This is a genomic window from Eisenbergiella tayi (genome assembly GCF_001881565.1).
Taxonomy (GTDB): domain Bacteria; phylum Bacillota; class Clostridia; order Lachnospirales; family Lachnospiraceae; genus Eisenbergiella; species Eisenbergiella tayi.
In genome coordinates, this window is record NZ_MPDJ01000005.1 from 56,598 (window position 1) to 114,268 (window position 57,671).

General features: G+C 49.0%; 45 protein-coding genes and 1 other annotated feature (2 of these 46 cut by a window edge). Of the genes, 2 read left to right on the forward strand and 43 right to left on the reverse strand.

The window, feature by feature from the left end; all coding sequences use genetic code 11:
* The 34 genes from BLA28_RS18470 to BLA28_RS18635 form a co-directional block, all read right to left on the reverse strand.
* Positions 1 to 66 carry the beginning of an EAL domain-containing protein gene (locus BLA28_RS18470; protein WP_069157562.1) on the reverse strand. 1,821 nt of this gene lie to the left of the window's left edge, so the window shows 66 of its 1,887 coding nt (coding positions 1–66); the start codon lies at positions 64 to 66; its stop codon lies off the left edge, out of view.
* On the reverse strand, positions 50 to 1,498 hold the full coding sequence (locus tag BLA28_RS18475; RefSeq protein ID WP_081332659.1) for a glycosyltransferase family 2 protein: 1,449 nt from the start codon (positions 1,496 to 1,498) through the stop codon (positions 50 to 52). Before BLA28_RS18475 ends, BLA28_RS18470 begins: the two co-directional genes overlap by 17 nt.
* Complete coding sequence (locus tag BLA28_RS18480) at positions 1,491 to 2,636, reverse strand: hypothetical protein (protein WP_071699276.1); 1,146 nt, start codon at positions 2,634 to 2,636, stop codon at positions 1,491 to 1,493. Before BLA28_RS18480 ends, BLA28_RS18475 begins: the two co-directional genes overlap by 8 nt.
* A gap of 35 nt (positions 2,637 to 2,671) precedes the next feature.
* Positions 2,672 to 4,825, reverse strand: a complete 2,154-nt coding sequence (locus BLA28_RS18485) for a hypothetical protein (protein ID WP_071699277.1) — start codon at positions 4,823 to 4,825, stop codon at positions 2,672 to 2,674.
* A gap of 16 nt (positions 4,826 to 4,841) precedes the next feature.
* Positions 4,842 to 6,290, reverse strand: coding sequence for a CotH kinase family protein (locus BLA28_RS18490; protein WP_071699278.1), 1,449 nt, complete (start codon positions 6,288 to 6,290; stop codon positions 4,842 to 4,844).
* 4 nt (positions 6,291 to 6,294) lie between these two features.
* Positions 6,295 to 6,972, reverse strand: a complete 678-nt coding sequence (locus tag BLA28_RS18495) for a DUF4956 domain-containing protein (RefSeq protein ID WP_069408361.1) — start codon at positions 6,970 to 6,972, stop codon at positions 6,295 to 6,297.
* Positions 6,973 to 7,035: 63 nt separating this feature from the next.
* The gene (locus BLA28_RS18500; RefSeq protein WP_071699279.1) at positions 7,036 to 7,731 is read right to left on the reverse strand and encodes a polyphosphate polymerase domain-containing protein; all 696 of its coding nucleotides are present in this window, start codon (positions 7,729 to 7,731) and stop codon (positions 7,036 to 7,038) included.
* Positions 7,732 to 7,744: 13 nt separating this feature from the next.
* Entirely contained in the window at positions 7,745 to 8,641 is an 897-nt protein-coding gene (locus tag BLA28_RS18505) for a hypothetical protein (protein WP_071699280.1), read from the reverse strand.
* Positions 8,642 to 8,940: 299 nt separating this feature from the next.
* A complete protein-coding gene (gene rpoC, locus BLA28_RS18510; RefSeq protein ID WP_009256169.1) occupies positions 8,941 to 12,666 on the reverse strand; it encodes a DNA-directed RNA polymerase subunit beta' in 3,726 nt (1,241 codons plus the stop codon).
* Between the two features lie 117 nt (positions 12,667 to 12,783).
* Positions 12,784 to 16,644, reverse strand: a complete 3,861-nt coding sequence (rpoB, locus tag BLA28_RS18515) for a DNA-directed RNA polymerase subunit beta (protein WP_071699281.1) — start codon at positions 16,642 to 16,644, stop codon at positions 12,784 to 12,786.
* Between the two features lie 420 nt (positions 16,645 to 17,064).
* Complete coding sequence (gene rplL, locus BLA28_RS18520) at positions 17,065 to 17,442, reverse strand: 50S ribosomal protein L7/L12 (protein ID WP_009256171.1); 378 nt, start codon at positions 17,440 to 17,442, stop codon at positions 17,065 to 17,067.
* A gap of 49 nt (positions 17,443 to 17,491) precedes the next feature.
* Entirely contained in the window at positions 17,492 to 18,058 is a 567-nt protein-coding gene (gene rplJ / locus BLA28_RS18525; RefSeq protein ID WP_009256172.1) for a 50S ribosomal protein L10, read from the reverse strand.
* 88 nt (positions 18,059 to 18,146) lie between these two features.
* Positions 18,147 to 18,296, reverse strand: a sequence feature (ribosomal protein L10 leader region).
* 366 nt (positions 18,297 to 18,662) lie between these two features.
* Positions 18,663 to 20,564: a YcxB family protein gene (locus tag BLA28_RS18530; protein WP_069157563.1), complete on the reverse strand. Its 1,902-nt coding sequence runs from the start codon at positions 20,562 to 20,564 to the stop codon at positions 18,663 to 18,665.
* A gap of 112 nt (positions 20,565 to 20,676) precedes the next feature.
* Entirely contained in the window at positions 20,677 to 21,813 is a 1,137-nt protein-coding gene (locus BLA28_RS18535; RefSeq protein WP_009256174.1) for a DUF6709 family protein, read from the reverse strand.
* Positions 21,814 to 21,851: 38 nt separating this feature from the next.
* Positions 21,852 to 23,102, reverse strand: a complete 1,251-nt coding sequence (locus tag BLA28_RS18540) for a CapA family protein (RefSeq protein ID WP_242880611.1) — start codon at positions 23,100 to 23,102, stop codon at positions 21,852 to 21,854.
* Between the two features lie 423 nt (positions 23,103 to 23,525).
* Positions 23,526 to 24,215, reverse strand: a complete 690-nt coding sequence (gene rplA, locus BLA28_RS18545) for a 50S ribosomal protein L1 (protein ID WP_009256176.1) — start codon at positions 24,213 to 24,215, stop codon at positions 23,526 to 23,528.
* A gap of 93 nt (positions 24,216 to 24,308) precedes the next feature.
* Complete coding sequence (rplK, locus tag BLA28_RS18550) at positions 24,309 to 24,734, reverse strand: 50S ribosomal protein L11 (RefSeq protein ID WP_009256177.1); 426 nt, start codon at positions 24,732 to 24,734, stop codon at positions 24,309 to 24,311.
* 143 nt (positions 24,735 to 24,877) lie between these two features.
* On the reverse strand, positions 24,878 to 25,396 hold the full coding sequence (gene nusG, locus BLA28_RS18555) for a transcription termination/antitermination protein NusG (protein WP_009256178.1): 519 nt from the start codon (positions 25,394 to 25,396) through the stop codon (positions 24,878 to 24,880).
* Between the two features lie 15 nt (positions 25,397 to 25,411).
* On the reverse strand, positions 25,412 to 25,618 hold the full coding sequence (gene secE / locus BLA28_RS18560; RefSeq protein ID WP_009256179.1) for a preprotein translocase subunit SecE: 207 nt from the start codon (positions 25,616 to 25,618) through the stop codon (positions 25,412 to 25,414).
* A gap of 29 nt (positions 25,619 to 25,647) precedes the next feature.
* Positions 25,648 to 25,797 carry a 50S ribosomal protein L33 gene (rpmG, locus tag BLA28_RS18565; RefSeq protein ID WP_009256180.1) on the reverse strand — a complete coding sequence of 50 codons (150 nt, stop codon included), beginning with the start codon at positions 25,795 to 25,797 and terminating at the stop codon, positions 25,648 to 25,650.
* 209 nt (positions 25,798 to 26,006) lie between these two features.
* Entirely contained in the window at positions 26,007 to 26,594 is a 588-nt protein-coding gene (locus BLA28_RS18570; protein WP_069157564.1) for a 4'-phosphopantetheinyl transferase family protein, read from the reverse strand.
* Positions 26,595 to 26,596: 2 nt separating this feature from the next.
* Positions 26,597 to 26,824, reverse strand: coding sequence for a phosphopantetheine-binding protein (locus tag BLA28_RS18575; RefSeq protein ID WP_009256182.1), 228 nt, complete (start codon positions 26,822 to 26,824; stop codon positions 26,597 to 26,599).
* Positions 26,825 to 26,842: 18 nt separating this feature from the next.
* Positions 26,843 to 28,501 carry an AMP-binding protein gene (locus BLA28_RS18580; protein WP_069157565.1) on the reverse strand — a complete coding sequence of 553 codons (1,659 nt, stop codon included), beginning with the start codon at positions 28,499 to 28,501 and terminating at the stop codon, positions 26,843 to 26,845.
* A gap of 3 nt (positions 28,502 to 28,504) precedes the next feature.
* Positions 28,505 to 29,998, reverse strand: a complete 1,494-nt coding sequence (locus BLA28_RS18585; protein WP_044971090.1) for a response regulator — start codon at positions 29,996 to 29,998, stop codon at positions 28,505 to 28,507.
* A 6-nt stretch (positions 29,999 to 30,004) separates the two neighbouring features.
* Positions 30,005 to 31,876 carry a sensor histidine kinase gene (locus BLA28_RS18590; protein WP_044971089.1) on the reverse strand — a complete coding sequence of 624 codons (1,872 nt, stop codon included), beginning with the start codon at positions 31,874 to 31,876 and terminating at the stop codon, positions 30,005 to 30,007.
* Between the two features lie 22 nt (positions 31,877 to 31,898).
* Entirely contained in the window at positions 31,899 to 39,281 is a 7,383-nt protein-coding gene (locus tag BLA28_RS18595; protein ID WP_069157566.1) for a non-ribosomal peptide synthetase, read from the reverse strand.
* A gap of 206 nt (positions 39,282 to 39,487) precedes the next feature.
* Positions 39,488 to 41,119 carry an acyl-CoA carboxylase subunit beta gene (locus BLA28_RS18600; RefSeq protein ID WP_069157567.1) on the reverse strand — a complete coding sequence of 544 codons (1,632 nt, stop codon included), beginning with the start codon at positions 41,117 to 41,119 and terminating at the stop codon, positions 39,488 to 39,490.
* A gap of 134 nt (positions 41,120 to 41,253) precedes the next feature.
* Entirely contained in the window at positions 41,254 to 42,135 is an 882-nt protein-coding gene (locus BLA28_RS18605) for an ROK family protein (protein ID WP_069157568.1), read from the reverse strand.
* Positions 42,132 to 42,596, reverse strand: coding sequence for a YhcH/YjgK/YiaL family protein (locus BLA28_RS18610; protein ID WP_069157569.1), 465 nt, complete (start codon positions 42,594 to 42,596; stop codon positions 42,132 to 42,134). The genes BLA28_RS18605 and BLA28_RS18610 overlap by 4 nt, the downstream gene beginning before the upstream one ends.
* A gap of 18 nt (positions 42,597 to 42,614) precedes the next feature.
* Positions 42,615 to 43,322 carry an N-acetylmannosamine-6-phosphate 2-epimerase gene (locus tag BLA28_RS18615; protein ID WP_069157570.1) on the reverse strand — a complete coding sequence of 236 codons (708 nt, stop codon included), beginning with the start codon at positions 43,320 to 43,322 and terminating at the stop codon, positions 42,615 to 42,617.
* 328 nt (positions 43,323 to 43,650) lie between these two features.
* Complete coding sequence (locus BLA28_RS18620) at positions 43,651 to 44,490, reverse strand: MurR/RpiR family transcriptional regulator (RefSeq protein ID WP_009256202.1); 840 nt, start codon at positions 44,488 to 44,490, stop codon at positions 43,651 to 43,653.
* Entirely contained in the window at positions 44,487 to 45,602 is a 1,116-nt protein-coding gene (glf, locus tag BLA28_RS18625) for a UDP-galactopyranose mutase (RefSeq protein ID WP_009256203.1), read from the reverse strand. The genes BLA28_RS18620 and glf overlap by 4 nt, the downstream gene beginning before the upstream one ends.
* 15 nt (positions 45,603 to 45,617) lie before the next feature.
* Positions 45,618 to 45,953 (reverse strand): transcriptional regulator, encoded by a 336-nt coding sequence (locus BLA28_RS18630; RefSeq protein ID WP_009256204.1) that lies wholly within the window; start codon positions 45,951 to 45,953, stop codon positions 45,618 to 45,620.
* Between the two features lie 189 nt (positions 45,954 to 46,142).
* Positions 46,143 to 46,994 (reverse strand): MurR/RpiR family transcriptional regulator, encoded by an 852-nt coding sequence (locus tag BLA28_RS18635; RefSeq protein ID WP_069157571.1) that lies wholly within the window; start codon positions 46,992 to 46,994, stop codon positions 46,143 to 46,145.
* 184 nt (positions 46,995 to 47,178) lie between these two features.
* Between BLA28_RS18635 and BLA28_RS18640 the strand changes: the two genes are divergently transcribed.
* Both BLA28_RS18640 and BLA28_RS18645 read left to right on the forward strand, forming a co-directional pair.
* A complete protein-coding gene (locus BLA28_RS18640; RefSeq protein ID WP_069157572.1) occupies positions 47,179 to 48,096 on the forward strand; it encodes a dihydrodipicolinate synthase family protein in 918 nt (305 codons plus the stop codon).
* A 29-nt stretch (positions 48,097 to 48,125) separates the two neighbouring features.
* A complete protein-coding gene (locus tag BLA28_RS18645; RefSeq protein ID WP_069157573.1) occupies positions 48,126 to 48,767 on the forward strand; it encodes an SGNH/GDSL hydrolase family protein in 642 nt (213 codons plus the stop codon).
* 117 nt (positions 48,768 to 48,884) lie between these two features.
* Here BLA28_RS18645 and BLA28_RS18650 read toward each other — a convergent pair whose 3' ends face one another.
* From BLA28_RS18650 to BLA28_RS18695, 9 genes are all read right to left on the reverse strand, one after another.
* Entirely contained in the window at positions 48,885 to 50,843 is a 1,959-nt protein-coding gene (locus BLA28_RS18650; protein WP_069157574.1) for a right-handed parallel beta-helix repeat-containing protein, read from the reverse strand.
* A gap of 281 nt (positions 50,844 to 51,124) precedes the next feature.
* Positions 51,125 to 51,607: a transcription elongation factor GreA gene (greA, locus tag BLA28_RS18660; RefSeq protein ID WP_009256209.1), complete on the reverse strand. Its 483-nt coding sequence runs from the start codon at positions 51,605 to 51,607 to the stop codon at positions 51,125 to 51,127.
* A gap of 233 nt (positions 51,608 to 51,840) precedes the next feature.
* Entirely contained in the window at positions 51,841 to 52,467 is a 627-nt protein-coding gene (locus tag BLA28_RS18665) for a hypothetical protein (RefSeq protein WP_141702932.1), read from the reverse strand.
* A 176-nt stretch (positions 52,468 to 52,643) separates the two neighbouring features.
* Positions 52,644 to 53,618, reverse strand: a complete 975-nt coding sequence (dusB, locus tag BLA28_RS18670; RefSeq protein WP_069157935.1) for a tRNA dihydrouridine synthase DusB — start codon at positions 53,616 to 53,618, stop codon at positions 52,644 to 52,646.
* Positions 53,619 to 53,694: 76 nt separating this feature from the next.
* A complete protein-coding gene (locus BLA28_RS18675) occupies positions 53,695 to 54,462 on the reverse strand; it encodes a type III pantothenate kinase (protein WP_009256212.1) in 768 nt (255 codons plus the stop codon).
* Complete coding sequence (locus BLA28_RS18680; RefSeq protein ID WP_242880597.1) at positions 54,459 to 54,893, reverse strand: DUF6145 family protein; 435 nt, start codon at positions 54,891 to 54,893, stop codon at positions 54,459 to 54,461. The genes BLA28_RS18675 and BLA28_RS18680 overlap by 4 nt, the downstream gene beginning before the upstream one ends.
* A 48-nt stretch (positions 54,894 to 54,941) precedes the next feature.
* Positions 54,942 to 56,015, reverse strand: a complete 1,074-nt coding sequence (locus BLA28_RS18685; protein ID WP_330393280.1) for a biotin--[acetyl-CoA-carboxylase] ligase — start codon at positions 56,013 to 56,015, stop codon at positions 54,942 to 54,944.
* Positions 56,016 to 56,048: 33 nt separating this feature from the next.
* Complete coding sequence (gene argF, locus BLA28_RS18690; RefSeq protein ID WP_044963297.1) at positions 56,049 to 57,041, reverse strand: ornithine carbamoyltransferase; 993 nt, start codon at positions 57,039 to 57,041, stop codon at positions 56,049 to 56,051.
* Positions 57,042 to 57,225: 184 nt separating this feature from the next.
* Positions 57,226 to 57,671: the 3' portion of an SPFH domain-containing protein gene (locus BLA28_RS18695; RefSeq protein ID WP_009256216.1), read on the reverse strand. The gene runs 478 nt beyond the window's last position; 446 of the gene's 924 nt are visible here — the last part of the coding sequence; its start codon lies beyond the right edge, outside the window; it ends in the stop codon at positions 57,226 to 57,228.

Here is a 57,671-nt window from a genome sequence, read left to right on the forward strand (position 1 = left end):
AACTGCCACTGCTGCTGCCGTGAGAATTCCGTATTTGATTTTACCCTTTTTATTTTTTCCCCTCAATTTTCTTCTCCACATTCTGCTCTGAGGACTGGTTCAGCTGTATTTTCTGCCGCTGAATCTGGCCCCATACATTTTTCTTCTTTCTATAACCGATAAAAGCCGTCATTCTTGTAAACGCCTGGATAAACCGGAAAAATACGCTTTCCGCAAGACACAGATAGATTGATTTCAGTACGTCCAGGACTGAAAGCCTGATATTCTGTGTATAGATCCTGGCAAAAAAAGCCGTAATGGTCAGTACTGCCCCATATAAGGCATAGATTAGGAAAAATAGGATCATAAAAGGCACATTAATCAGATTTACCGCATATGCCAGGATAATAGTCAGAAGTCCGAATAATTCAATAAACGGAGACAGCAGCTCGTATACAAGATAATATAAATAGGATACATACCCCACCACACCGTATTCAGGAGCCAGAAACATCCTGCGGTGCTTCTTCAGACACTGGAACAATCCGAGATACCACCGGCGGCGCTGCTTCTGAAGATCCCGTATGCTGGACGGACACTGGCTCCAGCAGATGGCATCCGGCACATAACGGATACTGTAAGGAATTTTGTTGATTCTGCAGAAGGAATGCAGCTTTACCACCAATTCCATATCCTCGCCCATCGTACTCGTATCATACCCCTTTACGGCGGATACCATATCCTTGCGGAACAGGCCGAAGGCACCCGATATGATAAGATTGCCGTTAAATCTGTCCATAAAAACCCGGGACGCCATAAAGGAACGATCATACTCAAGAATCTGCATCCCAACAATAGGATTCCAGGGCATATGGTAATCCACAAGCTCGCCCTGCTTCAAAACGGCACAGTTTGAAATGCGGACAAGGCCGCCCACCGCCACTATGGTATCATCCTGCAGCACAGGCTTCACGATTTCCTTCAGGGAATCCCTCTGCAGCACACTGTCCGCATCCATACATATGAAATAAGGATATCTGGCCGCATTGATTCCTACGTTGAGTGCGTCGGCTTTTCCTCCGTTCTCTTTACGTACAAGCGTAACCTCCACTCCATCTATCACGGTCTCATAAACATCGACTACCTTTTTGCTTGGAATCTGCTGATTAATCGGCCGGTTCACCTTTCTGAGAGGGAAAGCGTCCAGCAGGGCCTGCGTCGTATTGTCCTTTGATCCGTCATCCACCACAACAATTTCATATAGCTTATAATCCATCATCAGAAGTGACTTTACCGTATCCACTACCGTGATTTCTTCATTATATGCAGGAACCACAATCGTCACGGGCACATAATAGTCATGGGATATTTCATTATGGTATTTCTTCTTTTTCTTTTCCCTGTACAATTCCAGCGATCCGTATAATACCGACAGTATCAGGAAAGTAGAATAGCCAAGCAGATATATAACGAATATGACACCCACACAGCTGTAAAAAAGCTTGATTGCATCAAACATGCCACTGCCCCTCTTCCCTGTCCTTACGTCGGATCTCTTCTTTTTCCAGAACGTAATTCAATATTTCTCTCGCATAACGGTCTCTTCCGTTATAGATATCAAAAAGCAGCGTTTTCGATAATCCCAGGCCATAAATCAGGGCTTCGGCACAGTTAAGCCTCACATGCCAGCCGGATGCGCGCAATCCCTCCTTCAGGCAGAGTACCGTATCTTCCCCCGGATAGGAGGAAAGTGCCGATGCCGCCATGGCCGCAAATTCCCAGTCCACGTATTCCTGATAGCGCACATAATTCTGCAGTATTTCCCTGACCGGTTCATAGGGATATTTACGAAAATACCGGATTGCCTCCAGCTGTATTTCCTTATCTTCATTTGGATCTGATAAAAGCGCGGCAAACTCCTCGCGGAAGTCCCCTGAAAAGAAACGTATAAACTGCAGAATCGGCAGCACCAGCTCAGTGACAAATTCCGTACGGTGGCCAAAAAGCAGCTCCGCAAGCTCCCTTCTGTCTCTGCTGAAGCCCAAAAGGCCGTCTGCAAGCAGCTTCCTGCTGTGATAAATCTCGTTATCCTCCAGCTTCCTCCAAACGGCAAGAACCGCATCTTTATTTCCTATGGAATAGAAAGCCCTCAGGGCATTTTCTCTTGCATTTACATCCCTGACGGTAATCATATCCATAAGAAAATCCATCAGCCCGTCAAAGGTCTCACGCCCTCTGTCGATTCCCAGATCGGCCACAAGATAAGCAAAATACGCCTGTTCTATCATATCCCGTTTACGGTAGACTTCAGTGAGCCTGAGAAAAACACCACGCATACGCTTCAGATATTCATCGATAAATTCTTCCGGTTCCCGCTTCCTTACCTCCAGCATGGAATCCTCAAAAGCCGCCAGATTTTCCGCTTTTTTCAAGCCTCTGAACATTTCATCAAAATGAGCGGCGTCCGGTTCTTTTCCTTCCATCAGCAGTTCTGTCTGTTCCGTTATTTTTCCGACAAAGGACAGGCTGCTTCTCTCCAGTTTTTTACCGCTGTACTTATCCGCAAAAATGTAGAGTACATTGAAAATCAATACGGCAATACAGCTCGCCATATAGATATAAAGAATAACTTCCGGCTTAAATGAAAGCACATGCATATGCTTCCTCCTTGTATCAGTTGGTTTTTCCCGTCTTAAGTCCACTTTTCCTTTACCGCATAATAAGACTGCTTCAGCCGCTCATGATACGTGGGCTTTCTTCCCCACCCATTCAGCTTCAGTTCTTCCATCTTTATTCTTGCGCCTTTGTCGCCGGACGTCCCTGCTCCGACATAAATACTCTGAATCCGGAGGTTTTCAATCCCGTAATGCTCATAATAATCATCGTGTATCTGCTGCTGCGCAGGGTTGGAGAAATTCAGCAGCTGCCAGGGCAGACGTATTTCCGCCTCATCACCATTGATATAAAAATCCGAAACCGAATTATAATCCGCATCATAGGGATTGCCGTTCCCGAACGTCATCTTCCCTGTCTCGAACTTTTCAGACATCTTATCCTGTTCATACAGCGCGTTCACCATTCCCAGCTGCAGCGCCAGATATATTTTCCGGAATTCCGGAGAATTCTTATCCGGAATATTGAAATACGGATTTTCCTCTCCATAGTCTTCCGCAAAAATAACCCGGAAAGCCTCATAACGCTCCTGCACCAGCACCCGGCTGTTATCCCTTCCGTCCAGCACCATCAGAAAGTCTGCCTGCCTGTCAAATTTCACATCCTCCCCGTTTGCATAATAACTGCCCGATTTCGGAGTTACATCTATGGGAATATAAATTTTTTCATTCTCCGGATCAAAATCGTCTTTATGCACTCTGAAATACAGAAATTTTTCATCATACTTCATGTAAAGCCGGAGATTTCCATTATCCGTGAGCAAATCATCCTGTGTCCACTCCCCAACATCTCCGTCCGTATAGCACACACTCCTTTTTTCACCCGGATCAAAGGCCATCAGGCCGAAAAACTGCTCATTTGTCTGAAAATCACTCCAGTATGCCGTTTTTGACAAATCCACATTCGCCATGGTATTCCAGGTTCTCTTAAACCATTCGTCCTGCCAGGAGAAAATAACACAGCCTGCACAGCCGGCTCTCCGGATATCATCATAGCTGTCCACCAGCGCTTTCCCCTGCTCCTGCTCCGACATATATCCCTGGGAACGAGCGGTAAAAGCATCCAGCTGTGCCCTGCCCCTGGAGGTAGGCGTGCCGAATTCCGATATGACCACAGGCATTTTATGATGCCTGGTAAGCATTTCCAGGTAAACACCATACGTATTATAATCTCCGTTTGCCAGCCTGTAATCCTCTGCAAAAGGCACTTCACCTTTCCAGCTGTCATAGTAGGCCAGATAATCCGGATAATAGGAATATACATGATAGGATGCGAACTGACCGGACTTATAACGATCCGTTGACAGAATATGCTCCACATCCACCTTTGCACACTTCATAAAAAGCTTTAGTATCTCCGGCGGATAATCCAGAGGATCCGTAGTCGGCCAATTGGAAAAAGCAAGCAGTCTCTGTTCCTTATATTTATCACTTTCATAACGGATCATATGATCCCCCACCTCAGCCAGCATAGCCTCAAAGGGAGTGGCATCCTCCGACGTGTACATATAAAGCCCCTGATAGCTGTTCTTCCCCGTATCCACATGATCCGTATAGGCTACGGTCACATCTTCCCATTCCACGCCCAGAATATACCCCAGAACCCAGTCCGAAATATCTCTTGTATAGACACCGCTTGCGCTGGAAGCCTGATATCCCAGGCTTATTTTCTTTCTGCCATGTATTACGTCCACTAATGTCCGGCAGTCCTGCAGCAGCACTTCACGGAAGGAATCGTCATAGGCATCCACATGGGAATTCTGGACATAATCATTCACCCATACTCCATGGAGGATATAGAGCGGTGTAGGATTATTTTTATTATACTCATAGACCGCTTCATAAAAATCCGGCTGCAGTATGGTATAAACCCGGATTGTATTGGCTCCCATTTCCTGAATCAGGCCAAACCACCGAAGATATGTCTCCTTATCAATGGCGAACTCTGTTGAATAATATCCCGGAATCCCCACCCCCATATCCACGCCCCGTATCTCGAAAGGCTCCATGCCGCTGCCTGTATCCAGCAGTATCTCCTTCCCCTGCGTCGCGGCAAAGACTTCGATATCCTGTTCCTTGTGGAAATCAAAATAAATTCCCCACCTGTAATAAGCCGTATCCAATAGTAAATACAGCAAAATGCATGAAATAGCCGCAATTAAAAATTTTTTCAACTTAAATTGACCTCAATTAATGGTTAAACTTCTTATTTTTTGATTCGTGGCTGTAAAAGAGCAAATCCTCTATATGCTCATCCATCCACCGCATATGTCTGATCAGACGTGTTTCATATTGCTCCATCGCCTCTTCATAAGAACCTATTTTTCGGTAATCATCCGATAAAAGATCATTTTCCGGAAGGAAACTGTACCCCCATTTTTCAAAGTTCCTGTCAACTGCCGTTCCGAGATAATCACGGATTTCCCTGATATTGGCGGTAATTGCTTCCTCACTTAAAATGCCCCTGCGCAGTTCCCGATACCTGCTTATAATTCGCTTATTAAAATTTTCATCCTTACAAAGCATAAAATACCAGGGACGGTCCTGCATAAAGTACCCGGCCATAGGCGTCTGTTCTTCGATATAATTATCACAGCAGTTATTAAAATCCCATACGCACATTTTCAGCTTGCCGGTGACATCCTTATAAAAATAGGTGGAGTACAGGCCTGCATCCGTATTCTGCGCCACCTCATTTATAATGAAATAATCGACAAAACTGTCCACATCGATATAATTCTGATATCCGTAGCGCGCCGAATCATAATCATAGGAATACAGCGCCTTTTCAAACTTGGAAAAATCCCTGCTGATCGTCTCCGTCAGCTCCGGCGTTAATTTGGAAGCCCCTGGATACTTCACCTCCAGCCTTCCATATATCCTCCTCGCGTAGTTTGTAAAATTCTGCAGATACTGAACATCATTGACACTTTCCCTGTCGGCACAGACGATGTAGCTGGATACCCCGGCTTTCCCGTCGTATTTGGTAACCTCTATCCTTCCTTCTCCCACGCTGATCTGCTCGGTCATGACATATACGCCCTGATACTCCTGATTGAGAAAAACCTCACAGAACCTCACGTCCGGCGCCCAATCCATGATCCTGCCGGAAAGGTTATACCACATATAATTACGAATCAGCGTTTTATCCAGAAAAGGCCCGTGAAGCACCCAGGTATTGTCCTTCTCCATACCCATTACCGCAATATCCCGATCGGAACCGTCGTCCTTTGTAAATTGAAACAGATACCCTGCCTTATCAAATAATCTGGAAGAATTTCCGCGGACCCGGATATGAATCTGTGAATCAATATCCGGCTCGGCAGACAGCGTATTCAGAACTCCTTCCGCATCATATATTTTCATATCCGCCTGGATATAGGTATTTACAATACTTCTTACATGCTGTCCTTCCTCCGGCCTGCCCGGAATTATCTGTCCGCCGGTCTCAATACTGACAATCGGAAGGTGTGTGGAAAAGGTATCCGCTTCAATGGACAGACTTGTGTCTTCCACATCCGTATTATAGGTTAAATGCTGCTGGATCCTTTTCTTTTCCGGATCGATATGTCTGGAAAGCATGAGCGCCGCCAAAAGGAAAAGCAATACAAGTCCCACATAAATTTTCCTGCTGTTCATATTTTTACCCGCTGATTTCGTCATTCTGCGTCACAATATTTACATACTCGATGGATTCCAGTTCATACAGCATTTCCACAATACTTTTCTCTTTTTTATTGGAAAGAAGATATACCTTCCTGGGCATCTCAAATATCAGCTCTATCGATTCCCTGCTGGTATTCTTCACGCGCAGCATGGCTTTTGCTTCAAAATAATCAAAAACCACCGCCTCTATCCGCCGTTCCATATTTCTTGCCCCACGGATAATAAGAAGCATCCTGTTATCGTTTCTAACCCTTCCCAAAATCAGAAGGACTACAAAAACAGCCGCGCTTCCCGTCACAGCAACAACGTAGTCTCCCACACCGCAGCATATACCCACAATAATTGTCCAGAATATATACGCCGTATCCCTGGAATCCTTAATCGCCGTACGGAATCTGACAATGGAGAGCGCACCTACCATACCTAAGGAAAGTGCGATATTGTTGCCGATAACTGTCATGACGGTCGCCGTAAGTATTGTCAGCGCCACCAGTGATACATTAAATTTCTTCGAATACACGCCTCCCGCATGGGTGAAGTAGTAAGACAGATAGATAACTCCGGAAAGAATAACCGCCACCAGTATATGAAGCAGAATTTCTTCCACAGTCAGCGATCCGGATTCCTCAAACAATGTATAGATATATTCTTTCATTTTTATATTCCTTTCCCCAAACGGCAGGAACGCCGCAGCTTTATATTCCTTCTGATATAATCTTTAAAATACATAGTGAAGCCCCGCACTTCTGGACAGGCAGTATTTGCTGACAGAAGTTGCCGATTTTCCCTCCAGGCTTACCATCTGTTTAATATAACTGAGCATAAATCCATTATATTTCACTTCCATTACCACAAGATAAGGATCCAATACAGGATTCTGGTTTAATGTGGGAGAAAAAAGGCGGAAATCGCTTTCAGTCGCCTTAATTGCAAAATCGAAAGTGATTCTTGTTTTATTTTCACTGGCCACATAAGCTTTCCTCTGGTATTCCACGATTGCCTTCGGCCTGTAACAAAACATATTCATTAGTCCATAACATTCCACCGCAAAGGAATTCTCATATTTAAGAAGACAGGAATACTGTCCCCGGCTCAGTTCATCCGCATCCTCCTTGCTGAGACGCAGGGAACGCTTTTTCTGATTTTCACCCTGTTTTTGTTTCATCTCCAACATTGCAAAATCAGAATCCGGCGAATAGGTTCTGAGCCTGATTTTCCTTCTTATCTCCATCCCGTCTTCTTTTTCATAGAAATCCCTCTCCTGCATCGTGTCAAAATACAGGCTCCTGATAGGATATCCGTAGGTTCCATTATGGGAATCCGGGCGAAGCACCTGTTCAAAGGTATGATCGAGTCTGCGGAACTGATCATAAGATAATAAATATTTTTTTTCCTGCCTCAACACTTCATTCATTTATCATTCCTCTTCACTCGCTTTCCGCCTCCATCAGCTGCAGACATGGCCTCAGATAATGCCATGAAAAACCGAGGCGTTTATAGGGATACTTTGCTTTCAGCTTTTCCCAGCTATCCGCAACTGCCTCAAAGCCGTCATCATAATACGTGTTTTCTTCTGTCAGCCCATGATAGCCCTGCATCTGCATCTCCGTAATATTAAGAATCCCCTTGCCATATTTTTCAGCCAGCCTTAGTTCTTCCTCAATTTGCCCGGCTTCATTCTTCTTGTTATAATTCATGACTGCGATTCCGTCACAGCCCTCTTCTATTATTTTTTCAAGTAATGCAGATAACCCGATCCGATCATAAAAATTAGGGATACAAATAATAACAGCCAGCTTTTCTTCTCTCGCTGACTGATATGCCTGAATACAGTTGGCTGCATACTGTTCCATACAGCTCTCCTGATTGTCATCCCATTCTTCCAGAAGATACGGCTCCACATCGAAAACAATGCCGGCAAACCCACCTTCCGTTCCGCTCTTTTTATTCCATTCCGCCGTAATTCTCACCGCTTCCAGCATGGACGCCCCATTCTCTTCCACGCCCCAGTCCGAGGCTCCGGCCAGATAATAGACCCGCTGTCCTTTTTCCTTCCGCCTTTTCAGATAATCCAGAACCTGCTCTTCCTCCGCTTCCTGGGATATCTGCTGATAAACAGCCTTGCAGTTAAGCTTTTCCATAGCTTTTTCCACATCATCTTCCATTTCCGGAAGGATATATTCCTCCTCCCATGAAAAAATGCTGGTCTCGCTCACAAAATCTTCCGCCTTCATTTCTCTCCAGCTGCAGCCTGTAAGCATCAGTGAGGCTATCTGCATACATAATCCGCTGATTAAAACCAAATTAATTCTCTTCCTTTTCATATTATCGTTCCCCATACTTTTTTTACTATCGGCAGAAAATCGAGAAAATTTCTTGTTTCTATAAAAAACTCTAAATAATTATAAAAATCAAGGTCATCTTATTTTACTGTTCTGATGATATGTTTATTATTTAATAGTAACATTAACAATGATTACTGACAATAAATATTACTATATTAATATAGCCATATTAATATTCCTCAAGCTCTATTTTCCTTTTTAAGGTAATAAAAAACAGGCATGGAAAATTCCATACCTGTTTTTAACTTTATTCTCTTCAATTCATATCTCAGTTGTGATTATTCATTATCTTCCGGAATGGAAGCCGCCAGTTCATCCGCTTCTTCCCCGCCTTCATAATCATCAGCCTCATCCGTAATGATATCCACCTCGTCATCCGGCAGCAGATCTTCATCCATGCCTTCATCGAAATTGAATTCATCATCCAGATCCAGCATATCATCCATTGCGATATCCGTATTCAGGTGTACGTCACGGTAACGCTTCATACCGGTTCCCGCAGGAATCAGCTTACCGATGATTACATTTTCCTTCAGGCCGATAAGAGGATCGACCTTGCCTTTGATGGCAGCCTCCGTAAGAACCTTTGTGGTTTCCTGGAAGGAAGCCGCAGACAGGAAGGAGTTCGTTGCCAGCGCGGCTTTAGTGATACCAAGCAGTATCTGCTTGCCGTCTGCGGGCTGTTTTTCCTGTGCAGCCAGTTCTTCATTCAGGTCTTCGTAATCCAGCGCATCCACGAGTGTTCCGGGAAGATATTCGGTATCACCGCTGTCTTCCACACGTACCTTTTTCAGCATCTGACGAACGATAACCTCGATATGCTTATCACTGATATCAACACCCTGCAGACGGTATACACGCTGTACTTCACGAAGCATGTAATCCTGTACCGCACGGATTCCCTTGATTTTCAGCAGGTCATGAGGATTAACGCTACCTTCTGTCAGTTCATCGCCGGCTTCCAGTATCTGTCCGTCCATAATCTTGATTCTGGAACCATAGGGGATCAGATAAGCTTTGGACTCACCGGTTTCATTATTGGTAATGATAACCTCACGTTTTTTCTTGGTATCCTTAATGACCGCAACCCCTCCGAACTCAGCGATAATCGCAAGTCCTTTAGGCTTTCTGGCCTCAAAAAGCTCCTCAACACGGGGAAGACCCTGTGTGATATCATCACCGGCAACACCGCCGGTATGGAAGGTACGCATGGTAAGCTGTGTACCGGGTTCACCGATAGACTGCGCAGCGATGATACCTACTGCTTCACCTACCTGAACAGCTTCACCGGTAGCCATGTTGGCGCCGTAGCACTTCGCACAGATACCGTTTCTGGAACGGCAGCTTAATATGGTACGAATCTTTACGCTTTCAATGGGCTCACCCTTATCATTCACGCCTGTGCTCAGGATCTTCTCCGCACGGGTGGGGGTGATCATGTGGTTGCTCTTAACAATCACATTGCCGTCGCGATCTTTAATATCCTCACAGGATACCCTGCCTGTAATTCTGTCCTTCAGACCTTCGATGGTTTCCTTGCCGTCCATGAAAGCCTTAACCTCCATGCCGGGGATTTCAGGACGATCTTCACAGCAGTCCATCTCACGGATGATCAGTTCCTGTGATACGTCAACCATACGTCTGGTCAGATATCCGGAGTCGGCAGTACGCAGAGCCGTATCGGACAGACCCTTACGCGCACCATGCGCAGACATAAAGTATTCCAGTACGTCCAGACCTTCACGGAAGTTTGATTTAATGGGCAGCTCGATGGTACGGCCGGTTGTATCGGCCATCAGTCCGCGCATACCTGCCAGCTGCTTGATCTGCTGGTTGGAACCACGGGCTCCGGAGTCTGCCATCATGAAAATATTGTTGTATTTATCCAGTCCTGCAAGCAGAACATCGGTTAATTCCTTATCTGTCTCGTTCCATGTTTCCACAACCGCACGATAACGCTCTTCTTCCGTGATAAGACCACGGCGGAAGTTCTGGGAAATACGGTCAACTGTAGCCTGGGCCTCTGCCAGCATTTCCGGCTTCCTTTCGGGCACTGTCATATCGGAAATGGAAACGGTCATGGCCGCCCTTGTGGAATATTTATAACCGGTTGCCTTGATATCATCAAGTACTTCTGCCATTCTGGAAGAGCCATGGATATTAATAACCTTTTCCAGAATCTGCTTCAGTCCCTTTTTGCTGACATGGAAATCAACCTCCAGCTTCAGGGCATTTTCCGGATTGCTTCTGTCTACAAAGCCCAGATCCTGAGGCAGGATTTCATTAAAGATAAAGCGTCCCAGTGTGGATTCCACCACATCGGAAATTTCCGTACCGTCAGCCAGCTGCTTCGTAATCTTCACTTTAATTCTGGAGTGAAGGGTCAGCACCTGGTTTTCATATGCCAGAATGGCTTCATTCAGGCTCTTGAAATATTTGCCTTCTCCCTTTGCCCCGGGTCTTTCCTGGGTCAGATAGTAGATACCTAATACCATATCCTGGGAAGGAACGGCAACAGGACCGCCATCGGAAGGCTTCAGCAGGTTATTGGGAGACAGGAGCATAAAACGGCACTCTGCCTGTGCTTCCACGGAAAGAGGAAGATGCACGGCCATCTGGTCACCATCGAAGTCCGCATTGAAAGCGGTACATACCAGGGGATGAAGCTTGATCGCCTTACCTTCTACCAGAATGGGCTCAAATGCCTGAATACCGAGCCTGTGCAGAGTAGGGGCACGGTTCAGCATAACAGGATGTTCTTTGATAACATCCTCCAAGACATCCCATACCTGGGAATCCAGTCTTTCCACCAGTTTCTTTGCATTCTTAATATTCTGGGAAATGCCTCTCGCCACCAGTTCCTTCATAACGAAGGGCTTGAACAGCTCGATTGCCATTTCCTTGGGCAGACCGCACTGGTAAATCTTCAGTTCGGGGCCTACAACGATAACGCTTCGTCCGGAATAGTCAACACGCTTACCCAGAAGGTTCTGACGGAAACGGCCTGATTTACCTTTCAGCATATCGGAAAGAGATTTCAGGGCGCGGTTTCCGGGGCCTGTTACCGGACGGCCTCTTCTGCCGTTGTCGATAAGGGCATCAACAGCTTCCTGAAGCATTCTTTTTTCGTTACGTACGATAATATCCGGAGCACCCAGCTCCAGCAGTCTTTTCAGACGGTTATTTCTATTTATAATCCTGCGGTACAGATCGTTCAAATCGGACGTGGCAAAACGGCCGCCGTCCAGCTGTACCATGGGACGAAGATCCGGAGGGATTACCGGGATCGCATCCAGAATCATCCATTCCGGACGGTTTCCGGACTCACGGAAAGCCTCAACAACCTCCAGGCGCTTAATAATTCTGGCGCGCTTCTGGCCGGTGGACTCCTTCAGCCCTGTTTTCAGTTCTTCGGATTCTTTTTCCAGGTCAATGGCTTCCAGCAGTTCTTTAATGGACTCAGCGCCCATTCCCGCACGGAACTTGTTTCCCCAGGTTTCTCTTGCATCCTGGAATTCCTTTTCAGACAGCACCTGCTTATATTCCAGGTTGCTTTCTCCGGGATCCAGTACGATATAAGAAGCAAAATAAAGTACTTTCTCCAGCACTCTGGGAGACAGATCCAGAATCAGGCCCATACGGCTGGGAATACCTTTAAAATACCAGATATGGGAAACCGGCGCAGCCAGTTCAATATGTCCCATACGTTCACGGCGGACGCTTGATTTGGTAACTTCAACGCCACATCTGTCGCAGACAACACCTTTGTATCTGATCTTTTTGTATTTGCCGCAGTGACATTCCCAGTCCTTGGTAGGCCCGAAAATACGCTCACAGAACAGGCCGTCACGCTCAGGCTTCAGGGTTCTGTAGTTGATGGTTTCAGGCTTCTGAACCTCACCTCTCGACCAGTCCCTGATTTTTTCGGGTGATGCCAGACCGATTTTGATAGCGTCAAACGTCATCGGCTGATATACTTCATTTTTTGTAGTTGTTTCAGACATTGTGCACTCCTTCCAAAACTTTTCCGGATGACCGGCCTGCCTTGCGGCAGACCGTTTCATTAACATAAGGATGGCTCACATAACATGACATCCGTTATTTGTCCATACAGATGCAGATTAATCAATGATTTCCTCAAAGCTCTCATCTATATCGAATTCCAGATCATCAGCGGTGTCCTCATCCTCAGCGGTCACCAGTTCTCCGCTCTCGTCATCAAATTCCTGTGCCTGATATCCGAGTTCACCAAGAGATTCTTTTTCTACTTTGTCGAAACCTTTGGAGTCGCCTTCGATTTCATAACGGTAATCCGTATCACCGTAATCAACCGTTTCCATGATTTCCACTTCCGTATTATCCTCACGCAGAACCTTTACATCCAGTGCAAGAGACTGCAGCTCCTTCAGCAGAACCTTGAAGGATTCCGGAATACCGGGTTCAGGAATGTTTTCACCCTTGATAATGGCTTCGTAGGTTTTCACACGTCCAACCACATCATCAGATTTTACTGTCAGGATTTCCTGCAGGGTATAAGCGGCGCCGTAAGCTTCCAGCGCCCAAACTTCCATTTCTCCGAAACGCTGTCCGCCGAACTGTGCTTTACCGCCCAGAGGCTGCTGTGTTACCAGGGAGTAAGGGCCTGTGGAACGGGCATGGATCTTATCATCTACCAGATGATGCAACTTCAGGTAATGCATGTGGCCGATAGTAACGGCGCTGTCAAAATACTCTCCGGTACGGCCGTCGCGCAGCCTTACCTTACCGTCTCTGCTGATAGGAACGCCCTTCCATAATTCTCTGTGGTCTCTGTTCAGCGACAGATACTGCAGTACTTCAGGACGAAGCTCTTCTTTATGCTTTGCTTCAAATTCTTCCCAGGTCAGGTTTACATAATCGTTTGCCAGATCCAGGGTATCCATAATATCATTTTCGTTTGCACCGTCGAATACCGGTGTTGCCACGTTAAAGCCGAGCGCTTTAGCGGCAAGGGAAAGATGGATTTCCAATACCTGTCCGATATTCATACGGGAAGGCACGCCTAGGGGATTCAAAACGATATCCAGAGGACGTCCGTTAGGCAGATAAGGCATATCCTCCACAGGAAGCACACGGGAAACAACACCCTTGTTGCCATGACGGCCTGCCATCTTATCACCTACGGAGATCTTTCTCTTCTGGGCGATATAAATACGAACGGCCTGGTTTACACCGGGTGAAAGCTCATCGCCGTTCTCTCTGGTAAATACCTTGGCATCCACAACGATACCATATTCACCGTGAGGAACCTTCAGAGAGGTATCCCTTACTTCTCTCGCTTTCTCACCGAAAATAGCACGAAGCAGTCTTTCCTCCGCGGTCAGCTCCGTTTCTCCCTTGGGAGTAACCTTGCCAACCAGAATATCCCCTGCGCGCACTTCCGCACCGATGCGGATAATTCCCCTGTCATCCAGATCCTTCAGGGCATCATCGCCGACACCGGGCACGTCTCTTGTGATTTCTTCCGGCCCCAGCTTGGTATCCCTTGCTTCGGCCTCATATTCTTCAATATGGACGGATGTATAAACATCCTCCTGTACAAGTCTTTCACTTAAAAGAACAGCATCCTCGTAATTGTAGCCTTCCCATGTCATGAAGCCGATGAGAGGGTTCTTGCCCAGCGCCAGTTCGCCTTCCTGGGTGGAAGGGCCGTCTGCAATTACCTGCCCCGTACTCACATGGTTGCCCTTGAATACGATAGGTCTCTGGTTATAACAGTTGCTCTGGTTGCTTCGTGCGAATTTGGTAAGATGGAATTCCAACTTTTCCCCGTCATCGCAGGTCATCTTAATCAGATTGGAGGATACATAATCTATCGTACCGGGCTTCTTTGCCACCACACACACACCGGAGTCAACGGCAGCCTTCACTTCCATACCTGTTCCTACCGCCGGAGCTTCCGTGGTAAGAAGGGGAACGGCCTGACGCTGCATGTTGGATCCCATCAGCGCACGGTTGGCATCGTCGTTTTCCAGGAAAGGAATCAGGGCCGTAGCCACAGAAAATACCATCTTGGGAGATACGTCCATGTAATCAAACATGGCCTTGGGATATTCCTGTGTCTCTTCACGGTAACGGCCGGATACGGAATTCCTTACGAAATGCCCTTCCGCGTCCAGGGCCTCATTCGCCTGGGCCACATGATAATTATCTTCCTCGTCAGCCGTCATATACACAACGTCTTCCGTAACCCTGGGGTTAGCCGGATCGGATTTGTCAATCTTACGGTAGGGCGCTTCCACGAAACCGTACTCATTAATTCTTGCATAGCATGCCAGGGAGTTGATCAGACCGATATTGGGTCCTTCAGGAGTCTCGATAGGGCACATTCTTCCGTAGTGGGAATAATGTACGTCACGTACCTCGAAACCTGCACGGTCACGGCTCAAACCACCGGGTCCCAACGCGGACAGACGTCTCTTATGGGTCAGCTCGCCCAGAGGGTTATTCTGATCCATGAACTGGGACAGCTGGGAGGAACCGAAGAATTCCTTAACAGCAGCCTGTACCGGTTTGATGTTGATCAAAACCTGAGGGGAAATTTCTTCCGCATCATGAGTGGTCATTCTTTCACGAACCACTCTTTCCATCCTGGACAGACCGATACGGTACTGGTTCTGGAGCAGTTCGCCCACAGCCCTGATACGTCTGTTGCCCAGATGATCGATATCGTCATCGTTTCCGATGCCGTATTCCAGATGGATATTATAATTAATGGAAGCCAGAATGTCTTCCTTTGTAATATGCTTCGGTATCAGCTCATGGATGTTTTTCCGGATAGCTTCCGCCAGCTCTTCCGGATCCTGGGAATATTCTTCCAGGATCTGCGCCAGGACAGGATAATATACCAGTTCGGTAACGCCCAGTTCCCTGGGGTTGCAGTCCACATAATGGGTGAGATCAACCATCATGCTGGAAAGCACCTTCACATTGCGCTCCTCTGTCTGGACATAGACGAAGGGTACCGCACAGTTCTGGATGGTATCCGCCAGTTCTGCTGTCACCTTGGTGCCGGCAACTGCCAGAAGCTCCCCTGTTGTGGTATCGATTACATCCTCAGCCAGTACTGCGCCGCGGATACGGTTTCTCAGCATAAGCTTTTTATTGAATTTATATCTGCCGACTTTGGCCAAATCATATCTTCTGGGGTCAAAGAACATGGCATTAATCAGGCTTTCCGCACTTTCCACGCTCAGAGGCTCGCCGGGACGGATCTTTTTATACAGCTCTAAAAGACCCTCCTGGTAATTCTCAGAAGTGTCTTTGGAAAAGCTTGCTTCTATCTTGGGTTCATCGCCGAACAGCTCTCTTATTTCGTCATTGGTGCCTACGCCCAGAGCACGGATCAGAACGGTAATGGGAACCTTCCTGGTACGATCCACGCGGACATAAAATACATCATTGGAATCTGTCTCGTATTCAAGCCAGGCTCCCCTGTTAGGAATTACGGTACAGCTGTAGAGCGTCTTACCAATTTTATCATGGCCGATTCCATAATAAATTCCGGGTGAACGAACAAGCTGGCTGACAATGACACGCTCCGCACCATTTATAACAAAGGTTCCTGTCTCAGTCATCAAAGGCAGATCGCCCATGAAGATTTCATGTTCTGTAATCTCTTCTTTTTCTTTATTGTAAAGACGTACCTTAACTTTTAAAGGGGCCGCAAATGTAGCGTCTCTTTCTTTACATTTCTCGATAGAATACTTCACATCATCTTCGCACAGTTCGAAATCCACGAATTCCAGGCTTAAATGGCCACTGTAATCTTCTATTGGAGATATATCGTCAAAGACCTCTTTCAGGCCTTCATCGAGGAACCACTGATAGGAGTCCTTCTGGACTTCGATCAGGTTCGGCATCTCCAAAACTTCCTTCTGCCGTGAATAACTCATACGCATGTTCTTGCCGGTGGCAATTGGACGTATTCTGTTCTTTTCCATTGACATTTCACCCCGTTCTTATGATTTGTTTACCATTCGTTTCCGCAAAAGCACTGTATGCGCCCCAGGGAAAAGCAAACGAATAGGCGTCTGCCGGCACCAACAGAACCCTCCGGCAGGCAGCTTGATATTAGTTTATCGGTTTTTCGCACAAAAATAGCATAACTTACCACAATAGTGCACTATCCATTCTACTACAAGGAATTTGGGAAGTCAACCAATATTTTTGTAAAATTGTGGATAACTTTGGAAATGAATTACAATTCCGCCGGATTTTAACCCTCGCGGCAGTCGCCAAGGCCAAGCCAGCCTGGCTTTGGCACGTTGCCCGCGGGAATAAAAAGAAACCTCTGCCGCACTGAATAGAACAGTTTGGCAAAGGTTTCTGCTATGTCATTCCAAAGTCTGAAGCACTCCTGATTATTTAAGAGTAACTTTAGCGCCTTCAGCTTCCAGTTTAGCCTTGATGTCTTCTGCATCATCTTTGGAAGCAGCTTCCTTAACAACCTTGGGAGCGCCGTCAACTACGTCTTTCGCTTCCTTCAGGCCGAGTCCGGTAACTTCACGAACAACTTTGATAACCTTAACCTTGTTAGGGCCAACCTCTGTCAGCTCTACGTCAAACTCTGTCTTCTCTTCAGCTGCTTCAGCTGCGCCAGCGCCTGCTGCTGCAACAACAACACCTGCTGCTGCGGATACACCGAATTCTTCTTCACATGCTTTTACAAGATCGTTTAATTCTAATACAGTTAATTCTTTGATTGCATCAATGATTTCCTGAGTGGATAATTTAGCCATTTTATTTACCTCCATTTAATTTGTAATTAATTTGCTTATCTGTTACGGATTATTCAGCTGCGGGAGCTTCTTCTGCAGTCTCAGCCGCGGGAGCCTCTTCTGCTGCTGCTGCAGGTGCCTCACATGCGCCTGCGCCGCCTTTTTCAGCCAGCTGGTTCATGACACGTGCAAAATTGGTGATAGGTGACTGAATGCTTCCAAGCAGCTTGGAGAGCAGTTCTTCTCTGGAAGGAATGAGGGAAATTGCAGCCATCCCCTGTGCGTCATATACAGTGCCTTCCACGACACCTGCTTTGATTTCAAGTTTGCTTGCAGTCTTTGCGAATTTTGCAAGTTCTCTGGCAGGTGCTGTAGCATCTGCGTTGGAAATCGCAATTGCGCTGGGTCCTTCCAGGAAAGGTGCCAGTGCTTCAAAGTCCGTTCCCTTGAAAGCAAAGTTCATCATTGTGTTCTTGTAAACTTTGTAGTTGATTCCTGCTTCACGAAGCTGTTTACGAAGAGCAGTATCCTGTTCTACGGTAAGTCCGCGGTAGTCAACCAGTACTACAGACTGTGCGTCCTTGATCGCTTCGGAAATCTCAGCAACTACAGGTGCTTTAAGTTCAACTTTTGCCATTTCTTTACCTCCTTATAGATTTTTCTGAAAACGAGTTCAGTGCCGAAAAGGAGTAAACGCCGCTGCGGCCGGAAGCCCTGAGGCTTCAGCCTGATATAAAAAACCTCCCTGTGAAGCCACAGAGAGGATAAGTTACGTAAATCTGCGTTAAAAACGTTAACTCTTTTCCTCGGCAGGCGTTCGTTCCTTATACCGGGCTACCGGTACCTGCTGTCTTCGGCTTGGTCAATTAAGACCTTACTCAGACTATCATAAAACATTTTTCTTGTCAATGCTTTTTTTTATTCTTCCGGCTTTCTTCCGGCTTTCTGCGGCATTTCAGCCCCACTCCGCCCGTTGAGCCTGTCTTTTCGGCCCGGGACTTCCTTCTCTTTGCTGCCGGCTCCGGCCATGCAGAGGATCCTGTAAGGGGCGTATAAACTCGCCGGTCCTTAGGCTGCGTTCTTTGCAGCCTTAGTACCGCTGCGTGTTTATCCGAGCGAGAGCAAAAACGACTAAAAGTCGTTTCCCCTCTAAGGACCTCTGCATGGCCGGAGCCGGCAGCAAAGAGAAGGAAGTCCCGGGCCGAAAAGACAGGCTCAACGGGCGGAGTGGGGCTGAAATGTTACTGTTTTGTAACAGGTTTATCCATAGACAGGCCTGTGGCCTTCCCGAATTGGCGCGCCCATTCCGGGGTACGGTAAAAAACAAGCGCTCCCTGACCGTTATCCCCCGTGACATAAAAACGCTCCTGGGTATCCGTCTGTTCCAGAATACTGTTCAGCACACCCAGGATATCCCCGTCGATCCAGTCATACTGCATATCCATTGCCCAACTGTATGTCTGCCCATCCAGCTGAAAAGCAACGTTCACGCTGCCGGTCCCTTTTTCCCAGTCCACCTTATCCGTATCTTCCCTTATATCCTCTATACCGTCAAGAGGGCTTCCCGGCGCCAGTGCCAGCATTCCCTCCAAAACCTCAATATAATCGGTACTGATATCCCAGCCCTCAAAATCAAACCAGAACAGTTCCTGTGAATAGCCGTCAATATTCCAGTCTTCATCATAGGAGGGCGCGCCCATGCCGCTCAGAAGCCATGTATAAGGATAGCCTTCCACATATGCACGCATCCTCTGTTCTTCCATAACGGAACGGGCAGACTCCACCGTTTCCTCCGGCACTTCCAGCCCCATGGATGAAAGTACTTTTACCTGCGTATCCAAAGGCACATATTCCGGATAATCTTCCGGCCGGAATTCCTCTTCCCAGCCCGGAACTGTTTCATATACGGGGTTTTCCAGGCTTTCCCGGATCAGGCGCGTATTTCTGTACAGCACGAACCCGGCAGCGCCCAGCACCACAAGCAGCATCAGGATACCGATCACTATGCCGAGCACCCAGCCCGGCCAGTATTTTGCGCGTTTCCCCGGGGTATAGACAAGGCCTTTGCTGCCGCACAGGGCGCACATGTCGGCCGCCTGCCCGGCGCTCACCATGTTTTCCTTAGGAATAGGAATGAACTGTGTCCGGTTCCTTTTAAACAGGAAAAACAAATATTCCGTTTCCACAACCCAGCCGAAATCCTCCCAGGGCAGAAAGCTCTTGCTTCCGCTCCCAATCCTCTCAATAATGCCGTCTTCCATCAATTCGATTTCCCACGGGCCATAAATATCATTCTGCACATCTCCCGCCTTGAGGCGGCGGCGTATGCCCTGTTCCGGATTTCCCTTCCATTTTACCAAATTTGCGGAAAACAGAAGCACAAACAATATGACCGGAAACCATGCGTTAGGGTCGTCGGTAAAGAGATACCAGCACAGCGTTCCCACAATAAAAATTACGGCATATATTCCTGTCACCAGCATCTGGCTGCGGGGAAATCCAAGGGTTCCCCCGTTAATCACCCCTATGGCCTCCCTGTATATCCATATCCATTTTTCCTGTTCCATAAAAAAGGAAAAACGAAACGTACCCGGCTGCTCCCCGGAAGACGCTGTTTGCTGTCCCGGATCCATTGCCTGTGTCTCTCTTCCCATGGCATCCGGAAAAGGTGCATAATTGGCAGGATTACGGATCAGATTCAGAAACGCTTCCAGCTCCTGCTCATTTTCAAACACCCGCAGCGGCATGGGATACCATGCAAAACGTTTTTTGGCCTGGGGATATCCCAGCATGAGTATATTTCTTGTTTTCCGGATTGCGGTAATTCGGCTGCACGGTATTTCGGAGTAGCCGAATGCGCTGCATTTAAGCATCCCATCCTCCACCCACATGATGCGCCTTTCCAACAAATGTTCTTTTTTCAGGAAACGGCATGTGCGCACCACATCAAAAGCAACTGCTGAAAGCAAAAAAATCAGCAGGACAATGCTGAACACCGGGACGATTAAGAAATCCACCGCACAAAGGATAAGCAGAATCAGCCACAGGGAAGGACGTTTGCAGTATACATCTGCCACCGCCCGGAAGCTGAATTCACGTAATTCTTTTTCCGTAAAATGAAAAGTATATTTTGACTGTTCCATATGCTGTCCTCATGAAAAGCGGCGGGTGGAGTCATTCCACCCGCCGACAGAACCCCGGCGCGGCCGCCGGACAGACACTCCTGTATGTCCGCTGTGCCGCCGCCCGTAAGTATTAATAACTGCTGTCACCGCCATCGCGGAAATAAGGATCCGCCTGTTCCATATTTTTAGCCGGATTATACTTGATATTCAGGAACTGGTCATAATTTTTCTGATAGCAGGTTTCCAGCTCTTTGCTATAGCCGATAACCATTTGAGGCTGCTCTTCTCCATAGAACTTAAGCGCCTCCTGGGTATGTGATTCAGAAAGATTAATTGCAAAAATTTTCCTTGCTGTCGTATAAAGCTTCATCTGGCTTACACTGTTTCTTCCGGTCCGTCTGTAATAATATCCCCATACCAATTCGCTGTTCGGCAGAATCTTCGCCTTGGGGCCGTCCATATACACCGTCCATTTTCTTCCTACCCACAGACTGTTCCCAACGGGATGGGCCTGGGAGAAATCCGACTCAATCGCGGCTATGGATACCAGGGAATTATCCCTCAGGTATGCATTGATGGAAGAAGCATAGCTGCTGTTAAAATAGTTTATTATATTGTAGATAAAGTAAATAAGGAATGCAAGCGCCGCCGCCATGCAGACCCAGAAAAAGCTTACCGCCTGTCCGCCGATTTTGGCCGTATCCACAGTATAAAGGTAAATTACATCATATTCACTTTCTTCCACGCCCATTTCATCCAGCGTTTCCTTATAGTATCTTTCCAGCTGTGAGCTGAGTCTCGTCCAGGTACCGGTAACCGTGGTTGTCTCCGGAGGCGCTACCGTCCCGGTTTCATCAAACCAGTAATCCCAGGTCTTATCGATCTTTTTATTAAGATCGGACTGCATATTCTTATTCATGTAAATACTGTAATAATACCAGATGGAAGCATTCTGCTCATAATCATCAAATGAATTGAACACAATATAGCTGTTGCCGTCTATCCTGGTGCTTTTGCTTCCCGATGAGGTATTTGTGGTTGTGGTGCTGTGTTCCACATAATCCGTAAGGTAATTTTCCACATCAATGGTAACGTATTTCCCTTCATAAGCATCCGGAGATGATGTAAGGTCAAGTTTTGTCGGTCCGGTGATCACATCAAAAATTGCAAATTTAGTCAAAGCCAGCAGACCAATTACAACGATTATGGATACTATCGCTCTGGTAAGCCGTGATTTTCCGGATTTTTTCTTCAATGTCTCCAGCATATTCATTTCTCCCCTCGTATCTGTTGTTTTTTATGTAATTAGGGTTTGGTCACAAACCCGTTTCCGTCAATCAAAACCTCCGGAGAAAGGCTCTGCATATAACGGATTACCCTGTCTTTTTCACTGCCGGCAAGCAGGGAGGTATAACAATCCTTCTGAAGTGCCGGAATGAACTGAAAGTTCTTCAGTGCTCCGCTTTCACTGTCAAGTGTAACCTTAACCAGGCAGGTGTCCAGTGTTTTGGAGTTAAACAGGAAATTTCCCAGGCTGTAAATTACGGGAGTTTCCCCGTAATAAGTGATCCCCTGCAGCACATGGGGATGGTCTCCGATGATTAAATCAGCTCCCGCCGCGGCTATCTTGGGCGCCTGTTCCTTTTGGGCCCAGTCAAGCTCTGAGGTGCTTTCCGTTCCCCAATGGATATAAACCACCACGAAATCGTTTTCTGCCTTCGCCCTTGTAACTTCTTCAAGCAGCATATCCACGTTCCGGCAGCGGAATACTCCGGGCGAGTTCTCCGTCGCCCCTTTGGTATCCGGATTATCCACCCGCTCTATCTGCGTTGCGGAAAGGAACGCGATCTTCACATCGCCTGCTATAAAGGAAACAGGCTTTACGGCTTCTTCCAGGTTCCTGCCGGCCCCCACATAGGGCATGCCTATGGATTGCAGCGTATCCAGCGTATCCGTGAGGGATACCTCTCCATAGTCATAGGAATGATTATTGGCAAGAGATACCAGATCCGCACCCATATCAATCAGATATGACGCATAAGCCGGATCCGCCCGGAAGGTAAATGTCTTACCCGGGGTCGGGCTTCCCCTTTTCGTATAGGTAAACTCATTATTTACCATAAAAATATCCGCTCCGCGCATCTGCTCTAAAAGCTCCGGGGCAATACTGCCGTCTATCCCTTTTCCCCTGCTTTTCATCTTAGCCATAACAGCATAGCCGTCGTCGAACAGAATGTCACCGGCAAATACAAGCGAGATCTCACCCTCCGCCGATGGGGTTACTGCATAAATATTCTGCGCCGCCATCGCATCGGGATCAGCCAGGATATCCGCATACTTCCCGGTATCTTCCTTCACATCCTCCGCCGCTTCTGCTGTTTCCCCATTAAAAAAGGAGATAACCTCCCCTTCCACGGAGACAGCCGCCAAAGCTATCCCTTCGTTTCCCAGAAAAGCCCAGCTGACAAGAAGCACCGCGCTGCCAAGCGAGATTGTAATGATCAGCGTCAGAAAAAAAATACTGAATCTGCCTGTTTTTTTCTTTTTTTTCCGCACTGCCAAACCGTTTCCTCCCGCTCTCTTTCCCGGATATTTTTATACTCCTATTATCAGGGCTAATCTTCATTCCGTCAAGTCCATACCTGTAATAGTATTTGTATAATTTCAATTTCTGCCTGTGCCGTACTTCCTGGCTGCCGACCTGCTTCCCGCTGTGGATTCCCTTCCGGTGAGTCTATGAACCCTGCGCAGGCACGTTCTCACTCTGCCAAAAACGCAGCGGTACTAAGATTGCACAGGACGCAATCTAAGGACCGGCGTTTTTAGAAGGCCTTTGCAGGGTTCATAGACTCACCGGAAGGGAATCCACAGCGGGAAGCAGGTCGGCAGCCAGGAAGTACGGCACAGGCGGAAATTGAAATTATACGTAACATAAAAAACACGGCCGATTCTTCGGCCGTGTCCGTATTAACGCGAGAATTAATATTTGGCAACAGATACCTTTACGCCAGGTCCCATAGTGGATGCCAAAGTAATGCTTTTCAGATACTGTCCTTTTAAAGCTGAAGGTTTTGCTTTTGTGATTGCATCCATAAGTGCATTGAAGTTCTCAAGCAGCTTTTCTTCAGTAAAGGAAGCTTTTCCAACCGGAACATGAACAATATTGGACTTATCCAGTCTGTATTCAATTTTACCGGCTTTGATATCGTTAATAGCCTTGGTTACATCCATTGTTACGGTACCGGCCTTAGGGTTGGGCATTAAGCCTTTGGGTCCCAGAACCTTACCGAGACGTCCAACCACACCCATCATGTCAGGGGTAGCAACAACAACGTCAAAGTCAAGCCAGCCTTCATTCTGGATCTTGGGGATGAGTTCGTCTCCGCCTACATAATCTGCTCCTGCAGCTTCTGCTTCGTTTACTTTATCACCCTTTGCAAAAACCAGAACCTTAACTGTTTTACCTGTTCCGTTGGGAAGTACAACAGCGCCGCGGATCTGCTGCTCTGCATGACGTCCGTCGCAGCCTGTTCTGATATGAACTTCGATGGTCTCATCGAATTTGGCGGTAGCTGTTTTCTTTGCCAGTGCGATTGCATCAGCAGGTTCATAAGCGGCAGCGCGATCTACTAATTTAGCGGCTTCGCTGTATTTTTTACCATGTTTCATTTTCAATTCCTCCGTTGGTTATTAACGCAGTACTTGTGTTTTCGGCCTCTCCCTGTGCGGAGTTGCCGGAATACTGCTCCCAATTAATTTGTTTTAGTCTTCTACTACAATACCCATGCTTCTTGCCGTACCAGCGATCATGCTCATTGCTGATTCCAGGCTTGCAGCATTCAGGTCAGGCATCTTCATTTCTGCGATTTCCTTAACCTTATCCTTGGAGATAGTTGCAACCTTGGTCTTGTTCGGAACACCGGAACCGGATTTTAAGTTGCATGCTTTCTTCAGCAGTACTGCAGCAGGCGGAGTCTTGGTTACAAAACTGAAGCTTCTGTCTGCGTAAACAGTAATTACAACGGGGATGATTAAATCACCTTTGTCTGCTGTTCTTGCATTGAACTGTTTGGTAAATTCAACAATGTTAACACCGTGCTGTCCAAGCGCAGGACCAACCGGGGGAGCTGGTGTCGCTTTACCAGCAGGAATCTGTAACTTGATGTATCCTGTAACTTTCTTTGCCATGTCAGGCACCTCCTAAATATAATGTGGTATGGCGCAGCCGGAATGCACGTGATTCACTCACGCGGCCCGCTCCTTCGCCCGAAGAGGGATGAAGCCGGAACGCTGCTTCCACAGTTCAACGGATTACTCCATTAAACATCAAACTATTGTGATTTACGAACCTCTGCAAAACTGATTTCAACAGGCGTTTCCCTGCCGAACAGCTCCACATTAATCGTAGCGGTCTGCTTGCTGTAGTCGATTCTCTGCACAACGCCGACCGTATCCTTCCAGGCCCCTGCAACAACAACGATCATATCGCCCTCTGCAAAGTCGATGGAAACATTCTCTTGCTTAATGCCAAGCGGCTTCATTTCCGCTTCCGTAAGCGGCACCGGTTTGCTTCCCGGTCCTACAAACCCTGTTACACCTCTGGTATTACGTACGACATACCAGGTATCATCATTCATGACCATGTTAATCAGGACATAGCCGGGGAACATCTTCTTCTGGACTGTTTTCCTTGCTCCGTTTTTCATCTCCACTACATCCTGCATGGGGACGCGGACCTCCAGAATTTCTTCTTCCAGGTGCCTGTTTTCTATTGTCTTCTCAATGTTGGCCTTTACCTTATTCTCATATCCGGAATAGGTATGGACCACATACCAGTTTGTTTCTGCCATACGTTACCCCCACTGTTATTTTACAAGGAAATCAACTGCATACTGAAGGATCATGTCCAATATGGCAATGACGCCTCCCAGTACAATTGAAACCCCAACAACAGCAACGGACTGTCTCAGCAGCAGATCCCTGTCCGGCCATGTGATTTTTTTGAATTCAGCTTTTACACCATCAAAGAATTTCGGCTTGGACGCTTTTTCTTCACTTGAGGAATTTCCCATTACTTACACCTCTCTGTCCGTTGGGCTGATTATTTGGTCTCTTTGTGCGTTGTGTGCTTCTTGCAGAATCTGCAGTATTTGCTGGTTTCCATTCTGTCCGGATGTGTTTTCTTATCCTTCGTTGTGTTGTAGTTACGCTGCTTGCACTCCGTACATGCCAATGTGATTCTTGTACGCATGGTATTCTACCTCCTTGCTTTTCTCTGTTAACCTATATTTTTCTCACGATAGTTTCCCGTCTTTATCCATTCTATGAATACCGACAAACGCCCGTGGTCAATCCCCTCCCGGGCAATTGACGTATCCGGTCTTTTCTGAATTTTAAGCATAAAAAAAAGACCTAAATCTCATCTCGCCATATGACTATAGCACAGGATATCCCGTAAAGTCAAGCATTTTCATAATAAAGGGATATGTTTTGAATTTCTTTTGCACACAGACAGAGGCTGTAGTCAGGACTGAAGGGAATGCTGCGAAGCTGTATGCCGTTGATCTCCTTTGCCAGCCCATCCTCCGAAGCGGCGGAAAACCCGCCGAAATCCTCACCGATACCGCTGCCCGTGAACTTCACATAGCTCTCCTTCGCCGCCCAGACGTCAAAGAAATCGCGGTAATTGTTCTTTTTCAGATATTCATTTTCCAGCGGATGGAAAAAACGCTTTGAAATATGTTCTCTTCTTCCTTTTGTATGCTGCTGCAGATCCAGGCCCACCTCCTGGGCAGCCATGGCGCAGGCCCAGAAATCCCCGCTGTGGCTGATGGAAAAATGAAGCCAGGGGTATTCCGGGAAATAAGGCTTGCCCCGCAGTCCCTTCTCCACCCGGAATGAAGCCTCCTTCGAAGGTCCTTCCCCTCCTTCCCCAAAAGCATAACGGGCCGCCGCCCTGGAAAGGAAAAGGGGGGACTGGCTTTTATCATCCCGCTTATCCTGCATACGGTAAATATAAACAGCAATCCCTTCCTTTTTCTCCATCATCTTTAAACCTCAAGCCCCTTTTCTTCCATATAAGAGATAACATCCTTTACCTGGTGCAGCTGCCACACATCCCTGTTTGGGATCGTCGTATCAAAATATTCCTCAAAGGCGCTGACAATATTCATGATTTCATAAGAGTTCAGCCTCAGATCCTGAACGAAATCCGTATCGTAATTAATGTCATTTTTGCCTGTAACCTGAAAAACAATTTTTCTTATCAGTTCCAGCATTTCAAATCTCTCCTTCTTTCAGACCATATGTCTCTTGATTTTTTTGGAAGCAGTCTTGGAAAACTCCTGCTCTCTTATATTCACCATCTGTACCTGCTGATAAAAGGGAAGGTGGGAATTGATTTTGTTTATTTCCTCCTGGAGCTGCTCCAGGATCTCATAAGAGGAAAGGCCCTTTGCCCTCTCCGGATCCGGATAGATGCTGGCCGCCAGCTTCACATCATCCGCAGAGGCCCCGCTTACGGCCCCGTATACCAGCACATCCTTCACCAGGGGGATCATGCCGATTTTTTCTTCCAGCTTCTCGGGAGAGATTTTTTTCCCGTTCTTGAATACAATCAGGTTCTTTTTACGTCCGGTTATGTACAGAAAGCCGTCTCTTCCCAGATAACCCAGATCACCTGTTTTGAACCATTCCCCCTGCATCACCTCGGCGGTCAGCTCCGGTGACTTATAATATCCGTTCATGACATTTTTGCCGCGGACAAGGATTTCCTCATTTTCGATTTTCACTTCACAGTGGGGAAGCACATGGCCCACCGAATCCATGTCATAGGAATAATTGCTGTTTACGGATACCAGAGGGGAGCATTCGGTGATGCCGTAGCCCTGAAGCACCAGAATGCCCAGCATAAGGAATTCTTCCGCGATTTCCTTATTCAGATGGGCGCCTCCGCAGATGATGGTGCGCAGGGTGCCCACACATTTCTGACGGACATCCTCCAGCACTTTGATCCTTGTTTTAATGCCCATTTTTCTCAGCACACGCTGCAGACGCAGAAGACGGCGGAGCCCTTCTTCCTGTCCCTCCCTCTCCGCATTCAGCCAGAGCTGGTTATGAATCGCTTCTATCATAAGGGGCACGGTCAGCATGGATTCCGCCCGGGACAGATGCAGATCCCGCATCACTGTTTTCAGGTCTCCGTTGATGATCAGGGCCGCCCCTCTCACCAGGGTGGCGAGCACCGCACAGGTCATGCCATAGGTATGGTAAAAAGGAAGGGAGGTAAACACCCTTTCTCCCGCGGATACATAGACGCTGGAATCGCTGGCATTGTAGAGAATGGCCTGGTTGCTGAGCATAACCGGTTTGGAAATGCTGGTGGTGCCGGAGGTAAAGGCAATAGCCGCCGTCTGTCTCACTTCTATGGGAGGATATACCGCCGGTCCGTTCTGGGCAAGATAGTTTTCTCCTTCCTCACACAGCCGGGAAAAAGTTAAAACGCCGTCCTCCTTCGCATCTCCCAGAAGCACGAACATCTGAATCCGCTCTTTCCCTTCCGGCACCTCCTCACAGATGGGAAGGCACACATCGGAGGCGAATACCGCCTCCACCTCAGCCATCTGCATCATCTGCCATATGCTTTCATTCGACTGCTCCGCGTCAATACATACCGCTGTTCCCCCGCAGGAAGCCACCGCAAGATAGGTAACTATCCATGCATAGCTGTTTTCACCTACTATCGCGATATTTTTGCCCGCAAGCCCGCGGCCGCAGATGGCCCCTCTCAGCTGGCTGACCTCTCCGGCAAGCTCCCGGAAGCTCCTGCTTTCTTCCGTCCGGTTCCTTAAAAACCATGATACGGCGGTTTTATCACCGAATGCCTTCTCTATTCCGTCCATAAATGCATCAAAGGTATCGTAATAGGTTACATCATTGCGTGGAAAATTCTTCATTTTTTATTCTCCCTCTCCTGATTCTTTTCCGGTATCATATTTTTCACCGAATTTTTCTTCTCCCATACTTTCCAGCATTTCCAGAAAAGCATCCACTACATGAGGGGCAAACTGTGTCCCTTTTCCCTTTTCCAATTCCTCCACGGCCGCCTGCAGCGACAGATTGCTGCGGTAATGCCGGTGGGAGGTCATGGCGTCAAAGGAATCAGCCACCGCAATAATCTTGGATTCCTCCGGTATTTCATCTCCCTTAAGCCCGTCCGGATATCCCCTTCCGTCAATTCGTTCATGATGGTGCCGCACGATGGGCACCACATCGTTAAACAGAGTGATGGCGGAAAGTATCTTGGCGCCTTTATCCGAATGTTTCTTTATGTTTTCATATTCCTGGTCGTCCAGTTTGTCCGGCTTCATCAGTATTTTATCGGAGATCCCCACCTTGCCGATGTCATGGAACAGGCCGGCCAGCCGGACTCTGTCCACAAACCTCTTATCCTTCTTCAGCCATTCGGCCAGATCCGCCGCCAGGTCGGAAACCCTGTCCGAGTGGCCCCTTGTATAAATATCTCTCTCATCCACAACGGTGCGCATCGCATTAATAATTTCCACATAGCTCTCATTCAGCTGCTCATAAGCCCTGGTAAGCTCTTCGTTTTTGGCGCTGACAAGCCGGTGGAGCTGGCTGTTATGAATGGCTGAGGATATCTGCCTGGTATAGATTTCCAGCATCTGTACCTGCACATACTCAGGCCCGGGACACATTGCCGTGCCCAGAACCCCTATGGCCTCATGCTTTTCATCCTCTATGGCCGCCAGCATGAGATCCTCCGTACAGATGACCGTCTGTCCGTCAAACCGGTTATTTTCCACAATACCCGGCACATCCTCCTTACGGATATTTCCAATCACGTGAATGGCCGCGTCTCCGTTCTCCTGCATGCCGGGCATCATAAGGAAGGCTCCTTCCCCCTGGAATACATCCTGGGCGATCCGGAGAATGCTTTCAAAAATGGACTGGGTGTTATCCAGATCATACAGCTGCGGCAGGGATTCCATGATCTGGGACAGCCCGCTTTTGTAATTCTGTATGATCCGCATCTGGGAAATGGATTTCACACAGGATTCCACCAGCAGCTCCAGCTGGTCAAAACGGTCGCTTTTCTCGTAATAGCCCTGTATATCCAGTTCTCTGATGGTTTTGATAGGCGGCGCCATGCTTTTATGGCCCGTCAGCAGGATGATGTATATATCCTTATCAAATTTGCGGATTTCCTCCACCACCTGATCGCCGCATATGGGTGTCATCAGAAAATCCAGAAGCAGTATGTCATAATTTCCCTCCCGCACCCGTTTGATGGCGAGATAAGGATCATTGATTACATCCACATAGTAACCGGAACGCTGAAAATATGCCTGTAACGTGGATGTCATGATGACGTCATCATCTAACGTCAGGATTCGGAAATCCTTATGCAGCGTCCTCCTGTTTTTTCTCATCCTCTTTTAATCCCCCTTGTTCTTTCCGGTTTTCTCTTCCTGTACCTCGCTCAGCGGAATGGAAACACCAACGATGGCGCCACCTTCCGGGTTATCCTCCACCCACATATTCCCGCCGAATTTTCCTTTGACCACAGCATCGGATATATAAAGCCCCAGGCCTGTTCCATGCGCGCCTTTATTGGTAACCATGGCCCTGAACAAACGCTCCTTCACTCCTGCGCTGATGCCGGTTCCCGTATCCTTTACATAAATCTTCAGGTTATCCTCATCCTTTTTCACACCGATGACGATATCCCCTCCGCCCACCTGCTTCTGGGAATAAATGGCGTTGGAAAGAAGATTGTTCAATACCTGCACCAGATTATTGACATCACCGCGGATAGTATAGGTGCAATTCTCTTCCGTTTCCGTTATTACCCTGCTGCCGCTGCTCATCAGCTCATGTCTCATGAGAAGCATACTTCTTTTTATCAACTCTTCTGTAGTAAACGTTGCATCAACATTGGTATTCACATTGGCCGCCTGTCCTTTTATGGCCGTAATGATATCCGACATATAGGAGGAAGATTCCCGGACCTTTTCAAACCACTGCTCCATTTCCTTAAAGATTTCCCGGTAATCGTCAGCGGTCACATCGGGATCTTCCAGGCTGTCCCTGCATTCCTCAACCAGATTTTCCACAGCTGAGATACACCCCGATATACTCATTATGGGTGTTTTCAGGTTATGGGCAAGGCCGCCTATCATCTGTCCCAGGGAAGCAAGGCGTTCCTGTTCCATCATCCTGGCCTGGCTGTCCTGAAGCTGCTGCATGCTCAGCTTCAGCTGGGTCACATCCTTAAAAATTACCACAAAACCGGACAGGATTTCCTTGATATACAAAGGGGTTACATCCACCACATAGTAATTCTTTCTTGTTCCCTCGCCGGTGTCTATGGTTACCGCCTGTTCGTAGGATATGGTGGAGCACGCCTCCCTGCTGGAGGTCACGGCGGTAAGCAGATTATATATGGCTGTTTTTTTATAGACATCCTCTTTTTTCACACTGTCGCTTAAGTACCGGCTTTTCACGATGCCATAGCCCGATGCCAGTATTTTTTCAAAGGGCTTGTTATAGCTGATAACCACACCCTTATCACTGAGTACCAGATAGCAGTCTGAAATCCAGTCCAGCACACGCTGCATAGCTATGGGCCTGATATCCAGAATATGAAGCTGGTATATGGCAATCCCGTTAAGGATGATGGGCACCATGAAGCTCAGCGGAGTGGCCGTAATCGGGAAGCTGTTTGTCACGGTAGCCAAAACGCTCACAGTCAGCGGGCTGAGACAGCCAAGGGAAAACATCAGGCACTGCAGCATATAAAGCCGGCTTTTATTATGCAGGGCAAAATTTATCATGAGGATCAGGCTGACAAGCTGGCACAGCCAGCTGTAAATTCCCGCTATGACGATGTAAGGGCCGAATACAATTTCACTTTTTATTGTGGAAAATACCCTGTAGTGCAAATGATGCAGGGGATTGGTCCATACCACCAGAATTGTGATCACAGGGATCACAAACAGCCATATAGTCTTTTTCGGCATTTGCTGCCATCCCTTAACAAAAATCAATGCAATACAGAGACAAAAAACCGGCATCACGGCACCCATGGTGTTGGTACAAGCGTCCCAGAACATGAGCGCCAGTGTATTATCCCTGGAAGTCAGCTTCATTCCCAGTAATGCGATGACACACAGACCGTAGGATCCCGCCAGCATGAGATAAAATTTATGGATCAGCTGGAGCCTCTTTACCTTGAAGCTCCAGATAAAAAATAATATGATTGCGATCAAAGCCGCTAAAAAGATGGCAGCAGAAAAATCGGAAACCATTTGCTTTCCCCCTTCACACGTCTTATGTAAACAGCCCTGAAAAGCCTTCGATCAGGCGGGCAGCCGGAGGGATTTCCCATCCGAAGCCTTCCTTTTTAAATGTCTCCAGGGTTTTGGAGCAGTCCACCTGTATCCTGCTTTCACCGATTCCCGTCCGGTTATAATAATCCAGGAGGGGAGCGAGTATATCCCGGTTTTCTTCATTCATCCGTTCCTGCAGCAGCATGCCATAGGATTCGTCCGGCACTATCACAAGATCAGGCACAAGCACCTGCGCCACTTCTTTCATGGATGGCGGCTGGGGATTCAGCAGATGCAGCGCCGTCCTGTCCGAACCTCCCAGGGCGATCACCGCGGCGGCACACCAGTCCACGGGTGTCAGATCCACGGGAAGAAGAGACATGGATTCCGTTATGGCTCCAAGAGCGCGGACCGCCCGCATCATAAGATATGCGGCGTTGCTCTCCGGATTCCGCTGGAACACATGATCCGTACACCGTCCCGTGATCCTTCCCAGCCGGTATACCCTGGCGTTCAGCCCTTTTTCTTCCATGGCTTTATAAATACAGGCCTCCGCAAGGAATTTACTCCTGATATATATGTTGTCTTCCCAGTTCTGGCCGATATAAAAATCGTCTTCCGTGAAAACCATTTGTTTTTCCGGCTCATCCTTCAGGAAATCACCGCTGATGCTGGCCGTGGATATATAGTGAAGCACAGCATCGGCCTGCAGGGAAAGTGCGATCATGGTTTCCGTACCGGTCACATTCGTATTCATGAATTCCCCGGCATCCGCCGCATAATGACGCACGTCAGCCGCACTGTGGTAAATCCCGTCAACCTCGTCCGCCAGAGCCTTCCATTCCCGCTCCTCCATTCCCAGACAGGGCAGGGACAAATCGCCCGCCGCCACCCGGATACGGCTTCTGATACCGGCTGTCCAGCCGGCTCCGAAATACCAGGAAAGAACATCCTCAAGTCTCTTCTTATCTCCGTTCCTGACCAGACAGATGATCTGTATTTTCCCCTGATCCAGAAGCTCCTTCAGCAGATGGGCCCCGAAAAAGCCGGTGGCTCCTGTGAGAAATACGGTGTTTTCCTTCTTATGATTTGGCCGCGCTGCCGGTACCTTCCCGGGATAGGCCGTTTTTGTTTCTTTTTTCTTCTCTCCTGCGCTGCCTGCGAGCAAAGCCGCCTGCGCCCTGGCCGTGGGATTTTCGTAAAACCGGGCCATGGTCATTTCCATTCCTTCATTAAAATACCTGCTCAGCACGCTGAGCGCTCCCAGGGAGGTTCCTCCCTGTTCAAAGAAGGAAATATCAGGAGAAAGATCTTCTCTGCCCAGGATTACCGACCAGATCCGAAGAAGCCTGTCCTCCAGCCCGTTCCCCGCAGCATTCTGCACCGCCTCAAGCCGCCCGTTTTCCGGCTGCGTTTTAACAGACACGGGGCTTTCCTCACTTCCGGCCATTCCTTCTTTTTCGGTCCACAGCTTCCTGAGGAGCCTTACGTCCACCTTCCCGTTGGGGGTGGCAGGGAGGCTGTCCACACAGCAGAAACGCCCGGGCACCATGACCTCCGTCAGGCTGGAACGCAGCCATTCCCTTATGGTTTCCTCTCTATCTTCTCCGCCCTCACCCACATAAAAGGCGATCAGCTCTGTGGAGCCGTCCGGTTTTTCCAACGGAACCACCGCCGCCTGCGACGCGGCTCCGGATTCCAGGATACCGTTTATGATTTCATCCAGCTCTACCCGCTGGCCGTTGATTTTTACCTGGCCGTCCCTTCTTCCCAGGAATTCTATCCGGCCGTCTGCCCTCAGGCGTCCCATATCCCCGCTCTTGTACATTTTCTGTTCCGGGAAATAGATATCCGGAAAAAACATTTCCGCCGTGAGCTCCGGCCGTCCGATATAGCCTTCGGAGATACCCTCTCCCGCCAGATAAAGCTCTCCCGCCGCCGTGGGCATCACCGGATTTCGATCCTCGTCAAGAATGTAAACCCTGCAGTTGGAAAGAGGGACGCCGATGGTGATCCTCCTTCCCGGAACGACCTCCTCCACAGTGGTGCATACCGCCGCCTCCGTAGGCCCGTACATATTAAGCAGCGTGCCTGCACATACCCTTCTGAAGCTTTCCGCCAGGCTCTCCGTGAGCGTTTCCCCGCCGGCAATTACAAGCTTCAGACCTGCAGCCGCCTCCCGGAAGCTTTCATTTCCCAGGCACATCTGCAGCCGGGAGGCCGTCATCTGTACAAACTGCGCGCCGGTATCACGTATGAGGCCGGCCAGCAGCCAGGGCAGCATCATTTCCTCTTCATCCGCCATCACCACGGGATTCCCCATGGCGAGCGGGAAAAGGGATTCCACAATAAAAATATCAAACATCATATTGGCGGTACAAAGCACCGGCCCCGTCACCGAAGCCATCAGCATTTTCATATTGGCGAACAGATTGGACAGGCTGCGGTGCCGGAGTATGACTCCCTTCGGCCTCCCTGTGGATCCTGATGTAAACAGGACGTGGATCAGATCCTCCCCGTTTATACCCGTGTCTTCCCAGGGAGCAGCCGTAAGCTCCTCCGAAGAAAGCAGGGGCAGAGCGGTCTTACCCTGCATATTCACCCGGTTCTCCTTGTCGCACAGCACTATTGACGCGCCGGCCGTTTCCAGAATATAACGCACTCTTTTTTCCGGGAGAGAAGGGGACAGCGGCACATAGGCACAGCCAGCCTTCAGGATTCCCAGCATTCCCGCCAGAAGCCATGGCGTACGGGCAAAGCAGAGGCCGATCCGATCCCCTCTTGCCGCGCCGGCCTCGTGCAGGCCTCCCGCCACAATTCCCGCCATTTGCTCCAGTTCCCTGTAAGTCAGCCTTTGTCCATGGTAAATGACCGCCGTTTCCCCGGGATACATTCTGGCCCGGTTCCTCACCATCTGATGCACGGGCTGATTCAGATAAGGCATAAAACGGTAGTTCGGGATTTCAAACAGCTCCATCCGATCGGATACATCCATAAGCGGCAGCTCACCGATTGTTTCCGCTCCCCCGTCCACCAGCGCCCTGACGATGCTCTCCATGCTCCTGCCATAAAGCCTGACAGTATCCTCCTCAAATAAGGATGAAGCGTATTCAAACTGAAGCCGGAACTCTTCTTCCTCCAGCACCAGCTCAATAAACAGCTCTGTTTTGGCTGTTCCCGTAAAAACGGGCACGTACTCCATGGGAATCCCCGCCAGCTCCAGCTTTCCCGTTTCAAAAGGACGCATGGAAAAAGCGGCCTGATAAAGCGGGTTGTCCGAAAAGCTTCTGGGCAGCCCCAGCATGGAAATCATTTCCTCCAGGGAACAGTCCGGATGCTCCAGCATACCGGTTACCTCCTGCCTCACATCCTGAAGATAACGGAGAGGCTCCGTTTCCTTATCGACGGCAATGCGGAGCGGCATGGTATTGATAAAGGGACCGCAGATTTCCTGCAGCTCCCTGTGGTTTCTTCCCGCCGCTGGCGTGCCTATCATGATCTCCCGTTTCCCTGAAACCGAAGAAAGCAGGATCCCGTAGGCCCCCAGGAACAGCATGTAGGGGGAAATTCCGTTTTCCCGGCACCACCCGGTACATTCCCGGGTGATTTCGGCAGATATCCGGTGGGTATAATTATGGCCCTGAAAATCAAAATTTTTCGGTCTGGGCTTGTCTGTGGGAAGCAGCAAAGGTTCCGGCAGAGGCGATAAATGCTCCTTCCAGTACCTTCTGTCCGTTTCCCAATCCGTTTTATTCCGGTTAGACAGGGCATAGGCATAATCCTGGTACCCCAGTTCTTCATATTCCTGTGCTCCTCCTTCATAATAACGGCTCAGACGCTTCGCAAGGATGGGCGTACTCATTCCGTCCGCAATGATATGGTGCACATCGATCAGAAGGAACCAGCCTTCCTCTCCATTCTGCCACAGTCCGGCCCGAAGCAGGGGCGCTTCTCCCAGACAGAAGGGCCTGCGGATCTGTTCCATCACTTCCTCAAGGGAATTTCCCTGCAAAACCGGAAGGGAAAAAGGAACCTCACCGCGGATACGGGCAAATATCCCGTCGTCCTCCTGCACAAAGGCTGTCCGGAAAATCCGATCGCCCGCAATCACCTTACGGAACGCCTCCTCCAGCTTTTCCGGTTCCACTTCGCCGCGGATCCGGAAAGCGCCGGGCATATGATAGGTAAAGCCCTCCGGGTCCATGCAGGACTGTACATAGATCCCCTGCTGGATGGGCGTGAGCGGATAACGTTCCAGCTCCGGCGCCGGACGCAGCTTCTCCTTATGCCTTTCTTCCCTTCCCGTCTCCTGCTCCCCGCCGATAAAACGGGACAGCCGTTCCGCGCTGCGGCAGGCATACAGATCGGAAATGCGCAGCAGCCTTCCTGTAAGATCCTCCAGCCGGGCCAGAACCTCCATGGCATTCAGGGAATTGCCTCCGCAAAGGAAATAATCATTATCTTTTCCCATCTCCGGCTGTTCCAGAACCGTCCTGAAAATCTCCAGCACCTGTCCGGTAAGAATATCGTCGGAGGCGGCGGAAACCTGCACATCCTCCCGGGGCAGGGGGAGCCTTTCTTCATCCACCTTGCCGCTGGGCGTCAGAGGCAGCCTGTCAAGCCGGATAAGAAAGGAAGGGATCATATATTTTGGCAGATAAGCCGCCGCATAGGAAAGCAGCTCCATCTCCGGTATCCCCGTATCGCTGCAGTAATAGGCAGCCAGGACCATCTGTCCGTTCATCTGACACACCCTTGCAGCCGCTTCCTTCACACCGGGATAGGAAGAAATGCAGTCCGCCACCTCCTGCGGTTCAATACGCAGCCCGCGCAGCTTCACCTGTCTGTCCAGGCGGCCTGCCAGGAGAATTTCACCCTCCGGAGTCCAGGCCGCCACATCCCCTGTGGCATAAATCCGTTCTCCGGCTTCGAAAGGATTCTCAAGAAAGCTTTTTTCCGTCAGTTCCGGGGCATTCCGGTATCCTCTCCCCACGCAGACGCCGCCGATGTACAGCTGTCCGAAAACACCAACAGGCTGTGGATTCATCCATTGATCCAGCACATACATCCGGCAGTTAGGCATCGGTTTTCCCACAGTGATGGCCGAAGCATCGCCCAGCTCCTTCATGCTCACCGCCACGGTCGTTTCCGATGGCCCGTACTGATTATAAATCCGGGCGCAGGTACAGTTCTTAAGCAGCTTAAGAAGCTCTCCAGTAAAGGCCTCCCCGCCGCAGACTATACTTTCCATCCGGTACATGGCACGGTAAAAAGAAGGCTCCTTCAGAAATGCCGTGAGCCTGGACGGCGTTATGGACAGGAAACCCACCGCATACCCGGTGATCAGCTCCGCCAGCCTGCGCGGGGACTCCTGGTCTTCATCCTCCGGCAGAATGATGGTCCTTGCATTGAGAAGAGCCGCCGTACTTTCCAGAGTAAACGCATCGAAGCCTACATTGCATACGGAAAGCACCGCCCCTTTCCCGTAAACCGGCTCCATCGCTTTCACCAGATTCAAAAGGCTTCTCTGCGTGATTTCCACTCCCTTTGGCTCTCCGGTGCTTCCTGAGGTATATACCACATAGGCAAGATCCTCCGATTTAGCCCTCGCCGGCGCTTTCCCCATACCGTTTCCGGTAAGCCTGTCCATGATCAGGAACCGGATATCCTCCGCTTCCCGGCCCATCTGTCCCGCCGTTTCCTCATCGGTGATCAGCACGCCTGCGCCGCTTTTTTGATAAATGGATAAAACCCTTTTTACCGGAAGCTCCGTGGACAAAAGCAGATATGCATTGCCCGACCGCAGTGTTCCCATCATTGCCGCCAGCAGAGGGAACTGCCTCGGAAGAAGGACGGCCGCCACGCCCTTTTCTTCCCCGAAAAACGGCTCCAGCCTGTCGGAAACAACGCCCGCCCATTCCGCAAGCTGCTCATAGGTCAGCCTTTTTCCACGGAAAATAGCCGCAGCGCGCTGCGGATATTCATTTACTGCCTGTTCAAATACCTGATACAGCCCGGTTTCCTCTATATACCGGCCGGTATTGTTAAATGTATAAAGGACCTTCTCCCGTTCCTCTCTGCCGAGCACAGACAGACGGCACAGGGGCTTGTCCGGGTTGTGCAGGGCCTCCATGAGAATGTTTACCAGATTTTCATGGAAACCTGCAATTTCCTCCCTGGTAAAAAACTGGGAAAGATAATCATAATCCACGCAATACTGCTTATGGCTTTCCATATTGCTCAGATGGATGCAAAGCTGTTCCGCCTGATAGCCGCTGTAGTGCCATCTTCCGTCAAAAACCACACGGGTGTCCTTATTTTCATAAACCACACTGTCCTGATAGGACAGCGCAATATGGAACAGTCTTCCATCCTTGTCCGCCAAATCCACAATATGGGAAAAAGGGAATCTCTGATGACGCAGAAGCTCATACCAGGCGTCCATCAATTCCTCATTGAACTGATTCAGACTCCATTCGTCCTGGATTTCATTATAAAAGGGAAGGGTGTTGACAAACATTCCGCTGCACTGCTTCAGCGTATAGCTGGAACGGTTAAAAACAGGCACGCCCACCGTAAAGCGGGAAGCGCCTCCGATACGCCGGAAATAGATGGCAAGAGCCATATAAAAGACAGCAAAGGGGGCAACTCTGTTGTTCAGACAATACAGATAGATAGCATGATTGAGCACCTGCGGAAGCCGGAAACTCATCCTTTGTCCCACAGGGCTGACCGCGGCACTCTTCACGGATTTGATGACGGAAGGCTCCCCCGCTTTTTCCACTTCCGCCTTCCAATACCGCTCATCCTTCCGATAAGCCTTTCCCGCCAGATACTCCTCTTCCTCCTGAAGATGCAGCTCATAGGAAGGGATTTCTCCCATGGAAGGATCCTCTCCTGCAAGCAGGGCCAGATATGTCCGGCTGATCCGGTTGCAGACCAGCATCTGAGTCCAGCCATCAGATATAATATGGTGAAGTTTGATAAAAAAACCACCGGCGCTTTCGCCGGTGCGGAAAAGGGAAAAACGATACAGGGGAGCATCCAGAACCGGAAACACCTCCCTGCTCATCGCCGTCTCCCAACTGGCGATTCCCTCCTGATCTGTATGGGAAAAATCATAGATGTCAAAAGTCTGTTCTTTATAAGGGGCAAAAAACTGCACAGGCTTATCTCCCTGCAGCGTAATCCGGGTCCGCAGGGTCGCATCGGCTTCCAGAAGCATGGTGATACTCCTCTGTAAAAGCACAAAATCAATTTTACCACGGATAGTAACCGTTGTGCTGATATGATTGATTGATGTTCCCGGATAAGCCTGTTCCAGATTCCAGATATTCAACTGACTCTGGGACAGAGGAAATACGGTTCTCCCTCCAAAATCCATTATTTCTTCCCGCCCTTTCAACTAGCCGCTCTGTTGCCTTTCCTTACCGGAAGACATTTTTCATACATTATATTTATACCGTTTTTTATGCATAAAAGCAATGCAATTCGCTATTCTGTAGTATAAAGCACTAAATTATAAAAAAGAAGAACGTTTTTATACAGCAGTCCGTTGAAAGGCGGGAGCGCAACACATTTTTCGGCCTCTTACAGGGGAATGTTTCCATGCTTTTTCTTAGGTGCCTCTTCCTTTTTTCCGCGGAATGCTTTCAGCGCCGCAAGCAGTTTTTCTCTGGACTCCCCGGGTTTGATCACTTCATCCACAAAACCTCTGGCAGCGGCAACATAAGGATTGAGGAAGCGCTCCTCATATTCCTGGATACACTGGGCGCGCATGGCCTCCGGATCGGGAGCCGCCTTGATTTTTCTCTTGAATGCTATATTCACGGCTCCTTCCGCACCCATAACCGCAATTTCCGCGATTGGCCATGCATACACATAATCGGCTCCCATTTCCCTGGAATTCATGGCGATATATGCCCCGCCGTAAGCCTTGCGCATAATCAGGGAAATCTTGGGAACGGTTGCCTCCGAATAGGCATACAGCACCTTGGCCCCGTGGCGGATGATTCCGCTGTGCTCCTGGGCTGTTCCCGGCAGGAAGGCAGGGACATCCACCAATGTCAGGATAGGCAGGCCGAAGCAGTCGCAGAACCGGATAAAACGGGCCATTTTGTCAGATGCATGATAATCCAGGGAACCGCCCATAACCGCGGGCTGGTTCGCCACGAAGCCTACGGTTTCCCCGTCCATACGGGCAAATCCGACCACCACATTCCCGGCAAAATCCTGCTGCACCTCAAAAAAGCTTCCTTTATCCGCAATCCGGCTGATGACGTCCTTCACGTCATAAGAACGCCTGGAATTATCCGGAACAATGCTCTGCAGATCCGCGCATGGGTTATCGCCGCTTTTCTTGCTGCTGTGTATTTTCCGTCCCAGGCTGCCCACATGCTCCAGTACCTTGTTAACATTGCGGGAAAGCGCCTTTTTTTCTTCCAGTCTGATGACCGGCGCTTTTTCCTCAAAATTGGAGGGAAGATAATTCAGGAGCTTGCGCACTCCCATCAGGCATTCCCCTTCGGTATCATAAGTGAAATGGGAAACACCGCTTTTTTTCGCATGGACCTCGGCTCCGCCCAGCTCTTCCACAGTGGTCACTTCATTGATAACCGTTTTCACCACATTGGGGCCGGTTATAAACATCTTGGAGGTATCCTTCACCATGAAAATGAAATCACAGATGGCGGGCGCATAGCAGGCGCCGCCGGAGCAGGGGCCCAGAATCACCGCGATCTGGGGAATCACGCCGGAAGCCTTGGTATGGCGCAGGAACATTCCCGCGTAGCCGCTTAAGGAACTGATTCCCTCTTCGATCCTGGCTCCGCCGCTGTCATTCACACATACAAGAGGGGCTTTCATTTCCATGGCCATGTCCTGAAGACGGCAGATCTTCATGGAATGATATTCTCCGAGAGTGCCGCCGATAACCGTAAAGTCCTCGCTGGCGGCAAATACCAGCCTTCCGTCCACATAACCGTAGCCCGTTACCACACCGTCTCCCGGCACTCTTCTCTTATCCAGATCAAAATCATCGATTCTGGACTCAATGAAAGCATCGGTTTCCACAAAGGTTCCCTTGTCAAATAAAAGATCAAGCCTCTCCCTTGCCGTCAGTTTTCCGCCCGCATGCTGCTTGTCTATTTTTGACTGTCCGCCTCCTAAAAGAGCTTTCTGTCTTCTTTCGTCCAGATTTTTATTCGCCTGTTCCCAATTCATATGTGGAATCCTCCTGAATGACTCGTTTTTCTAACTATTTGAAATTATAATAATTTGATATTCAAATTATTTAAGCATTATTATAGCACGGCTGAGAAAAAGTGCAATCTTTTTTTCAGCCGTGCCGTAATTTTTTAGTGTCTTGCCATAAAATAAAAAAAAGCCCCAAGCATGCCTGCCTGGTTCCCGTTCTGCGCAAAAGCGATCCTGGTTTTCTCCCGGACTGCCGGCAGAAGATGCTTTTTAAGGCCGGCCTGTATGCGGGGGAGAAGATATTCCTTCCTGGACATGATACCTCCTCCCAGGACCACGATCTCCGGATTCAGTACATAGCAGATATTGGCGATCCCTATCCCGAGGACATCCGTCATCTCATCAATTGCCCGTATACAGCAGCCGTCTCCCGCTTCCGCCTGTTCAAAAACCCATTTCCCGTCTATATCGGCAGCAGCCAGCCCTTTTTCTCCGGCCACCCTGGAAAGCAGAGCGCCGGCGGATCCCAGATCCTGGAACATCCCGCCGGGAATATTCATATATCCCACCTCGCAGGCGCTTCCCGAAAAGCCATGATAAACCCGGTCATGAAACAGAATGGCGCCCCCGATACCGGTCCCGATGGTCAGGCATACGGCAGAAGCGCATCCTTTTGCCGCTCCGGCAAGACATTCTGCCAGCCCTGCACAGTTCACATCATTTTCCACCTCACAGGGAAGGCCGAACCTCTCTTCCATCCTTTTTTTCAAGTCGGTTCCCGCATAATCCGGTATCTGAAGGCCTGAAAAAGTAATTTCCCCTTTTTCACAGTCCACCATGCCGGCGGTGGAAATACAGATTCCGGACAGACAGTGCCTCCTTCCGGCCTCTTCGCAGATCCGCTCCAGTTTTTCCAGAATGCCCGGCCCGCCCTTCCAGGCCTCTGTCGGGATTTCGCCAGTCTCCAGGAATTTACCTTCCTCCTGCACAACCCCGTACTTCATTGCGGTTCCCCCGATATCTACACACACATATTCTTTCATTCCGCCTCCTGCCGCAGCCTGACCTTAATAACCGCCTTTCGGACATATTCCGGCTTTCCTGTACTTATTTTGGGCATATGGGCATCCTCCGGAAAGCATATGGCAAAATCCCCCTCCCCCATCAGAAATCTCACCTTCGGCTTTCCCGTATACAAGATACAGTCGCCCTCCCTGCTGTAAGCCTCCTTTACCAGAAGCTCCTCCGCAGGGGCGCAGCACAGATATTCACATCCGTCCGCCGCGATATGGATATCCAGGTAATCCCTGTGCCCCTCAAAAATTTCCCCCTCCGGCTCCGTCCAATAATCAAACCGGTTCATATAAACTTCATCGCCGTCAATCGGGTAGCTGCCGGCCTCAAAATCCATGGGGTTATTCTCCTCCAGAAAACGGATTGCCTTATCCAGGTTAGCGTACAGCCCGGCATATCTTCCTATATTTTTTAATTTTCCAAGTATCATATCAGATTCCTCTTCTTTTTATTCCTGCGCCATCGCAAGCTTATCAATCTCTTCCGTAAAGGTTCTTGTTATCACCTGCGGCCTTGTAATAATAGATCCCACCACCACGCTGTAGCAGCCGATTTCCAGAACTCTTCTCGCTTTCTGCGGGGTATTGATGTTTCCTTCCGCAATCACGGGATGATTTACCTTTTCCAGTATCTGCCTTATAATTTCAAAGTCGTTTTCTTCTATCTGCTTTCCCGCGCTCTGCTCCGTATAGCCTACAAGGGTGGTTCCCAGAAAATCAAAGCCCAGCCGATCCGCATGCAGCACCTCCTCCACGGTGGAGCAGTCCGCCATCAGAGGCTGTCCGGGATATCTGTTTCTGATTTCCTCCACGAAATCATCCAGCAGGACGCCGTCCGGACGCCTGGATCCGGTAGCATCCAGGGCTATGATATCAGCTCCCGCCTCCACCAGGGCATCCACTTCCCGCATTGTAGGAGTTATGTAAACCGGACTGTCCGCATACTCTTTTTTTACAATTCCTATTATGGGAAGCTCCACATATCTTTTAATTTCTTCAATATCTTCCCTGCTGTTAGCCCGGATACCACAGGCGCCTCCTTCCTTTGCAGCCTTTGCCATTCTTCCCATGATAAAGGAAGAGTGCAGCGGCTCATCCGGAAGTGCCTGACAGGATACAATAAGCTTCTTATATATCTGACTTATTTTCTCTGACATGTTATCCCCTTTCTTCTCACATCCACCTGATTACGGACGGCTTTTGCAACGCTCCTTCTTTTACCAAAGGATTCCATAGGTTTATTATATTAATTTCAGGTTTTTATTACAATTCACTGCGTTCCTTTAGAAATTTCAATTCAAATATTTTACGTTATGTCTTTTTAAGCCTTCATTTTTTAAGTATTTTTGGTGATTTTGTATATTTTATGTTTTTTCAATCCGCACCCGCCGCTTTTTTTATTTTGCATCCGGGCACAAAAAAAGCTGCCCGGATTTCTCCGGAACAGCAGTTTTAATCAGCCATAACCGACTGCAGCTATTCTTGCTAAAACACGATTCTGTCATTCGGCTCCTCTGCCTGGATCGCCGAAAGCGTATCCTGCAGCAATGCCGTCTTGTAGTTGGAATCCATTCCCATATAACAGCTGTAGATGATATCTGTCAATATGAGCAACGGAAACTGGGGAGAGATATTATCCCCCAGGGACAGGCCCTCAATGGACGGTATAATCAGCACATGCCGGAACAGCTCCTGAAGCTGTTTTCTGCGGTTGGATGTGATCAGAGTCACACCCACATTGCGCAGCTTTGCCGCCTTCAGCGCTCCCAGCACCTCTCTCGTCTCGCCGCTCAGGCTCATGCCGATCACCAGATCCTCCGGCCTTGCAAGAACCGCCTGCATCTGCATCAGGTGGGGATTATCGATCACCTCCACCTGGAGGCCCAGCCTCATAAAACGCAGCTTGAACTCTGATGCTGCGCAGGCAGAGCTTCCCAGTGCGAAAATAAAAACCCGTTCCGCCTTGGACAGCGACTGACAGAAAGCATTTATTTTATCCATCTCAAGCTTTCCGTTAAATCCCTGGAGAAGCTTCTGATACGTATCAAGGATTTTCTGCACCACATCATCATTGGTATATTTGGGCATATGAAAATTTATTTCATACATATACTGAAATTCCCGGTAGCCGGAAAAGCCTATTTTCTTGGCAAACCGGGACAGGGCGGTTTCAGAGACATGCAGCTGCCTGCTTAAGATTTTTGCCGAAAAATCCTGTTTTTTCTGGTTGTCCAGAAAGAAACGCGCAATCAGCTTCTCCGTATCCGTCATTTCCTGATAGTGGAGGCGTATCCTTTCCAGGATATCCTGATAATAAATATTCATAGCTCTTCCGCCACCATATCAAGGGCCGCCCTCAGAACCTTATCCATGTCATAATAGCGGTACTGCCCCAGCCTTCCCCCAAAAAGCACATTCTTTTCCTGCTGTGCCAATTCCCGGTATCCGGCATACAGCGCCATGTTTTTGTCATCATTCACGGGATAATAAGGCTCATCCCCCGGTTTCCATTCCGCAGGATATTCCTTTGTGATCACAGTCCCATGCTGTGTCCCGAATTCGAAGTGCTTGTGTTCGATAATTCTCGTATAGGGAACGGCTTCGTCGGTATAATTCACTACCGCATTCCCCTGGAAATTATCCTCATCAGGAAGCTCCTCCGTCTCAAAACGGAGGGAACGGTATTCCAGCGCTCCCAGACGGAAATCAAAATACTCATCGATCATTCCGGTATACAATACTTTATCCCATGTATCCGGAGACTGCTTTTCCCTGTTATCCCTCAGAAACTCCCTGTAGCTTATGCCGGTGCGTACTTCGGTACCCTCCAGCATTTTGGCCGCTATTGCCGTATAGCCGCCTTTTGGAATCCCCTGATAGGGATCATTGAAATAATTATTATCGTACCGGAACCGAAGGGGCACGCGCTTAATGATAAAAGCAGGCAGCTCCCTGCAGTCCCTTCCCCACTGTTTCTGGGTATATCCTTTGATCAATTTCTCGTATACGTCTTTGCCTGCCAGGGAAAGCGCCTGTTCTTCCAGATTGCGGGGTTCCCCGATATTCAGGCTGGCTATCTGGCCGGCAATTATTTTCTGTGCTTCCGCCGGTGTGCGGATTCCCCACATTTTACTGAAGGTGTTCATATTAAAGGGCAGGTTATAAAGCTCGTCCTTATACACCGCAATGGGTGAATTGATATAGTTGTTAAACTCTGCGAACTGCCCTATATAGTCCCATATTTCCTTGTCGGAGGTATGAAAAATATGGGCACCGTACTTATGTACCTGGATGCCCATACTCTCTTCCGTGTAGATATTTCCGGCAATATGGTCTCTTTTGTCAATCAGCAGGCAGCGTTTACCGCGTCCGTACATCTCGTGTGCAAAACAGGCTCCGAAAAGCCCGGCTCCCACAATCAGATAATCATAATGCATGGAATCTCTCCTTCATTATTTTGCTTTGTATTTCTTAATCTGTACAAAGTCGTCCATCAGTCCAAGGATCTTGTCCCTGCCTTCCTGGTTCAGCTTTACGTAATACTGCATTACGCGGTTTTCGAGAAGCTGCTCGCTGATGGTAGTGTCTCTTTCCAGAGAACTGAAGTCTACCGGATTCAGGTTAAGCTTGTTGCACATTTTGATAACGGTACCGTAGGCCATCCCATCAATGCCTCTTTCCAGTGCCGTCACCAGTGTGCTGTAAGGGATCTGCATTTCTAATGCAAATTGCCTTACGCTTCTGTACTGGCTTAAAATTTCTTTTTTCAAGATCTGTGCTTTGGTCATTTCAAATCCCTCCATTACCTTTTAACCCTAAGGTTTTGCATTGTTAATTGTACACTATTTACCTTTCATTTTGCAACATTTCTTTTAAAAAACAAACAAAATTTCGAATATTTTAAGAAATTGGTCATAATATACTATAAAATTGCCATAACAGCTAAAAAACTGTCAGTTGCTGTAATTTAGCGAAGATTAAAATAATTTTTCCACCACGGACCGGGAGGTAATTTCGTTGTTCCGCTTGCATTCTTCGAAATTTCTTTCGTAATATTCCTGGTATAGCATGTCCACAAGATAGAGCTGGCTCATTTTAGCCTTCATGGATCCGCCTTCCAGCGGGGCTTCGTTGGATCCGCACAGAAGTACCGCATCGCAGTATTCCGTCAGCGGGGATTTGCGGAAATGCGTGATACATACAATCTTTGCCCCGGCCTCTTTGGCAAGCTTCGCCACATGGATATTATCCTTGGTAGCGCCTGAATAGGAAAAAATAATGATCAGGTCATCCTGTGTACAAAGGGACGCCGCCATGGACTGCATATGAGGATCGGTAATGCAGCTGACCTTGTTGGTCAGGCGCAGGAATTTGTTCCTGGCCTCCTCCGCTGTCAGAAGGCTGTCTCCTATTCCGAAAAAATGGATGCGTCCGGCTGCTTCAAACATGGAAATCACCTTACTGAAGGTTTCTCTCTCCAGCAGCATATAGGTTTCTCTGATGGCGCTTATATGCTGTTCCATGATTCTCTGCGTCATGGCGCCGAAGCTGTCCTCCCGGCCTCTCCCGGCTTCGGTTCCGAAGCCTTCCGAAGCCGCCTGGCTTAAGGACAGCTTCATTTTGAATTCCTGATATCCCTGCAGCTTCATGGTCCGGCAGAAGCGGTATACGCTGGCGTCTCCCACTTCACAGGCATCCGCCAAATCCGTGATGGACATGTACAGGACCTTCTCCTGATTATCCAGCACATAATCCGCCACCTTCTTTTCGGCCCTGGTAAACTGATTGTATGATGCCTTGATTTGCAGAACGAAATTATCCTTACTCAATTTTTCTGTCTCCTCTTTCTTCTCTTTTATGCTACACCGGAAAATAGCTTTTGGCAACTTTTTTTATTATTTTTAAAATTATGAAAATATTTTTCATTTTTTCTTGTCTGTTCCTATATAAAATGATATGATTTTGTCAGAACAAAGTCAATCTTTTGCATTGGAAGGAAAAGAGGGAAAAAACATGTCAAAATATGATGTATCGCGCTTCCGCAATGTAACCGTGGCACTCAATACTCCTTTTGCCCCGAATGGCGATGTGGATCTGGCCGCTGCCAGAAAACTCACGCGCTATTATATCGAAAAGGGAGTCAGGAGTCTTTATGTATGCGGCAGCACGGGGGAAGGGTTCCTGCTGGACAGCCGGGAGAGGATGTCCGTGGCGGAGGCTGTAAAGGAAGAAGCGGGCGATGCCATGACCATTATTGTCCATGTGGGCTGCCCGGATACGAGACATTCTGCGGAGCTGGCCCGCCATGCGGAAAAAGCCGGCGCAGACGCTACAAGCGCAGTTCCCAGCGTCTATTACCGGCTGGGTGAAGAAAGTGTATACCGCCATTGGACGGCCATCACAGAGGCGGCGGATCTGCCGTTTTTTATTTACAACATTCCTCAGCTCACGGGCTTTAACCTTTCCATGGGATTATTCGGACGTATGCTTGCCAACGAGAGGGTTGCCGGAGTAAAATGTTCTTCAGAGCCCTGTCACGATATCCTCCGGTTCAAGCAGGCGGGCGGCGAAGACTTCATCGTTTTCAGCGGTTCCGACGAACAGTACCTGGCCGGCCGTCTTATGGGGGCTGACGCAGGCATCGGAGGGACCTACGGAGCCATGCCGGAGCTGTATCTGAAGCTGGATGAGCTGATTGGCCGGGAAGAGATTAAAAAGGCGCAGAAGCTGCAGATCATGGTGACTGATTTTATATACCGCCTGTGCTCCTTCCCTTCCATGTATGGCGCATGCAAGACCATCATCCGCATGGACGGCGTGGACATCGGGGAACCCCGGCTTCCATTCCTTCCCGTGGACGAAAAAGATCCTGCCATCATACAGCTTTATAAGGATATCCGCGGCGCGGTGGAAGAAACCAGAAACTGGTAAGACAATCTATTTCAGGAGAATAAGTCAGAATGAAAAAAACAATTGTAGCTTTCGGAGATTCCAATACACATGGGTACTGTTCGGAAACAGGCGGACGTTTCAGCGAGGAGGAACGCTGGCCCTGCCTTCTGGAAAAGTATCTGGGTGAAGAATACCGTGTTATGGAGGAAGGGCTGAGCGGACGGACCACTGTCTTTGAGGATCCTCTGTTTGAAGGCTTAAGCGGTCTGTCTTACATTTTTCCCTGTCTGATGACCCATGAGCCGGTGGATCTCCTGATCATCATGCTGGGGACGAATGATACCAAAGCCCGTTTTTCCTGTAACGGCGAGAACATTTCCAAAGGCCTGGAACGCCTTGTGAATAAGGCCCTTTCCATAAAAGATGCCTGGAGGAACGGCCCCAGGATCCTGATTGTGGCTCCGGCGCCCATTGAGGAAGGCTGCCTCTCCGCCCCTGTTGTGGGAGAGATGGGGCCCGACTGTGTGGAAAAGTCCCGGGAACTGGCCTTCTGGTTTGAGGATGTCGCCGCACGCACAGGCTGCAGCTTTCTGGATGCCGGAAGCATTCCGGGAATCCGTATGCATCCGAATGATTACATGCATCTGGACAGGGAAAGCCATACGCTTCTTGCACGGGCGCTTGCGGAACGGATTCCTTCCCTTTTTTAGGGACCGAGCATTCCATACGCATTCAAATAAGTTATTTCCCTAAATGGGGGAGGGATCAAAAAAGAGGCCGACGGCCTCTTTTTTGTATATCTGTTTATTGAAGCAACTCTTCCAGCCTCAGCCCCATACACGGAAACGGTTAAACCCTTCCTTCAGATCCGCAAACGCTCCGGCCGCGCTGCCGGCTTCTCTGGTATTTCCCAGATAGTCCGTATCCAGCACAACAGGGTTTCCGTCGGGATCATCGAAAGGCGCTTCCACAAGGCGCACCATTCCCAGTTTCTGTGTATCAATCACTTCCGTGGGAATGGAAAGCATTTCTTTTTCCACATTCATTTCCAGATATACGGCATCTCCTTCAGACACTATCTTCACCTGAGGATCCGCCTGGCTGATATAATTTTCTTTTTCCCGGTCAAAGGCCCCGGCTCCCTTCAGGTAAGCGTTTCCATTTATGTAAACCGGCTGCTTTACCTTCTCAAACATCTCCACATCACCGTTTCCGAGAGCCGTAACTTCTTGCACATATTCCTCCAGAGAGGTACAGCTTCCGTTATAGTCGGTGGTTCCCGCCACAGACTGCTCTGTGTAGGTCTCCGCACCGCCGATGAAAATGTTCTGGTAAATACGATCATCCCCGCCGTAAACGAGCGTAGTTCCCGCCACCTGTGTGGTGTGGGGGAAATGATAGGGAGTGGAGCGGTTGAGCACAGGCTCCCTGCGCATGGTGCCGCAGCAGAGGTTGTTCACATAAGCGCCGCCCTGGGCGATGTTGTCAAAATTGTATTCGGAGCCGAAGATATTATTGTCCACCATATAAGGGCCGTGGGTCACTTCCACCATCAAATCCCTGTCGTTGGCATAGAACAGGTTTTTGCTCACCCTGGTTCCCTGCGCCTGCCAGTCAAGCCAGGTTCCCAGCGTGCAGTTATGGATATGGTTATGGGAAATCTCCACATCGATGGCGGCATGCAGCTTGATTCCGGCGATTTCATAGCCGAAATATTCATGTTTGACGGCAATATTATAAATATGGTTATTCGTGATCTGACTGAAAACGCAGCCCATATGGCCTACCACACCGTTCTGTCCGCAGTCATGGATCACGTTGTTGCGGATGATATGGGAACCGATTTTTTCCTTGCTCCAGCCAATCTGAAGGGCGCGGAATACCGCTTCCATCTGATACTGATAGCCCGGCTTGCGGTGTCTTCTCGTGCACAGGTTATGTCCTGTGGAGGCTTCCTTGCCGATGCTTATGCCGCTGCACTTCGCATCATGTATTTCATTATTTTCAATGATCCATCCCTTGCTCCAGTGCGTTCCCAGAAGGCCGGGCTGATCGGCGGTGGGAGGCGTCCAGGGACATGCGGCCTGGGCCATTTCAAAGCCGCGCACGGTAATATAGTTCATTCCCGGCTTTTCAGGATAGAAACAGCATTTGCGCACATTGATTTCGGCCAGCTCCTCATTGGGATCGGCGCCCTGGAAATTGGCATAAATGATGGTATTTTCTTCTTCCACGCAGGCATACCACTGGTAAATGGTATCCTCCGGGCGGAGAATAGGCTCCGTGTGTTTGGTCCACGGCGGATTATATCCATGCGTGCGCATTACTGGATTCTTCACATCCTCCAGGCAGCCCGCTTCATAAAAAGACTTTCCGTTCAGATATACATCTCCCGTATGTATCTCATAGCCTTCCGGCTCATTGATGCAGGGATAGAGAAACCAGTCGCCTGTCAGCACCTCTGAATAGGGATTGTAATCCCCGAACAGGGAATTGGGCACAACGGCCTTCCATACGGTCCCTTCCGTATTCTCCCAGTTTTGGATTCTTTCCGAGCCTTTAATGACAACCTTTTCCCCTTCTGCCGCTTCATAGGTGATACGGCTTATATCGCTGTAGCCTGTATGGGCGGGCTTTACCCATTCCCTGTATTCTCCCTCATGGACAATAACCTTGTCCCCTGTCTCCGCAGCAGCCGCAGCCTTTGAAATTGTCCGGAACGGATTTTCCTTTGTCCCTTCGGCATGGTCGCAGCCGTTTACCGATACATGAAATTCTCTGTTCATTGCGTCCTCCATTCCGCCGCACAGGCGGCGTTTTATAAATAAGCAGTTCAGCTTCTGCGCCCGCAGGGCAGCCTTTCATCCCCGCATGCACAAAATCCGAATTATATACCTCAGCATACAAAAAGGAAAAGAAAAATACAATGCATTTCCTTGCAGGAATTCACCAATTCTTGCTATTATCACTCCCGTCTGCCCGCGGGAATCAAAGACAGCCGGAAGCGTGCGCCTGCTTCCGGCTGTCTTTAGGTTATTCATTCATGAAACTGCTTTTTCTGTTCTGCTTAATTGGAACGCTGGATTTCCAGCACTTTATAGGTAATGGTGCCCGCCTGGGTCTCCACTTCAACCACATCGCCCTCTTTAGCTCCGATGAGCGCTTTGCCCACGGGGGATTCATTGGAAATCTTTCCCTTCAGGCTGTTGGCCTCTGTGGATCCTACGATTTTATATTCCAGTTCTTCATTATATTCCATATCCAGGATTCTCACGCGGCAGCCGATGTTGATCTTCTCCAGATCCACTTCGTCTTCCACTACCACTTCCGCATTCTTCAGGATTTTTTCCAGTTCTTCAATTCTGGCTTCGATATCCCTCTGTTCGTCCTTGGCAGCATCATATTCTGCATTTTCGGAAAGGTCTCCCTGTTCCCTGGCCTCTTTGATTTTCTGTGCCACTTCCTGTCTTTTTACCACTTTCAGATTATGCAGCTCGTCCTCATACTTGCGAAGTCCTTCATAAGTAAGGATATTTTTCTTCTCTTCCATTTCTTTCTCCCTTTCTTAATAAATCTTTCTCGTCCGTACCTTACGGTTGATTCCGGGCAGTTCCTGCAGGGGCCGGTCAAGGTCAGCACGAGAATATGGCAATGCTTTAACTACAAGCAATGCCATATTTTCGCTGCAGGGCTCATCACACCATTTTCTACCATTTAATCATATTCCAATTTAAGCAAATCAGAAATTACATTCTTTATACAATACAATCCACCGTTTCACTTTCAGTAACGGTTCGTATTATACCTTTTTCTCACATAAGTGTCAAGGAAATTCAGGGCACTCACATAACAAATATCCTTTCTTTTCACCGAAAGGAGCCTTTCCTTTTCCGGATCAGAGGTCATATCCAGATAAAGCAGCTTCCGGGGCAGTTTTCGGAAGGGAATCCGGTATCCGGGACGCATATCTATGCATATCCCGTCATCAAAACCATGGGCGGCGGCAGTCCCCGCACAGATAACAGGCAGGCCGGCATCCTGATAAATATGGGCATAGTACGGTACTTCCTCTTCCAGGGATATCTGTATCTCTTCGTTTTCCAAAACCCGGCTTATCAGCAGCAATCCGTTCAGGGCGCCGTAATCTTCCCCCAGGAATTGCCTGAGACAGTCCGCTTCTTCCCCGATTTCTTCATAAAAGTCTTCCTTCCCGAAATCCGGCATCACCACAATCATGCTGCGGCAGGATTTCTGCTCCTTCCAGAACAGCCTCATCAGCTCCGTCTCCGGCACTCCGGGCCTCCAGGCATATATCCTCCTGATTTCAGGCGCCAGCCACAGCTGGCCGGATGAACCCGCCCATTCCAGCCATTCCGGAAGCCGTTTCTTTAATTTATCAGGCTTCTTCATCCAGTTCTCCGGAAGCATATAGAATGAAAAGCTTGCCTCTTCCTCTGCCTCCTGCCAAATGAGAGGTCTGTTTCTCTGTATAAAAAAATTCCCCAGCCCGCTCCGGACAACCGGCATCTGTGATAATGTTCCCCTGTCCCAGGGTAAAAATGCATTCACATATATCATGCTTAAGGTTATGCCGGATCGGGGCTTTTCATGCAGATAATTTCCTCCAATTGCTCCATCGTTTCCATTTCATTGATACGTTCCCGCAGTCTTGCGGAATGAGGATAGCCGGCCGTATACCAGCACACATGCTTTCTCATCTCCCGGACAGCCGTATATTCTCCTTTATATTCCTTCAGCAGGGCGGCATGGCGCAGCATCATCGTCCGCACCTCCTCCATGGAAGGCCTGGGGAGCAGCTCCCCCGTTTCCAGATAGTGGATGGTCTGCCGGAAAATCCATGGGTTTCCCCTGGCGGCACGCCCGATAAGCACCGCGTCACAGCCGGTTTCCCTGAGCATCCTTTCTGCGGATTCCGGCCCGGTCACATCCCCGTTTCCGATAACCGGTATGGTTAACGCTTCTTTTACCCTTCTGATGATATCCCAGTCGGCGCTGCCTGCATAATACTGCTCCCTGGTGCGTCCGTGCACCGCCACGGCCGCGGCCCCGCTTTCCTGGGCAATACGGGCAATTTCCGCCGCATTGACATGCTCCCCGTCAAAGCCTTTTCTGATTTTTACCGTTACCGGCTTCTTAACGGCTCCGGCAACGGCGGATATGATTTTCCCCACGAGCACCGGATTCTTCATGAGAGCGGATCCTTCCCCATTATTTACCACCTTGGGGACGGGACAGCCCATGTTGATATCCAGGATGGAAAATGGCCTTTCTTCAATTCTTTTGGCCATCTCCGCCATCAGCTCCGGATCGGATCCGAACAGCTGAAGGGATACCGGACGCTCCTTTTCATGGATTTCCAGAAGGCTTTCCGTATTTTTATTCTTATAATAAATGGCTTTGGCACTCACCATTTCACCGCATACAAGGCCCGTTCCCATCTCCCTGCAGAGCAAACGAAATGGCAGGTCTGTTACGCCTGCCATGGGTGCCAGAAAAACCTGGTTTTCCAAAGTCACATTTCCAATCTGTATTTTTGCCATTCCCGTTTCCTGTTTTTTGCACTCCTGAATCACGTTCTTACGGCCAACGCAGTATATACGAAGACCTGCCGAACAATTATCTGTTCTTTCCGTAAATATAACGCAGCCCGTCCAGGGTCAGCGAACTGTCGTAAATATCAATAGAATCCGTTTCATCCGAAATGATACGGCCCAGGCCGCCTGTCGCCACCACCTTCATGTCGGCGATCCCGGTTTCCTTTTTCACCATATTCACGATGTATTCGGTCTGCCCTATCTGACCGTATACCAGCCCGGCCTGCATACTGGAAATTGTTTCCTGCGCCAGAATGCTCTTCGGCTTCTTAATTTCCACCATAGGAAGTCTTGCGGTATCCTCCCACAGGGCCTTGGCGGAAATACGAATCCCCGGAGCCGTAATTCCTGCCGCAAAGCAGCCGTCCGCGGTCACATAATCATAGGTGGTAGCCGTTCCGAAATCCAGAACAAGCACGGGGCCGCCATATTTTTCATATGCGGCTGCCGCATCCACAATACGGTCAGGCCCGATTTCCTTGGGATTTTCCGTAATGATTCGTATGCCGGTCTTGGTTCCCGCTCCCACAATGAGCGGAGGCGTTCCCAGATATCTGGTAATACCGCCCACCAGGGAATGCATGATATTGGGAACAACGCTGGCAACAATGGTTCCTTCTATCTGATCCTTTGAAATTCCGTCAAACATCAGCAGCTGCCTGATATTCATCCCATACTCGTCCGAGGTATGGAGCATTTTGGACATCATACGGAAGGTTGTTACCAGCTTTTTCCCCTCGTATACACCAAATGTAATATTGGTATTTCCCACATCAATTACTAATATCATTCGTCTACCTCGCCTTCTTCGTCCTCATCCAGGAAATCAGCCACATTTTCATGCAGCACCATGGCCCTGTAATAAAGGCTCAAGGACTCAAGCAGTTCCCGTCTTTTCCTGCGGATCTCTCCCAGCAAAAGGCCGCTGCTCACCTCATCATATAAAAAATCCTCTTCGGCCGCCGTTGTTTCCAGCGTCACCCCGCCGTCCGGCTCAAAAATAATGGTAAAAATCCCGCCCACATCCTCGGTGTACAGCACACACAGGATATGCAGCTCCTCCTGCACGGATTTGGGAAGCATTTTGAAATCCGGGTTGAAATAATATTTCTGTTCATAGGAATTGGCGCCGCACAGCACAATGCGGCCGTCTCCGCTTTTTCCCGTATTCCAGCCGTTCTCCCCGCTTTCCCTGCCCGTCATTTCCTTCCTGTCACTCATTCCTGGCTCCATTTCCGCATAACACAGGCATTCAGCCCGCTTTTTTCATTAAACATATCCATAAACGCCCCGCACAGAAACCTCTCCGGCATAAACGTTCACAATCCCGTTTTGCTCCGTTTCCACCAGAAGCTCTCCTTTTTCGTTGATTCCCCTGGCAATTCCGTCAAATTCCCCCTTCGGGTCAAGGACACGCACCCGGGCATCCTTATTCAGGAGAAACCTGTGGTAGGAAGGGAGAAGCTCCGTCAGGTCCCATGTTTTCCGGAAAGCCCCGTAAGCCTCTTCGAAATGATCCATCACCGATACCAGCAAAGCGGAACGGGATATTTTTTCTCCCTTTTCCAGCCTCAGCGAAGTGGCTGTCCTGCTGATTTCAGAGGGGAATTCCTCCTGGTTTACGTTAATGCCGCATCCGATCACCACATAATGGATATAATCCGGCTCGGCGCTCATTTCGGTCAGAATCCCGCAGATTTTCTTTCCGGACAGAACGATGTCATTGGGCCATTTGATACCCGCTTCCAGCCCCAGCTCATTCACTGCCTCCGCCACGGCGAGAGCCATTACCAGGGTGAGCATGCAGGCCTGATCCGGGCTGCAGTCCGGCCGCAGAAGAAGCGTGAAATAAAGGTTGCAGCCCTGAGGTGAACTCCAGTCCCTTCCCCTTCGGCCTCTTCCCGTGTTCTGGCAGTCCGTTACCACCAGCGTACCTTCCGGCGCGCCGTCCTCTGCCGCCCTTTTCGCATCGATATTCGTGGAGCCTGTGCTGGGATAATAAATCAGGCTGCTCCCGGCCCAATGGCCCTCCCCGCGGGTCTGAAGACGGCTTCCCAGCTCAATTTCCCCTATCACATCCGGAGAAGCCTTCAGACGGTAGCCCTTATTCTGTACCGCTTCAATTTCATAGCCCTCTTCCTTCAGCTGATTGATCACTTTCCAGACAGCCGTTCTGGACACCCCAAAACGGCTGCAAAGCTCCTGGCCCGATATATATTCCCTGCCTGTCGGCGTTTCCTTGCCGACTGGCATGCCTGCCGGCTGGTTTTCCCCGGCCGGCGCATCTGCTGCCTTTTCCCGGAGCATGCTTTCCCGGAGCAGCGAAAGAATTTCTGATTTCATGAAATTGTAAGCACTCCTTTACCGGTTCCTGTTTCAGAATTCATAGCCCAAAGAAGCCGCCATGACCGCTTTGATCGTATGCATCCTGTTTTCCGCCTCATCAAACACAACGGAAGCCGGGGACTCAAACACCTCATTGGATACTTCCATTTCATTGATTCCGAATTTTTCTCCGATTTCCTTCCCAATCCTGGTATGCAGGTCATGGAATGCAGGGAGACAGTGCATAAAGATAGCATTTCCCGCATTTTCCATAATTTTGCTGTTTACCTGGTAAGGGGAAAGCAGACGGATACGTTCTTCCCATACATAGTCCGGCTCGCCCATGGATACCCATACATCGGTACAGATCACATCCGCATCCTTCGTTCCTTCCGCGGCATCCTCCGTGAGCGTGATGCTTCCTCCGGTCTGGGCCGCGATAGCCCTGCACTGCTCTGCCAGTTCACTGTCAGGGAAGTATTCCTTAGGCGCGCAGGCGGTGAAATGCATACCCATCTTGGCACAGGCCACCATATAGGAATTTCCCATATTATAGCGGGCGTCTCCCATATATACCAGCTTTACGCCCTGTATCCGCCCCAGATGCTCCCTGATGGTCAGCAGATCCGCCAGCATCTGTGTGGGATGGAATTCATTGGTCAGGCCGTTCCATACCGGAACCCCTGCATATTGTGCCAGCTCTTCCACAATATTCTGCCCGAAACCGCGGTATTCGATTCCTTCGTACATTCTTCCCAGCACCCTTGCCGTATCGGCAATGCTTTCCTTCTTCCCGATTTGTGAGCCTGAAGGATCCAGATATGTAGTTCCGAGCCCCAGATCGTGGGCCGCCACTTCAAAGGCACACCTCGTCCGGGTGCTGGTCTTTTCAAATATCAGTGCCACATTTTTTCCCTGAAAACAGTTTACCGCAATCCCTTTTTTCTTTTTATCCTTCAAATCTGCGGCAAGGTCTAAAAGATAGGTGATCTCCTCCGGCGTATAATCCAGCAGTTTTAAAAAATGACGTCCTTTCAGATTCATAGCATTCTCTCCTTTCGTCCTTAAAATACGTGTCCCAGAGCCGGGAGGGCCCTGACGAAAAAGTCTCACATCCGTTTCCTCTATGATGTGAGACCTTTCTCCATTTATTTACACCTGCGAAAAGCCGTCCTCTCTGAAAAGGGGTTCCGGACATTGCCGCATGCTTTTATAACCTGTCTCCGGCTCAGCCGTTCAGAATTTCCTTGGCAGAAGCGAGCATGCCTGCCATTCCCTGAATCTCGGAAGGGATAATGATCTTGGTTGCCTTTCCGTCCGCAGCCTTTTCGAATGCTTCCAGGCTCTTAATCTTCAATACGGCCTCGTCAGCGCCTGCTTCCCTGATAAAACGGATACCGTCTGCAGTCGCCTGCTGTACCTTAAGAATAGCTTCCGCTTCACCTTCCGCTTCACGGATCATCTTTTCCTTCTCCGCTTCCGCATGAAGGATTGCAGACTGCTTCTCACCTTCCGCTTCAAGGATTGCAGACTGCTTCTTACCTTCTGCAACAAGAACGGTGGATTTCTTCTCACCTTCCGCACGAAGGATGGACTCACGTCTTTCACGTTCCGCCTTCATCTGCTTCTCCATAGCATCCTGGATAGCAGCCGGAGGAATGATGTTTTTCAGCT

What these genes read in the sequence shown, in the direction of transcription:
- BLA28_RS18620 (WP_009256202.1), bottom strand. Translation starts at nt 44,490, where the DNA reads ATGAATATTTATTATCAGGATATCCTGGAAAGGATACGCCTCCACTAT.
- BLA28_RS18605 (WP_069157568.1), bottom strand. Translation starts at nt 42,135, where the DNA reads ATGAAAGAATATGTGTGTGTAGATATCGGGGGAACCGCAATGAAGTAC.
- rpoB (WP_071699281.1), bottom strand. Translation starts at nt 16,644, where the DNA reads ATGGAAAAGAACAGAATACGTCCAATTGCCACCGGCAAGAACATGCGT.
- BLA28_RS18530 (WP_069157563.1), bottom strand. Translation starts at nt 20,564, where the DNA reads ATGGAACAGTCAAAATATACTTTTCATTTTACGGAAAAAGAATTACGT.
- BLA28_RS18610 (WP_069157569.1), bottom strand. Translation starts at nt 42,596, where the DNA reads ATGATACTTGGAAAATTAAAAAATATAGGAAGATATGCCGGGCTGTAC.
- BLA28_RS18490 (WP_071699278.1), bottom strand. Translation starts at nt 6,290, where the DNA reads ATGAACAGCAGGAAAATTTATGTGGGACTTGTATTGCTTTTCCTTTTG.
- BLA28_RS18630 (WP_009256204.1), bottom strand. Translation starts at nt 45,953, where the DNA reads ATGACCAAAGCACAGATCTTGAAAAAAGAAATTTTAAGCCAGTACAGA.
- BLA28_RS18495 (WP_069408361.1), bottom strand. Translation starts at nt 6,972, where the DNA reads ATGAAAGAATATATCTATACATTGTTTGAGGAATCCGGATCGCTGACT.
- BLA28_RS18480 (WP_071699276.1), bottom strand. Translation starts at nt 2,636, where the DNA reads ATGCATGTGCTTTCATTTAAGCCGGAAGTTATTCTTTATATCTATATG.
- BLA28_RS18665 (WP_141702932.1), bottom strand. Translation starts at nt 52,467, where the DNA reads ATGAAGAAGCCTGATAAATTAAAGAAACGGCTTCCGGAATGGCTGGAA.
- greA (WP_009256209.1), bottom strand. Translation starts at nt 51,607, where the DNA reads ATGGAAGAGAAGAAAAATATCCTTACTTATGAAGGACTTCGCAAGTAT.
- BLA28_RS18570 (WP_069157564.1), bottom strand. Translation starts at nt 26,594, where the DNA reads ATGATGGAGAAAAAGGAAGGGATTGCTGTTTATATTTACCGTATGCAG.
- BLA28_RS18640 (WP_069157572.1), top strand. Translation starts at nt 47,179, where the DNA reads ATGTCAAAATATGATGTATCGCGCTTCCGCAATGTAACCGTGGCACTC.
- BLA28_RS18615 (WP_069157570.1), bottom strand. Translation starts at nt 43,322, where the DNA reads ATGTCAGAGAAAATAAGTCAGATATATAAGAAGCTTATTGTATCCTGT.
- dusB (WP_069157935.1), bottom strand. Translation starts at nt 53,618, where the DNA reads ATGGCAAAAATACAGATTGGAAATGTGACTTTGGAAAACCAGGTTTTT.
- glf (WP_009256203.1), bottom strand. Translation starts at nt 45,602, where the DNA reads ATGCATTATGATTATCTGATTGTGGGAGCCGGGCTTTTCGGAGCCTGT.
- BLA28_RS18475 (WP_081332659.1), bottom strand. Translation starts at nt 1,498, where the DNA reads ATGTTTGATGCAATCAAGCTTTTTTACAGCTGTGTGGGTGTCATATTC.
- secE (WP_009256179.1), bottom strand. Translation starts at nt 25,618, where the DNA reads ATGGGAAATTCCTCAAGTGAAGAAAAAGCGTCCAAGCCGAAATTCTTT.
- nusG (WP_009256178.1), bottom strand. Translation starts at nt 25,396, where the DNA reads ATGGCAGAAACAAACTGGTATGTGGTCCATACCTATTCCGGATATGAG.
- BLA28_RS18650 (WP_069157574.1), bottom strand. Translation starts at nt 50,843, where the DNA reads ATGAACAGAGAATTTCATGTATCGGTAAACGGCTGCGACCATGCCGAA.
- BLA28_RS18585 (WP_044971090.1), bottom strand. Translation starts at nt 29,998, where the DNA reads ATGAGAAAAAACAGGAGGACGCTGCATAAGGATTTCCGAATCCTGACG.
- BLA28_RS18600 (WP_069157567.1), bottom strand. Translation starts at nt 41,119, where the DNA reads ATGAATTGGGAACAGGCGAATAAAAATCTGGACGAAAGAAGACAGAAA.
- BLA28_RS18500 (WP_071699279.1), bottom strand. Translation starts at nt 7,731, where the DNA reads ATGAATGAAGTGTTGAGGCAGGAAAAAAAATATTTATTATCTTATGAT.
- BLA28_RS18575 (WP_009256182.1), bottom strand. Translation starts at nt 26,824, where the DNA reads ATGCTGGAACTGATAAGAAAAATTGTTTTTCAGGTTACAGGCAAAAAT.
- rpmG (WP_009256180.1), bottom strand. Translation starts at nt 25,797, where the DNA reads ATGCGTACAAGAATCACATTGGCATGTACGGAGTGCAAGCAGCGTAAC.
- rplK (WP_009256177.1), bottom strand. Translation starts at nt 24,734, where the DNA reads ATGGCAAAGAAAGTTACAGGATACATCAAGTTACAGATTCCTGCTGGT.
- rpoC (WP_009256169.1), bottom strand. Translation starts at nt 12,666, where the DNA reads ATGTCTGAAACAACTACAAAAAATGAAGTATATCAGCCGATGACGTTT.
- BLA28_RS18645 (WP_069157573.1), top strand. Translation starts at nt 48,126, where the DNA reads ATGAAAAAAACAATTGTAGCTTTCGGAGATTCCAATACACATGGGTAC.
- BLA28_RS18675 (WP_009256212.1), bottom strand. Translation starts at nt 54,462, where the DNA reads ATGATATTAGTAATTGATGTGGGAAATACCAATATTACATTTGGTGTA.
- BLA28_RS18535 (WP_009256174.1), bottom strand. Translation starts at nt 21,813, where the DNA reads ATGCTGGAGACATTGAAGAAAAAATCCGGAAAATCACGGCTTACCAGA.
- BLA28_RS18580 (WP_069157565.1), bottom strand. Translation starts at nt 28,501, where the DNA reads ATGAAGAATTTTCCACGCAATGATGTAACCTATTACGATACCTTTGAT.
- BLA28_RS18590 (WP_044971089.1), bottom strand. Translation starts at nt 31,876, where the DNA reads ATGGTTTCCGATTTTTCTGCTGCCATCTTTTTAGCGGCTTTGATCGCA.
- rplA (WP_009256176.1), bottom strand. Translation starts at nt 24,215, where the DNA reads ATGAAACATGGTAAAAAATACAGCGAAGCCGCTAAATTAGTAGATCGC.
- BLA28_RS18685 (WP_330393280.1), bottom strand. Translation starts at nt 56,015, where the DNA reads ATGAAATCAGAAATTCTTTCGCTGCTCCGGGAAAGCATGCTCCGGGAA.
- rplL (WP_009256171.1), bottom strand. Translation starts at nt 17,442, where the DNA reads ATGGCTAAATTATCCACTCAGGAAATCATTGATGCAATCAAAGAATTA.
- BLA28_RS18680 (WP_242880597.1), bottom strand. Translation starts at nt 54,893, where the DNA reads ATGAGTGACAGGAAGGAAATGACGGGCAGGGAAAGCGGGGAGAACGGC.
- BLA28_RS18505 (WP_071699280.1), bottom strand. Translation starts at nt 8,641, where the DNA reads ATGAAAAGGAAGAGAATTAATTTGGTTTTAATCAGCGGATTATGTATG.
- BLA28_RS18595 (WP_069157566.1), bottom strand. Translation starts at nt 39,281, where the DNA reads ATGGATTTTGGAGGGAGAACCGTATTTCCTCTGTCCCAGAGTCAGTTG.
- argF (WP_044963297.1), bottom strand. Translation starts at nt 57,041, where the DNA reads ATGAATCTGAAAGGACGTCATTTTTTAAAACTGCTGGATTATACGCCG.
- rplJ (WP_009256172.1), bottom strand. Translation starts at nt 18,058, where the DNA reads ATGGCAAAAGTTGAACTTAAAGCACCTGTAGTTGCTGAGATTTCCGAA.